Here is a 56,223-nt window from a genome sequence, read left to right on the forward strand (position 1 = left end):
CGGTTAGCCAGACTGCCTTATCCATCAACGCTCGAAGATCCAGGCGCAGGCCGATGGCGAAGAGCATGAGGGTCACACCGATATCGGCGAAAAGGTCCAGGGAATCAACGTGTTCCACGCCAGCCGCGTGGAGTGCGAAGCCGGCGGCGAGGAAGCCAATGAGGGGTGGGAGCCGCACGGCCCAAGCAAGGAGGCCGCATACGAAGACCACACCGAGGTAAATCAGCAAGAGTTCCATGGATTGTAGTCTGCCTCACAGGGGCTGGTAACTCGCCAATGGAGGCGATTTCTACCCCCCAGTGGGGCAGATAGTATTGAAGGCACACGACCTGCGGCGGTTTTCAGGACAGGAGGTGCGCTGTGAAAACGTTTAGCTATACCGAGTACGAATCCCTGCGAGAAACTGCTTACCTACTGCGCTCTCCCGCGAACGCTCGCCGCCTCCTCAGTTCCATCGAGAATTTGGAGCGGGGGCGTGGCGCCCACCATGACCTCATTGAGGACTAATGATTCTCGTTTGGGATGAGTCTGCCTTGGGGGGATTATTTGTGGTGGCAGACGGCGGATCGCCGCACCCTGAAGAGAATTAACCGGCTCATTAAAGACATTGCCCGCAATGGAAACGAGGGCATCGGCAAGCCTGAAGCCCTGGAGACTGTAAGGTTGGGCCGCTTCGCAGCAGATTCCTGACAAGATTGGATAACGTGGGTGCATGAAAATAGTTGACGAATAGGAGTATGGAGTGGCAGGCGAAAACAGAGAGCTCGACGCCAAGGAGATCAGCGTTGGACGGCTGCTGCACGACGGGGACTACGAGTTCGTTATCCCCGAATACCAGCGACCATATGCCTGGGGCACGGAGGAGTCTCTACAGCTGCTGGCTGACCTGGTTGGGGCGCTGGAACGTGACACTGATGAGCCGTACTTCCTCGGCTCTATTGTTTTGGTTAAAGCCCCGAATGCTGTCCGTGCTGAGGTTATCGACGGCCAGCAACGCCTGACCACTCTTACTCTTCTGCTTGCAATCCTGCGCGACTTGGCTACTGATGCGGGGCTGCGTGAAGCGATTCACAAGCTCATCGAGAAGCCCGCAGTGGAGTGGGACGATATTCCCGCGCGCCCACGCCTGGCACTGCGCCCGCGAGACAATCAGTTTTTCTTGGAGCACGTACAGAAAGAAGGCAGCACCCTCGGGCTTATTGAGTTAAGCGATAACATCCCGGAAACCGATGCGCAGCGAGGTCTGCGAGATAACGCCAAGGCTCTGTACGAGGAATTGCAACAGCTGCCCGCCGAAACTCGTAAGGATCTCTTTCGCCTTATTGCACAGCGCGCCTTCCTCGTGACGGTTTCGACGCCCGATCTCAACAGCGCATATCGAATCTTCTCGGTGATGAATGCCCGTGGCTTGCCGTTGTCCCCGCAGGATATTTTCAAGTCGCAGGTCATCGGTGCCATCCCAGAGGACCAGAAGCAGCATTTTGCGGACAGGTGGGAGCATTTTGAGGAAGAGCTGAGCCGCGATGAATTCGGTGACCTCTTTCTTTACATCCGCGCCATTAAGGCCCGCACTCGTAGTGTTAAGAGCTTGCTCCATGAGTTCCGTGAACAGGTTCTGGAAGAATACATGCCGAACAACGGCAGCGGATTCATTCGAGAGGTTCTGGAGCCCTATGCAAAGGCCGATATCCGGCTGCTCTCCCAGGATTTCCAAGGCCCCGGTCCTTACTGGGACCAGGTCAATAGTTGGCTGAAGCGCTTGGCGCAGCTCGATAACGATGACTGGCGCCCTCCGGCATTGTGGGCGCTTACTGAGCACGGTGAAGATCCAGAATTCTTGGTTGCCTTCTTCGCCAAGCTGGAACGACTGGCCGCCAGCATGCTCGTTCGCCGTGTCTATGCCACTCCTCGTCAGCAGCGCTACATGGAATTGCTGAAGCAGCTTGACGAAGGTTACGGAATTGACGCTCCAGGCTTCCACCTTTCCGACTCTGAACGAGCAGACACGTTGGAGCGTTTGGACGGTGAGATCTACTTGTCGACTCGCGTGCGTAAGTACGTCTTGCTGCGTTTGGACTCTGTTCTGGCAGCTGACCCCGGTGCCTCCTATGATCACAAGATAATCACCGTTGAGCACGTATTACCTCAGAACCCTTCGGCGGGTAGCCAGTGGAAGCAGGACTTCACCGAGGAAGAGGCGGCTCAGTGGACCCATCGTCTTGGAAACCTGTTGCTGTTGAACCGCCGGACAAACTCCCGCGCCCGCAACTATGACTTCAACGTCAAGAAGGAAAAGTACTTCAAGTCGGGAAAGGGGGTAGCGGTCTTCGCTTTGACCACGCAGGTGCTTGGCGAACAGTTTTGGACCCCGGAGGTCGTGGAGCGGCGCCAGCGCGAGCTTGTGGGCGTCCTAGCGAAGGAGTGGCAGCTCTAGGGCTCCAACGCCCGTTCTAGGTCACCCGTAAGCTCGGCCGGTTTAGAACGGGTAGTCCGTGGCGTCGGGCGTCAAGAAAAGAACGCCAACGACCGTGCCCTCTCGGCTGACGGCGATCCGAGACATGAGTTCGCCGGCTTCGTGGTTGAGCGTCGAGACGACAACCGATGTGCCCGTGCTTTTTGTGGAGAGTGCTTCTGACGCCGATGCCGCGTTGCGGTCTCCCTTGATCGGGACGATCGTCTGGTCGGTGATCTCCTGGAGCTCGCCGAAGTCGGTCAGGATTGAAGTCCACACGTCCACGATGACGGACCAGGGGAGGTCCTCACGAACGTGCGGATCGAGCATTTCAACGGCTTCTGCTTCTTCGCCCTGGGAAATGTGGCGAATGAGCTTGTCTGAGATCTCTGGGAGCTTGTCGGTTGATACTGGGGCCATGGTTTCTCCTGTAAAGGGGTTTCGCACCGCACCGAATCGTTTGAAGGCTGCCTGGCGGGAAACATTGAGCGCCTGCCCAATGTCCGCCCATGAATGTCCCGCGTTCCTTGCTTGCGTGACGGCATCCTCCAATTCGTGTTCGGCGAGGCTGACTGCTTGCAGTGTGTGTCGGATATTTGTCAATGGATCCATGCCCGCAAGTCAACCATAGGTTGACGGTGGTGTCAACTAGTGGTTGACGATGGGGTGGGAGGCTGCTCTTAAACCTTGAAGTAGTGAAGTGGGGTAGGTGCAGCACGTTAGAGAGTGGGGGCGGTGGCTAAGGGTGGTCTATAAGGCAAGACAGCAAGGCTTGAAAGATTGAAGTTGTTCGATATTTCGTTCGAGGGTGTCAGCCCGGTGTCTATCGGGGTGATGCACTAGAAGGCGAGACAGCGCGTGCGTGTCTCGAGAACGATTTTGGACAGTGCGTTTACCGTAGGGGCACTGAGACTTTCGGCCCAAGGAGGCATGCCCGGTAGAGTACAGCGGAACTCAATCAGTCCGACGTTTGGAACACAGCGGGGTTGCGTCCCTTAGTGTGGTGTAACGCTGGCTGATGGTGGGGCCCGGAAAGTAGTGGGCGGCCACCGCCAGTTAGCCTTTCGACTCAAGTACCACATCTCACCGAAAGGCACGGAAAGTGTGGGTGATGCTGCGCCGGCTCTATCCGAACGAGCCGATCGCCAGGTGCACGGTCGAACGCCGTATACGCGCCCTGGGGCTGGCCGGGGTGTCCAATGCCCGGTCGACGACCACGACACGGCAGCCCAAGACCGCTTCGTATCCGGGGGACCTCGTCAAGCGGGATTTCACCGCAGACACTCCTGATACTCGCTGGGTTGCCGATATCACCTATGTGCCGACATGGAGTGGTTTCGTCTATGCCGCTTTCGTCATGGATCTGTTTTCCCGAATGATTGTTGGGTGGCGAGTCGATACGACTTTGCGGACCGATTTGGCGCTGGATGCTCTGGAGCACGCGTTATGGGAAAGGAAGCGAAAGAACAGGAACATCGACCAGTTAATTCATCATTCTGACAAGGGAAGCCAGTATGTTTCCATTGCTTATACAGAGCGTCTGCGTGAAGCTGGAATAGAAGCCTTGGTCGGTTCGACTGGAGATTCTTATGATAATGCCGCAGCAGAAGCGCTGAATAAACTATATAAGAAAGAGGTGGTGTGGCGCGAGGGGCCGTGGGCCGGTCGTGATGCTCTGGAATTCGCGACTTTGGAATGGGTGCATTGGTATAACCACATCCGCCCGCATTCGCGCTGCGGAGACCTCGCTCCAGCGCAGTTCGAGGAACACTACTACACTGAAACCAGTCGGCCAGTGGTGGCTGGCGTACCGCTATGAACTCTCCACCAAACTCGGAGCGATCCAGACCGAACACCATCCGTACCGCACGGGCACGAGACGACGCTGGATACTTCTGGGGCATATCCCAATCGTCCCAATAGAAGACCGGAACGAAACCCAGTGCGGTTCAGGTCCCTTCCAACGTGGACCCGTTGTACCAGGCGATCTGCGTGGGACTGATACGAATGGATTGGTTCCATCCAGCTAATCCCACCTGGGTGGCGTTCGTTGCGAGCTTGTCCGCCGTAATCGACCTCGCCCCGATACGCGAGGCACTAAGCACACCAGTGGTGATCTTGCCAGCGTCCAGCGCACCGATCTTCGCCGAGGTGATTGCCGCATCCGCGATCATTCCGGTCTGGATGAACCCGATCGCGATTGTCCCCGTGCTCTTTCGGCGGGAATTGCTGATGATCCTGTTTGTCTGGTTCTAGATAGTGTCTACCCACGCTCACTACGCTAGTCGCTTCACTCTATATGTTTCGAGTTGCCGGAATAGGTGTGGACACGTGGGTATAGAGGCGGCCTTTAGGCGGAGATGCTCCATCCTGCAGCCTGTGACCTGCGTTCCCAGAACCTGCGGTAGTCGCCGCCTGCGGCGTAGAGCTCCTCATGGGTGCCAATCTCGGAAATAGTGCCCTCATCGGAGAGCACCACAATCTGGTCGGCGCCGCGGACGGTGTCGAGTTTGTGTGCAACCACGATGAACGTCGAGTGCTGGCGCAGTGCCTCCATGGAGGCGAGAATATTGGCTTCGTTTTCGGCGTCGAGGGCCGAGGTCGCCTCGTCGAAAAGCACGATGGGGGCGTCTTTGAGGAGAGCTCGCGCGATAGAGACGCGCTGGCGCTCGCCACCGGAGAGCAGCCCGCCGGACTCGCCGACGTCGGCATCCCAGCCGAGCCGATCCGCAATTTCTGTCACGCCGGCGAGGTCCGCGACGCGCAGCACCTCCTCGCGCGTCGCCGTGGGCTTGCCGACGACAACGTTGTTGTACAGCGTGTCGTCGAAGAGATAGACGTCTTGGAACACCATGGACAGGCGGGACATGAGTTCTTCGGTGCCCATCTCGCGGATATCGACACCATCGACCCGAATTGTGCCGGAATCGACGTCGAAGAACCGTGAAATGAGCCGCGAAATGGTCGTCTTACCGGAGCCGGAAGGGCCCACAATCGCCGTGACCGTGTGTGGGGCGACGCTGAAGGAAACGTCGGAAAGCACTGGGGTATGGTCGCCGGAGTCGGTGTGGTAGCCGAAGGATACGTGATCCAACTCGACGGATCCGGAATTGTCGCCAGTTTGTGGGTTAGCAGGCTCCGGCAGCGATGCCGCGGTGGTGATTGTCGAGATTTCGTCGAGCGTCAGGCGGCCGCCATCCAGGCCGACGAAAGCTTCGCCCAAATTGTCGAGTATTTTCGAAAAACGTAAGGCGATGCCAACAATCGCCAAAGCCACCAGCGGATGCAGACTCTGATCCGCGGCAAGCCATGCTGTCAGCACGATGATGGCGACGACGAAGATCTGGGTGCTCAGGCCAGTGAGGACCAGCGCACCTGTCGCTACCCACAGTTCCCTGCGCCGTGCCCGGAAGTCGGCGTCGAGGGCGTCGGCAAGCGGTTCAAATTCCTTGTTGCGGCCAGCCGCGCGGAGCGTGGACTGGTTGCGGGCGTATTCGAGGATACGAGAGGACAGTTCTTTGCTCGCCGGCAGTGCCCGGTTGGCAGCCGATTTTTTGAGCGCATTAGCACCGGTCATCACGGCGATGACGATGGGTCCGAGGACGATGAAGATGAGCCCTAACCAGGGGTTCCAGAAGAATGCACCGATGGTGAGAGTCACTAGAACAGCTAATTCGCGAACGAGGATGCCCAATTGATGGGCGAATAGCTCGGTCGCCTGCATGAACTTGTCGGATACCAGGCTGGAGAGCCCTCCGGTACGCGAAGGGCGGAACCAGCCAAGGGGGAGCGTGGCCAGCTTATCGCCCACAATCTGGTGAGCGCTGCGCAGGAAGTCCAGAGCAACCGAGTAGCCCAGCAGGGTTGTCACGTAGCGGAGCCCAAAGCCAACAAGGGTAAGGACAAGCAGTATGATTAGCGGAACCGTGGGTACCTTGGCCTCGGAGAGCTGCTGCGTAATCGGCAATAGGGTCAGGATTGCCAGCCCGTCGGTGACGCCGACCGCAGCCATGAGGCTTAAGTGTTTTTTGGAGTTGGCCGCTCCGGTCTCGGTTTGTATCGCGTTCAAGTTTTTTAGCATGGTGGACACCGATGACATTAGTTCGTGTTTCCTTCCTGCTGGGACTGCCCGGCCTGCTGAAGCTTCTGGGCGTGCCCCGGCGCGAGCTCAATAATCTGGTCGGCACCCGCGATGGCCTCGGGTTTGTGGGCGATGACCAGCACGGTTTTGCCTTTCACTAGTTCATTGAGCGCTGCCTGAATCTCGGCTTCCGCGTCTGGGTCAACGGCTGTGGTGGCCTCGTCGAGGATGAGGATGGGGGCGTTGGTGAGAATTGCCCGGGCAATGGCGATGCGCTGGGCTTGGCCGCCCGAGACGTTGATGCCCTCGCCCATGACGGTGTCCAGCCCGTTTGGCAGTTGTTCGATAAATTCCGCGATATGTGCCTGACGCGCCGCCTGCCACACGGCATCGTCGTCGGCATCTGACTTGGCCAGGCGGATATTGTCGCGAATGCTCATGCGGAGCAGCTGCGTGTCCTGGATAACAAATGAAACAGTGCGGTAGAGGTGGGGGAAGCTAAACTCGCGAATATCAACACCGCCGAAGGTGATTCGTCCTTCCTCCGGGTCTTGGAAGCGCGCTAGCATCATCGCCAGGGTGGATTTTCCGCTTCCTGACGGCCCGACCAGGGCCGTGACCGTCCCGGGCCGCAGCGTGGCGGAGAAATTCTGAATCAGTGGGGCATCGTTGTAGGAGAATGTGACGTTGTCGAATGCGACGTCGACGGCGTCGCCGCTACCCCAGTCGTGCTTGTCGAGGTTACCTTCGGCAATGGGCGGCACATCGAGGACTCCTTTGAGGTGCAGCGCCACATTGCCCGCTAGCTGGTAGGACCACGTCATCATGCCGACCTGTTGGATTGTCGCAGGCAGGATCAGTGCGACCAGTGTGGTGGCCAGGATTTCGGCGGCCGAGGCGTCGGTGAAGAGGACACCACCGCCGATATTGACCAGGAGAATCAGCGGGATCCCGACGACGGATTCGCTCAGCGCACCGATTCTCAGCAACGGGCCTACCCATGCGTAGTAGAAGTCGGCGAAGTTTTCCGCGGCGGTAATGTAGCGACTATGGGCCTTGCCCGTGGTGCCAAACGCTTTGACGACGCTGATCCCCTCAGCGAATTCGACCACGCTGGAGGAGACTTCACCGAGGTAGGTGTCCATCTCGGCGGTCTTTGCTCCCATGTCTTTCATGGAGAGCATCTGGAGGGCAAAGTAGATGGGTATGGTCGCGATACTCAGCAGGCCGAGCCTCCAGTCAACAATGAAGCTAAAAATCAGCAGTCCCAGCGGGACGCCGATCGCCATAATCATGTCCACCGGCGCATGTGCCACCAGCGTGTGCAGCGTCCGGGTGTCGTCTTCTACTGCCTTACGGATTCGCCCGGAGCTGTTGCGCCCGAACCAGGATAGAGGCACCCGGGAGATAGTGTCGACGATCCTCAGTCTGGTCACGTGCACCAAGCGCAGATCCGCCAGGTGCGTGACTAGCAACGCCAGGAAGTAGAGGCCCGCCTGCCACAAAAATGCTGTGACAAGCCAAAAAATGATGTTCTTGACTCGTTCAGAGTCCACCGTGGCGGATTCCTGGTAGGCCGTGAGCAAGACGTCGCCAAGCCTGACCAGGGCGATGTACGGTGCTACGGCAAGCACGCAGGAGCCTAGCGCGAGGAGCTGCGCTAGGCGAATGCGCCATTGCACTGGCTGTAATAGCTCCTGCAAGGCCTTTTGCCCTGCCTTTCGCTTCTCGACGCCAGTGTTGCCGGATGTCGACGGTTCCGGATGCGTAGTAGATTCTTCTGAATTCATAGCAGTCCTCAGTGAAATTCAAGTGCGGTGCCCTAGTTGGAACAACCGCGATTGTTCAAACGATGCGGCGCGTCCGGAGCCAGCCCGCGGCGAGTGGCGCCGGTCGTGGGGGCCGCTCCTGTGGGGGCAGGGCTAGGTGTAACGCCAGGTTGCGATGAAGTCACGATATCTCCTTGCTGGAATGAAGACTTCGCATGAATAGCGTATATGGTTAGGCTACCCTAAAATCATAGAAGCCTGCAAGCCTGTGGCCTGGCCCCCTTTTGTAGGTCCAGTCATTGTGAGAGTTGTCGTGGTGCTCGAGGCTTCGGGCAGGGAGACTGGTCAGATCATGACAAACAGCAGGAAGCGTCACACGCCGGAGCAGGTGGTTCGTAAGCTCGGGCAGGCTGGCAGGCTGCTCGCTGATGGCGCCGATGTCGCGGCGGTATGTCGCGAGCTCGGCGTGTGCGAGCAGACGTACTACCGGTGGCGGAACCAGTACGGTGGGTTGAAAGCCGACGACGCGAAACGACTCGAGGAACTCGAGAAGCAGAACGCCACGCTGAAGCGGCTGCTGGCCGAGGCGGAGTTGGAGAAGGCCGCGCTGAAGGAGTTGGCGGAGGGAAGCTTTTAGGCCCGGGCAGACGCCGCGCCGCTGTCGCTCACCTGATCCGGACACTGCGCGTGAGTGAGCGGATGGCGTGTCGTCTGGCCGGGCTGTCGCGCTCGGCCTACCGGCGCCCGCTGTACCGGGAAACGGCCGCGGATCCGGACCGGGCATTACGCGACTGGCTCTGGGCGTACGCGAAGAAGTACCCAAGATGGAGATACCGCAGGGCGTATCACGACGCCCTGCGCAGAGGGCTGGATGGTCAACCACAAGAAGATCCAGCGGCTGTGGCGCGAGGAGGGCCTCCGTGTGCGGCAACGTCGCCGCCGCAAATGTGTGGGTGTCTCCACCGCCGGCGCGCCCTCCGCCTCGGCGCCGAACCTGGTGTGGACGGTCGACTTCCAATTCGACAGCGACGAACGCGGCCGGCCGATCAAGATCTGCTCTATCGTGGACGAGCACACTCGCGAATGCATCGCAGGCCTGGTCGACCGTTCGATCACCGCCACGAAGCTCACCTGCCACCTCGAAGCGCTCGTCGCTGTCCGCGGCGCCCCAGCGACGCTGCGCTGCAACAACGGGCCCGAACTGATCAGTGAGGCCATGGCGCACTGGGCCGGCACCCGCACCGGCTTGAGCTACATCCCGCCCGGGTCACCGTGGCGCAACGGCTACATCGAGTCGTTCAACAGCAGGATCCGAGACGAGTGCCTCAACATCAACACCTTCTACTCGCTGCTCCACGCCCGCGTGGTGATCAGCGACTGGAAAACCGAGTACAACCACGACCGCAGGCACTCATCGCTGGGCTATCTCACACCGGCCGACTACGCTCGGCAGTGCACCCATCAAATGGAAACCGACGACTCGCACAACGTCCGGACCTAACCGAGGGGGCAGGTCAGGTGGAAAGTGACCTTGTTGTCACAAAAGTAAGAGGGAATGACGAGGACACCAAACTATTTGTGTGTGAGGGTGAGCCGTGTCAGACACCATGCTTTACGACGGCCCGCCGCCGCCCTGTTCGCCTACTCGTAGGGCCACGGCCACGAGTCGGTCGGCACCGGTACCAGCGACGCCACTCTTTCGCGGAACTCGGCAAGGATGGGGTGCGCGGCCGGATCCGGTCCGAGTTCGAACCGCTTCGATTCCCGCGCCCGCCACGCGTCGGCGATGCGGAGGAAGGGCGCCACGTCGACGCCGAGATCCACCGCCTCCCTGGCGTCCTCCCCGTCTGCGCCGAAGTACACGACGGGCGCTGCCGGGTCGTCGGTGCGCACCGCCCACGCATCGCCGCCGTGTCCCCACGCGAACAGCCGATGAGTGGCTCCACCGGTGACCCGACCCGCAAATGAGCTCTGGCTCCACTGGTTCCAGGCGGCGACGTCAATGTTCACCGCGGTTGCCAGCTGGTGGCCGTGGAGCGCGAGTAACGCATCGGCCGTCTCCTGCCCGAGCACCTTGCGCACCGACAACCCGAGCACCAGCGAGACTGATTCCACCCGGTTCTTCCGCAGGAGGTCACGGTCGGCGACGACGTCGGACAGCGCCTTCACACCGGATGGACCATCGACGACGAGGAAAACGTCGTGCGCCAGATAGTGGTTGATCGCTTCGACGCACGTCGCCACATCCGTGGGCGCTCCCTGCAGCCGCAGACTGTACACGACATCCTCGAGGTGCTCCCCCATGGCGAGGAATTCAAGGCCTGCGGCGGTGGCTGCCTCGGGAAGAAGTTCCCGGCCATCGTCGCCGACCTTGGGGCACTCATCGATGAGGTAGGTGCCGTCCGCTCGAAGACCTCCCTCGGACGAAGGGCCGTAAAGACAAAACTCCCGCGTCCCAAAAACAACGCCCCGTGAATCGACGTCCACCGAATCAACGTCTCGGGGCTCGTCGCCCGGCGTCGGCGCGTGCAGCAGCGCTTCGACGACGCTCGCCATCGAATAAACGTGCCCCAGTTTCATCACGCCCTCAGCTTACCGGTATCGCGGCGATGACCTTCACCTCACCAGAACCGCACTGGCAATCGTGATGGCGATGGCGTGATCGCTGTCGTGGCGGCTGATGCTGACGTGGAAGTCGACGGCGGAGGCCCCGTGGGCACGCTCCTGCGGGGAGGTGGTGGGCGTCGCAAAGCAATAAACCACCGCGATCCGGCATGGATGTCATGTGCAGGCCTCTCGATACATTTCAGTCTGTGGAAGGTGCTACGTAGGCATCTTCACTACTGCGCGCGAAATCCCGACTGGTTCACCCCTCTACGGACGCCAGCCGGAGTAGCGGCGTGCCGGACACTTAGCGGCTCAGCAAGCTAATCTCCAAACGGTAGCACTGGGACGAATTCCCAGTTCATAGCCGGTAATGACGCTATCCGATAGCGCCACTCCGCACTGGGGTCTTGTATCCATCGTGACCGGTTGTGCGAAACTTTCATAGCACGAGGGATACAAACGCGCGCGAACTGCGATTTAGCTGCCTGACTGGTTCAACTAGCGAGGAGGCTATTCACGTGCTGTTGTCATTGCCCTCTCATGGGGACGGCTTCGATCTTGCCCGCCAGAATAGCGAGCCAGACAAAACACAAAACGGAAAAGGCTCTCCAGGGGTAACTGCCCATGACAATCGCTCGAGAAATCTTGCGCTTTAAGGGCAGCCACCTAATCTCTGAGCGGTTATATTCTTGTAAACACAAGTACGGCAAACCGTTTTCATCACAAGGGAAGCCCTATCATGGCGAGTGCGCTCACAGGACCAATCGCGGCCTTCAACGAGAGCCTTACATCCATTTTCTTCCAATTCATCGAGGAAAGTGTCTGGAATGTGGGCTCCTGGTCGGGGCCGCTCATTGACGGATTTGTGGCCCCAAAGATCACCCCATGACAAGTCAATGCCACCTTCGGGGATCCCGAAGCAACCGGTTGCGGGAGCCTGTGGACGCGGACGCCGTCTTGGAGTGCGAGGACCTCCACGGCGACCTGCGCACCGCCCCCGGCCGCCGAGATCTCGCAGTATGACGTCGAGATGATGGAGGACACCGCCATCCGCGGTCACTAGACACCATGAACTACGAGTTCCACGATTTCGAGACGCTCGTCGAGATTCCGGGCGAGTGGCAGGTCCGCCTCATCCTCTCCGATGACCTCGATGCGGCTTACGTTCCCCTGTCACCGGAGATGACGGCGCGCATCGCTGAGGCTCTCGAAGAGGCACCGGAGTGGTTGGCGGTAGCACGGGAGCGGATCCGGGAGGAATTTCCGGACGGTGAGGTACCTGAGCTGACCAGCGTGTGCGTGCTGTCCGAACCCCTGGAACGCTGGCGCTTCGGGGTGTCCTTCTGGCTGGCGGAGGATCGTGAGCACGGTCGGGGCCTGCAGTTCGCCGCCACCGAGACCGAGGGTTACACCGTCGTGGAGTACGGGGGCGCCGAGGTGGCCTTCTACTGATCCCCGCACACCGCTTCGTGCTCGACTTGCCCGGGGTGTTCGAGCTGGATCGTCGAGTGCTCGATGCGCAGTTCCCGCGGCGCCTGCTGCGCCGCCCCGAGAATTCCGCACTCCTCTGCCGGCACACGCTCCTGATCGACGACGGGGTAGGTGTCAGCATCGTCAAGAAAAACCATGGGGGCCAGAATCCCACAAAAATCCCACAAGAGATATGACAGCCACGACAATGGTGGCCCTCATGGCACTAACGACGTGGACCTGACCAGCGCAAACACAAAACCCCAGCAGGCAGCCAGCCGACCCAGCGCAACCGGACGCCACCGACAACGCTGACGGCACCGATAACGCAAGCACCCCATCGGACGCTGGTGGAACCGATAACGCAGGCACCGCATCGGAGGCTGGGGGAGCGCTGGCGCGCACGGGTGCAGAGGTTGTGCCTGCCGCGCTTGCGGCTGTGACTGTTGTGGCGGGCATGGCGTTGTTGTTGGTGATGCGCCGCCGACGTGCCTAAGGCGTCTTGAGGTGAGCCTCGTCGTTCCCTTTCTTGCGAGGGGAGGCGCTCGTGGATGTGGTTTTCATTTTCGCGAGGAAGCCGCGCAGCGTGATGAGTACGCCGTAGATGACGGAATACAGAACCAGGCGGTAGAGGAACGTGAGGAAGTCGTTGATGTCGCGGAGCTCGTTGCCCTCTGCATCCACGATGATGTTGTCGCGGGTGACGGCTGTTTCGCCTTGGGTGGGGTGCTCGATGATGACGCTAGCGGAGAGGTATTCGCCCTCGTTGAGGAACAGTGCCTCAAACGGCGCGTTGTAGATCGGGTTGCCAGGGACGTCCGCGATCGCGCTGACGATGGCCCCGACTATGAACAGGAGGGTACCGAACACGGTCCACCCCTTGCTTGGGAGGAGCAGTATGAGGAAGATCCCGAGGAGAATCCCTGATGCGACCCACGGCACTTCCGACATCACTACGACCAGGAGCATGAACAGTTGCATCCCTAGGGAGAACAGCCCGAAGATCAGGAGTAATCCGAGGACGACGAAGATAATTCGGATCTGAGGCGGGACCTTCTTGAGAAGCCTGCGAGCCATCGGAGTTTTCGAAGTATTCGGTGCTTCTGGTGAGGTTGTCACAGCGACGTCCTTTATCTTCGGTGCAGTTCCACCGCTTTCGCTGGTGGAACTGCAGGAACCTGACGCTAAGGTTAAGGAAGTATCTTTTGAAATCACGTTAGCCGCCCATGGTGAACTGGTCAAAGACCGTCGGTGAACGGCAGGTAAACCCGGGAATTGGTGGCGGATTGCGCAACTTGACGGCCGGGTTTATACGCCTTTGTAGCGCCGAAGCGGTGAGCCGCAGTCTGAGAAGTAGACTCCCAAGAATGGTTGCCACTCCCGTGAAGGAATTTGAGGACACTCTGTGGAAGGCTGCGGACAAGCTGCGCGGCTCCATGGATGATTCCCAGTACAAGGACATCGTCTTGGGCCTTGTCTTCCTCAAGTATGTGACTGATGCTTTTGATGACGCCCGCCGCCTAGAGCTTGAAGCCGAAATGCAGGCGGAGGGCGCCTCTGCTGAGGGCAAGCGGGGAGGGGAGTTCTACACTCCTCGTTCTTTGGTGCGCACCCTCGTGGAGATTCTGGAACCGACCGAGGGGCGCGTGTACGAAACTTTCATTGGTTCAGGAGCATTCATTTTGCCCGCTGTCGAACGTCTACTTAAATCGACAGCGCCCCATAGTGCCTCGTGCGATGAACTGCGTGACTCCGTGTTCGGAATAGATTTGCAGACGGATCACGTGGTCATAGACGATGATTGGGAAGGTTTAACCATTGCTTCAGAAGAGCGAAGCGGTCAGCAGCTGGGCAAACATGCGGCCAATCCGGAACGTGACTGGCAGAACGCACCGGCCATGGCCTTGAATATGCAGTATCTCTACAAAGATGGTCAATTTGTGCCCTTGGCGCAATACATTAATAGCAGTGATGCACAAGCGGAACTACTCGGCTCACGGAAGTGGCAGGCCGAGTTAGCACAAGAAACTCCAGCAGCATCGAAACTTTATCATTATGAGTGAGATCACCTCGGTACCCCACAACTGTTGATGAACCTAGGTCAGGAAGTACTGTGGGAGTCCAAAGCTAAGGCATGGGGGTGAAACCCGTGTCATGAGCCGGTCTGCCGCTGACGAGCAGGTGAAGAATAATCAACGTTTTCAAAGTCAGCACTAAATAGAAAAGTTAGATTTTTTATGACAACTATTGACGAACAAATGATTCAGCTTATTACTAATTCAGATAATAAGCCGGCTTTAGATGCATTTATAAAGAAAAATGGTATTGATGCAGTAGATAGAGATGGCAGAACTCTTTTGTCATCAGCTGTTGCTAAAAATAATCTTAGCCTGGTGTCATATTTAATTGAGCAGAACTATGAGCTGTCTGCCGCCGACAATCAAGGTATGACCGCTTTGCACATAGCGGCTATTCATGATTACTGCGATATGGCTGAGTTGCTACTTGATAACGGTGCTGAGATTGATCCAGTGGATGCTTGGGGTAATACACCGCTTTGGCGTGCAGCGATGAACTCTCCAGATGAGAATAGTTCAACGGCAAAACTTTTGCTTGCAAGAGGTGCGGATAAAAGCAAGAAAAATGATTCAGGTGTTGCGCCAATTGACTTATTGCATAATTGAAATACAGAGTCTAAGCCCCCTATTTATAGGAATACCTTTATTGGATGATATGGGTTTTAAGTAGCTTTAAGCCATTGTCAAATGGCGTGCCCGGTCAGCGCACCAAGCATGTGGCGGTCGAGTCCCACGCTTCAACGAAGGCATCAAAGCGATCTCCCGTTGGGCCGCCTTCGCCCGGGAGCACCTCTGCGCTGCCACACTGGGTCATCATAATGATCGCGTTGGTGACAGTGGGGAAGCTGATGCGTTCTGGGGTCATATGGTCACGGTAGATGGGACACCGGAAAAGGCCCCATTGGTGCAGAGATACAGGGATAAGGAGAGGGGCGAACCTACCATGAACAGCGGGCAGATTACAGCTTCTTTACAGGCCCACTGAGAGTGGGCGACTTTGATCATGGGCATTGTGTCCGTGGTTGGCTCAATTCTGAATTGGAACTCGATGTGTGACCCCACCGGCAAGACGGATTTCCACTCCTGCAGCGTCTTCGTTCGTCGTCAAGAAGTCTTTGAAGGATTCTGTGCGGCACCGATCACGTCGTTAGTTATTCATCGCGCATGTGCTGCACTTCATTAGGTTTAATGTCCCTTATGGCCTTGATTAGGTCCTGTTAAATCAGAGAGTCGAATAAATTATTGTTTAACCTCTTGAAACTCAATTTTTAAACCTTCATTTTCTACCTGTTGTTTAAACAACTCTGTAAATGCTACGATATGTTGTCTGGATGTGTTTCTAACGCAATAAACAGTATTGCGAATCTCCTTCATAAATACTGGCGTTTCTACAAAAGGCTCATCTTCATCCCCTAGCCACTCATCATACTCTGATTTCTCTTCGTTTAAAATGCTTTGAATGTTGGTTATTTTCCCAATATAACAATTGATGATCTCATCACCTATCATTAGCTCTGCTTCAGAAAACTGCATCTCGTCTTCGAGTAGAAGACTCATTTTTTCATAAAAATCAGTAGAAAAAACCAACAGACTATCTGTGCTGTCATATTTATCGGTAAGTCTAATATTCTTGGCGCTAAAACCTTCCTGTCCTCTAAATTTGGGTTTCGTAACTAGTTCGCCTTCGTTATATAAGAAATAAAATTTTATCTCCGTTCTATCGCTATTCATCAGCTCTATGTAAGCATCTGAGTTAAGCAGTTCACTGTAAATAGAATATAACTTCATTCTTGACTCCTTGTTCATTCAAATAGGGGATGCGCAACTGTGCTTGCCAGTATTACATCCTTTTCTAATGTTCGCGGATCCACACGCGCACCCAGCCAGTACAGCTCCCACTCGGTGATCGTGAAGACGATGGCTGCGTGACGTTGGGCGCGGAATGCGGCCAACCACTCGACGCTGTCCCCGGCGGAGGGATTTTCGAGGAGGAAGCTGGTCAGCCGGTACGTCAGGCGGGCGTGGACTGTCACCAGATCGGAGTAGTGCATGGCTGCGGATCCTGTCTTTGCGTCAAGTACCTACACGCTCTGTTCATTGCTAATAGCAAGCCGCAACCGGCACTACCTTTTGGCGCTCGCCCCACCTTTTAGCGCCTCACTCTCAGCCTTGCCTGTCGGGGTTCACATCGCCGGACTCCACCTCCCGATCGCACCAGATCGCGGATCCACACCGTCCGAGCAGACCACTCAATGACCAGCGCCACGGCACGTATTCCCTATCGGCGAGCTAGTTTCGCACCATCTGCGTCATCCGAGTACCACAAGCCCCTGTATCCAACTTGATACGGTCTACGACCCGACAGCAGGCACCGGTGGCGGGCTGCTCGTTGCCGCGCGTGCCCTCAAGGAGCTCAACCCAGACATCGAGGTAGTTCTGGCTGGCCAAGAACTTATGTCCACTGGTTACGCCATCGGTAAGGCCGATCTGCTGATCCAGGGTGGTGAGCCGGATGCCATCCGCCACGGCGATACGTTGCTCACCGACCTCTACGAGGGCGAGCAGTTCGAGTACATCCTCTCCAACCCTCCGTTCGGCATGGACTGGGAGGTGCAGCAGCAGTCGGTGAAGGAGCAGGCCAAGGTGCCGGGTTCCCGGTTCAGCCACGGCCTGCCGGGCAAGGACGATGGCCAAATGCTTTTCCTGGCCCATGTCGCTTCGAAGCTCATGCCCGCAGGCCCCAATGGTGCGGGCGGTCGTGGGGCGGTGGTGTCCAATGGCTCGCCGCTGTTTACCGGTGCGTCGGGATCGGGGCCGGATAAGATCCGCGCCTGGCTGCTGGAAAGCGACCTGGTGGACGCGATCATCCAGCTGCCGACGAATATGTTCTACGGCACGGGGATCTCTACCTATGTGTGGATCTTGGACACGAACAAGGAGGAGCACCGCAAGGGCTTCGTCCAGCTGATCGATGCCTCCGAGTGCTGGTCGGTGCCGGATAAGGGGCTGGGGGAGAAGCGCCGGGAGATGAAGGAGCCGGACCGCAAGCGCGTGCTCGAAGAGTACGCCGCCTTCGAGGACACCGAGATCTCGAAGGTGCTCGCCTCAGCGGACCTGGGCTTCCACGACGTGAAGGTCACCAAGCAGAAGCGCCTGCATGTGGCAGTCACCCCGGAGGCTGTGGCGCAGGTGCTGGAGCATAAATCTGCCGTGCCCGAGCATGCTGACGTGCTTGCCGACGTGGCGGACGTGAAGTTCAATGACCTGCCGGAGGCGCTGAAGGCTGCGGCCAAGAAGCGAGGTGTGAAGATGCTCGCCGGCATGATTGACGAGGTGCTTGAGGCGGTCGGAGTACCAGACGAGAATGCTGAACCCAGTTTCGATCGCAAGGGTAACCCAATCCTCGACCCGGCTTTTTCGATGACGGAGCGCATCCCGCTGACAGAGGACGTTGGCGAGCACATGGAGCGCGAAGTCCTGCCATTCGCGCTGGATGTCGCCTGAGACGAAGAAGCCGCGAAGGTCGGCTACGAGATCCCGTTCAAGCGCGTTTTCTATCGCCCGGCACCCGTTCGCTCGTTGGAAGAGATCGACGCCGACGTGGCCGCAGTCATGGGTCGCCTGGCTGAAAAGTTCGCGGAGGTGCGGGAGTGATATCGGTTAACGCTTCTTCGTGTGCCGTCGACAATCCGAAATTGGGGACGCTCGTACGTATTCAATCAGGCGTTGGTTTCCCTCATGCGTACCAAGGTAAACGAGATGGTACTGTTCCCTTCTACAAAGTCGGGTCCCTTGCAAAGGTGGGGTGCGACGGGACCATCCAAGACGACCGTCACTCGGTGGAGCCCGGTGTAGTCGAAAAGTTGGGAGCCAAGATTATCCCGGCGGGCAGCACCTTACTGGCAAAAATCGGCGCAGCCCTCCTCTTGGGTAGGTTCGTCCCCACGTCAAAAGATTGCTGCATAGATAACAACATGCTTGCCCTTATTCCAGGGCCCCAAATTCACGATAGATTTTTAGCCTACGCATGCTCTCTCATTGACGTGGCCACTCTTGAGCGCAGTGGGCCTGTCCCTACTCTTGACGTGGAGGGCTTGCGTCAGTTCCGTATCCCCCTACCTGGCTTGGACACCCAGCGCGCTATCGCGGACTACCTCGATCGCGAGACTGCCGAAATCGACGCCATGACCGCCGACCTGGACCAGATGGAGGCGCTCCTGACCGAGCGGCGCGGTTCGATCGTCCGCGCTCATCTTTTGCCAGAAGGGCAGGAATATACGCGAGTTAAGCTGAAAGCAGCCGTATCGCTCGGGAAGACAGTCCAAAGCAAGCAAAAGAATGCCAAAGAAGTGCAGAGGAATTATGTACGTGCGGCCCATATTCAGCCTCACGGCTGCTTAGCTCTTGACGAACAGCCGATGTGGTTTACTACGAGCGAGTTAGAACAGCTTTCATTGCGGGCAAACGATGTGCTCGTCGTAGAAGGCGGAGCTGGTTACGGGCGATCCGTAGTTCTGAAAGAAGATCTGCCGGAATGGGGGTTCCAGAATCACGTTATTCGGGTACGCCCTAACCCCGGTGTGGTCGGCGAGTTTATTCACTACACGTTCCTTGCGCACTACGACGCTAGACTCATTGATCTGCTTGCCGATGGGGCAACGATTCCAGCGCTTTCATCTGACAAGGCGCGCGAGTTGCCAATTCTCTCTGTTGACGAGCCCTGCCAACGGAAGATCGTGGACATCGTTGAACGCGAGACCTCCGAGATCGATGCCATGCTTGCCGATATCACGGAATTGCGCGACCGGCTCGCCGAGCGTCGCGGCGCCCTCATCGCCGCGGCCGTGACCGGCCAGATCGACATCCCCGCCGCCGAGGAGACCATCCATGACTAACACGGAAATCACCCGCGAAAAAACGCACGAGAGCGCCATCTGCAACGCGCTCGCCGAGCGCGGCTGGACCTACGAGGACGGCAAGAACGACCAGGACTGGGATCGGCGCCTCGCGCTCTACCCGGCCGACGTGCTGGAATGGCTCTCCACCCAATACCCGGAGGAGTACGCCAAGGCCGTGCCCGCGGACGCAACGGAGGCCACTCGGGAGGTCGCACAGCGCAAACTCCTCGAACGAGTCGCCGAGCAGCTGGAGTCCAAGACGCGGAAGGACCCACAATCCGGCCGTACACTCGGCGGGCTGCTCGGCACCCTGCGGGAAGGCTTCAAATACGCCCAGGTCGGAGCCCGCTCCGCCAGCTTCGGCCCCATTGTAGCCTTCCCACCGGCGAACCCCCTGCTGGAGAAAGTCGCCGAGCGCGCTGGGGAAAACATCCTGCGGGTGATCCGCCAGGTCCACTTCGACCCGGCAAGCAACGAAACGATCGACCTCGTGCTCACCGTCAACGGCATCCCCGTCGTTACGATGGAGCTAAAGACGGACAGCACTCAGTCCGTGGCACACGCCCGCAAGCAGTACCGAGAGGACCGCTTGCCGAACCCGACTCGCCGCCTGCTGCAGCCAGGCCGCGCGCTCGTCCACTTCGCCGTCTCCAATGCGGAGGTCTACATGACCACCGCGCTTAAAGGTTCGGATACCTACTTCCTTCCCTTCAACCGCGGTGTCAACGGCGGCGCCGGTAACCCGCCCATCCCCGGCAAGTCCGAAACCTCCTACCTGTGGGAGGAAGTGCTGGAACGCGATATGTTCTTACGCATCCTGCGCGACTTCGCCGTGTGGAAACCGGACGCCATACCGAAGCGCGGCACCCCGGGCGGCAAGCTCATCTTCCCCCGCTACCACCAGCTCCGCGCGGTGGAGCGCGTCACCCGGGATGTCACCCGGCGCGGCGCCGGCGGGCGCTACCTCATCGAACACTCCGCAGGCTCCGGCAAGACCAAGACCATCGCGTGGCTAGCCCTCCGCCTGATCCGCCATGTCGCGGAGGACGGGCAGAAAACCTTCGACTCCGTCATCGTCGTCACCGACCGCACCGCCCTGGACACCAACGTGCGCCAGGACATGCAGATGATGGAAGCCTCCTTGGGTCTGGTGGCCTCCGTTGGCGAGAATGCTGGGGCGAAGTCCCCACAGCTGCGCCAGGCGATCGAAGAGGGCGACCACATCATCACCTGCACCCTCCAGACCTTCCCGCACGTGCTTAAGCTCCTTGAAGACGAGCAAGACCTCGTGGGGGACGCCGCTGGTGCGTCATCGCCGACGAGGCGCACTCCTCCCAGACCGGCTCCAGCGCCTCAGCGCTGCGCGAACTACTCACGGATGTCGAACTCGACGAGGGGGAGGAGTACACGGCCGACGACCTGCTGGAACTGCGGCAGGAGGCCATCGCTGTCGCTGTGAACATGACCTTCGTGGCGCTCACCGCCACCCCTAAGGGCAAGACCCTGCGCCTGTTCGGAACCGAAACTCCGGATGGTCACTTCGTCGCCTTCGATACTTACCCGATGGGGCAGGCCATCGAAGAGGGCTTCATCCTTGATGTGCTCGGCAACTACTCGACCTACCAAATGTGGGCCGAGGTCCGCGACGAGCTGGGAAGAACCGAGGAAGTCGACGAATCCGCGGCAGTGACCGACATGGTGCGCTTCGTCCGCCTCCACCCAACCTCCATCGCGCAGAAGGTGGAAGTCGTCATCGAACACTTCCGCCGTAACGTCGCCCACCATCTGGGCGGGGAGGCTCGCGCGATGGTCGTGACCTCCTCCCGCAAAGCCGCGGTCCGCTGGTCGGAGGAGATGAACCGCTACATCAAGTCCAAGGGCTACGACTTCCGCTCCCTGGTCGCCTTCTCCGACGCGGTGCGCGTCGACGAGGACTCCAAACCAGTCACGGAGGTCCAGCTCAATGGCGTCTCCGACGTCGAGCGCGCCTTCAAGGACGACGAGCAGGACTACCGCGTCATCATCGTTGCGAACAGATTCCAGACCGGCTTCAACGAGCCCCGACTGTGCGCGATGTACGTCGATAAGCAGCTATCCGGCGTCACCACCGTGCAAACACTCTCGCGGCTTAACCGCATCCACGAGAACAAGCCCACCCCGATGGTGGTGGACTTCGTCAACGACCCGGAGATGATCGTCGGGGACTTCAAGCGCTTCTACAACGGAGCGTCCATCAAGACGGATATTGACCCGAACACACTGCACACCCTCGGCGAGGAGCTCGACACCTCTGGGTTCTACACGCCCGAGGAGATGGAGCAGGTCGCGCAGATCTACATGGACGGCACCGACTCGGAAGCGCTCCGAGGTGCGACCGCGCCGATCATCCGGCGGTGGCAGGTTCGACGTGACTCCGGCAAGGATGGGCGCGCCGACGCGCACAACTTCAAGTCCAACGCGGAAAAGTATCGTCACGCCTACGAGTTTCTCTCCCAGATCGTCGCCTACGCCGACGCGGAGGTTTCTAAACGTGCGATGCTTGCCGCCGTGCTGGAGCGTAACCTCCACCTCTCGGAGTACGACGACGAGGATGAAGACTTCATCACCGGACTCTCACTGGCCGGTGTTGCGATCACCCAAAACGAGATCGAGGTCGATCGGTCATTGACCGACGGGGGAGGAGAAGCCCTGAAGGTGCCGACCTTCGACGTCACCGTCGGCGGGGATGCCACCCCGCTACGCGCTGCATTCGACGAGGCAGTCGATAAAGTTAATGACATCTTCTCGATGGCGGGTGTGGACGTAACCTCCGGTGAGACCGCGCAGATGATCGTCGCCGCGTGGGGAACGCTCTCCGCTCAGCCCGAGGCGTTGAAGCTGGGACGAACCAACAACAAGGAGCAGTTGAAGCGCTCTAAGAGATTCCAAGGCGAGGCAACGAAGGCAATCTTTTCGGGAATCGCTGAGCGTAAGCAACGCGACGCGCTGCTCTCCAGCGACCGAGACGTGTTGCACGGCGTGATTGGAGCCCTGGCAGAGCTGATGGCTGCCGCAAAGGAGATGGGGAAGCTGGACGAATAGTCCTTAGTACCGAAATTTGTCGGACTGACAGGATTTGAACCTGCGACCCCTACACCCCCAGTGTAGTGCGCTACCAAGCTGCGCCACAGTCCGCCGAAGCCCTGCAAAAGGGCAACGGCGATAGGTTACCCCACTCCCATCGCCGTTAGGAAATCCCCTGCTTAGACCGGCTGCACAATCTCGTCGGAGACGATAATGCCGTCCGAATCGCAGTAAATGTACTCGCCGGGGATAAAGTCCACGCCGCCGAAGCTCACCGTCACGTCGCGCTCGCCCTCTCCGGTCTTCGTCGACTTGCGCGGGTTGGTGCCCAGGGCCTTGCAGCCGAACTCCATCTGGCCAATCACCTTGGAATCGCGGATCGGCCCGTTAACCACCACGCCAGCCCAGCCGTGGTCCTTGCCCAGCCCCGCAATAATGTCGCCCACCAGCGCAGTGTGCATCGACGCATCGCCGTCGATCACCAGCACGCCACCGGGGTTGTCCTCCTGCAGCACGCTCTTCAGCAGCGCATTGTCCTGGAAGCATTTCACCGTGGTGATTTTCCCGCAGAACTCCACCACGCCGCCCAGGTCGCGGAACTGAGTATCGCAGCTGCGCACGTCGCTGCCAATGATGTCCACCAGGTCGGCGGTCGGAATAAAAGTCAGTTTTTCTTCAGCCATGCCACCTACTTTAGGCGCAAGCCCTCCCACGCCGCGATCAATTCGCCCACACGCTGCCCAGATCCCCTCTGCAGAAGCAGGTGATCCATCCCCTCCAGGCTCACCCAGTCTGCGCGAGGCAGCGCCGCCCGCATCGCATGCGCCTCCGCCACGGGAACGACCAGGTCATCGGGAGAGTGCAGCACCAGAGACGTGGCGTCACTAGAAGAAACAGCGGCCACAGTATCCGCCGAATCGGCCGCGGCGAGTTCCTCCAGCAGCGCCTGGCCCAAAGAAAGTTCCCGCTGGCGCTCAAACATCTGCATAATCTCCGGCGCGCGCTTGGCGGTTTCCTGCAGCTCAAAAGGAGTGCCGACGGTCACGATGCTTTCCACCGACGCAACTTCCGCCGCCGCCCGCTGCACCGCGGTGCCTCCCAGCGAATGTCCCACCAACACCTCCGCCCCGCCGAACCACTCGGCGGCAGCGCGCACGTCGGAAACGTTCGTCGCCAGCGTGGTCTCCTCGAACTTGCCACCCGAATCGCCCAGTCCAGCGAAGTCGAAGCGCAAGCTCGCATAGCCCGCCCGCGCCAGAGCCTTGGAAATGCGCGTCACCCCAATCGCTCCGCGCGTACACGTGAAGCAGTGCGCGACGACCGCCCGCCGGGGCGCATCTTCCATTTTCAAATCCCGCGGCAGGTCCACCGTTCCCGCCAATTGCCAGCCATTTTCTGTGGGAATGGTCACGTGAATGGAGCGTATCGTGCGGGTCATGGATCGCCTCTCGCCTTCAGTCGATTAACGTGGTCTACATATTCTTACACCTCAAACTCGAAGGGCACATTCATGGCATTTGACTGGTTCTGGAAGGCGATGGGATCTTCCCCGAAGAAGAATCAGAAGAAAAGCCGGGCCGTGGTCGCTCAGGCCGACTCGTCGCGCTACTCGGGGCTAAGCGATGCGGAGCTTCGTGACGCCGCCTCGGACGTGGTGACCGAACAATCCACTAGCGAGGATGGCCACCACTTCGGTGGGCAGGTAGACGACGCTCCCGCGCTGCTGGCAATCCTGCGCGAAGCGGCAAGCCGCACCCTGAACATGGAGCCTTTCGACGTGCAGATGCAGGGCACCTACCGCCTGTTGCACGGCGACGTGGTGGAGATGGCCACCGGTGAGGGTAAGACCCTAGCCGGCGCGATGGCCGCCGTGGGCTTTGCTTTGCAGGGCAAGCGCGTTCACGTCATCACGGTCAACAGCTACCTGGCTGGGCGCGATAACGACTGGATGGGTCCGATGTTCGACTTCTTCGGGCTGACCCACGGCGCGATCCACGAGGACCTCACCGCGGACCAGCGCCGCGACATTTACTCCCGCGACGTCATTTTCGGCGCCATCAACGAGCTCGGCTTCGACGTCCTGCGCGACCAGCTGATCACCCGCCGGGCCGACCAGGTGCGCACCCCTGCGGACGTGGCCGTGATCGATGAGGCCGATTCGGTGATGGTCGACGAAGCCCTGGTGCCGCTGGTGCTCGCCGGTTCTGAGCCCGGCCCGGCGCCCGCCGGCCGCATTACCGACCTGGTCAAGCGCATGGAGGAAGACAAGCACTTCCACGTCTCCGAGGACCACCGAAACGTCTTCCTCACCGACGAGGGCGCGGCGTTCGTAGAGAAGCAGCTGGGCGTGGAGTCCCTCTACGAGGACGAGGGCGAGCTACTAGTGCAGGTGAACGTAGCCCTGCACGCCGAGCACCTGCTGATCCGCGACGTTCACTACATCGTGCGCGACGGCAAGGTGGCTCTTATTGACGGTTCCCGCGGCCGTGTGGCCGAGCTGCAACGTTGGCCCGACGGCCTGCAGGCCGCAGTGGAAGCCAAGGAGGGGCTGGACGTCACCGACGGCGGCCGCATCCTCGACCAGATCACCATCCAGGCGCTGGTCGGCATGTACCCCGAGGTTTGCGGCATGACCGGTACGGCCCTGGCAGCCGGCGATCAGCTGCGACAGTTCTACAACCTGCAGGTCTCCGTCATCGAGCCGAACGTGCCGAACATCCGCTTCGACGAAGCCGACCGGGTGTATGTCTCCGCCGCCGAGCGCAACGACGCGGTGGTCAAGCACATCGTCGAGGTGCAAAAGACCGGCCAGCCGCAGCTGGTGGGCACCCAGGACGTCGCGGAATCCGAGGAACTGGCAGAGGCTCTGCTCTCCGCGGGCGTGGAATGCTCCGTGCTGAACGCGAAGAACCACGAGGCCGAGGCGGCCGTCGTCGCCGAGGCCGGCCGCCCGGGCCGCGTGACCGTCTCCACGCAGATGGCCGGCCGCGGTACGGACATCAAGCTAGGCGGCACCGACGAGGCCGAACACGACGAGGTCGTGGAGACCGGCGGCCTGCACGTCGTGGGCGTGGGCCGCTTCCGCTCCCAGCGATTGGATAACCAGCTGCGCGGCCGCGCGGGCCGTCAGGGCGATCCAGGTAGCTCCCTGTTCTTCGTCTCCCTGGAAGACGACGTGGTCGCCGTGGGCGGCGCAGGGGAGGAGCTGCAAGCCCAGCCCAAGGACGACGGCCTGCTGCCGCAGAAGAAGGTCCAGCAGTTCGTGGACCACTGCCAGCGCGTGACCGAGGGCCAGATGCTGGACATCCACGCCACCACCTGGAAGTACAACAAGATGATCAAGGACCAGCGCGACATCGTCAACGATCGCCGCGACACTCTGCTGGATACCTCCGCGGCCTGGGACGACCTGAGCTACCACAACGTCGACCGCGCCGCGGAGCTGAAGAAGCAGGGGATTAGCGAGGAAGTGCTGGAGCAGGCCGCCCGCGAAATCATGCTGTTCCACCTGGATAACGAGTGGTCGGAGCACCTGGCTTACCTGGATGACGTGCGCGAGTCCATCCACCTGCGCGCCATCGCCCGCGAATCGCCGATCGACGAGTTCCACCGCATGTCCATCGCCGCCTTCGGCGAGCTGGCCGAGCGTGCCGTCAACAAGGCCCGCGAGACGTTTGACGAGGTAGAGATCACTTCCGAGGGCGCCCAGCTGGGCGAGATGGGCCTGCACAAGCCTAGCGCTACGTGGACTTACATGGTGAACGACAACCCGCTATCCTCCTCCGGGGGATCTGTGATGGGGTCTATCGTTCAGATGTTCCGCTAGCTGCTTTAGGGTATTGTTAGACGTATTGTTATAGCCGAACCGATTAGTTCGAATGAGAGGACTTGAAAGCCATGAGCGATAACACCGGAGTGCCTGAGGCATCTGTCGAGACCACGTCAGTCTTTCGCGCAGACCTTCTAAAGGAGATGGAGTCTGGTTCGCAGCACGATGCCTCTCCCGCCGGTGTGGAGGGCCTTCCTGAAGGCTCTGCGCTGCTGGTTGTGAAGCGCGGCCCGAACGCTGGCTCCCGCTTCCTGCTGGACCAAGACACGACCGCCGCTGGCCGCCACCCGGACAGCGACATCTTCCTGGATGACGTCACCGTTTCCCGCCGCCACGCTGAGTTCCGCCGCAATGGCGACCAGTACGAGGTTGTGGACGTCGGATCCCTGAACGGCACCTACGTGAACCGCGAGCCGAAGAACTCCTCCGTTCTGTCCAATGGCGACGAGATCCAGATCGGCAAGTTCCGCCTGGTGTTCCTGAACGGTTCGAAGGAAGCCTAAGGAAAAGTGAGCGCACAGAGAAGCCACGCTAGCGCTCCTGCAGCTGCCTCCTCGCCAGCCGGAAGGGTTCTGCCCACTTCGTCTATCGGCGATGTGCTGAAGCAGCTGAAGCCGGACTTCCCGGACGTCACTGTCTCGAAGATCCGCTTCCTGGAATCCGAAGGTCTGGTTAGCCCGCGCCGTTCGCAGAGCGGTTACCGGCGCTTTTCCCCGGAGGATATTTCCAGGCTGCGCTACATTTTGACCCTCCAGCGGGATAACTACCTGCCGCTGAAGGTTATCCGCGAACGTCTGGAGGCCATGGATTCCGGCAAGGTCACCCCCGTGACCGCCGCCCGCAAGTCCGCCCCCGGTGCGATCTCTCCGGAGCAGATGCGGGCCACGCAGTCCCGCCGCCTGACCCGCGCGGACGTTACGGCGCGCGCCAACGTGCAGGATTCTTTCACCGGATCCCTGATCCGCATGGGGCTGATCTCCGCCGACTCGGCCGGTTTCTTCTCGGTCGATGACGTCGAGATCGTGCAGATCGCGCAGAACCTGACCGACCACGGCCTGGATAACCGCCACCTGAAGGCGCTGCTGACCATCGCGAACCGCCAGTTCGACATGGTTTCCCGCATCGCCGACCCGCTGGCTCACGGCCGCGACGAGAACGCCCAGCAGCGCTCCGCCGAGACCGCCCGCGAGATGTCCGCGCTGATCATTTCCCTCAACACCGCGCTGGTGAAGGGCAACCTTGGCTAAAGGCACCGAAGTCGTCTTCCTCGGCCGCGCTGTCGGTAGCTCTCTCGGCTGCGGCGCGCCCGTGCCCGACTGTCTTATTTTTATGACGCCCCAGCGCACCCACATCCTGCCGATCTGGGTGGAGCCAACGCTGGATCTGGGCGGGCGCCCCACGGATGCCGAGGTGCTAGCGAACATACTGAAGCACGACGACGCGCGCGACCCGTGGTTTGCCCGCATCGTCACCAACTCTCGCGGCCAGATGACCGCCGGTTTGGTGCTGGAGGAGGGGGAGTCCGAGCGTTTTATCGACATTCGCCCCTCCATCCTGGAACCCTTGTGGCACGCGGGCGTGATCTTCGACGTGCGCGTTGAACCCGGGGTGGAAGGCTCGCTGATCCGCGTAAACCCCGCCTGGGTCGACGAACTCGAGGCGAAACTCAAGCAGGTAGACGAGGACGGCGACCAGGTGGACTTCTTGCTGGACTGGAACTCGGAGGACATGGGCTTCACCGCCAGCGACAACGCAGACTCCGATTTCCAGCAAATGTGGGAGGGGCTGGGCCTGTCGAGTGATCTCGACGACTGGCTCAAGGAATGACACGCCTGTTGTTACACGTGTGATTTTTGTGACTCGTGTTAAAGTAATGTTCGGCTAGCGGTTGACTGTGCCGCAAACCGGTCTAATCTTTAGAAGAGAATTGAAATTACACCAGGAGTGTTTCATGCAGGATGCCCTTTTCGACGTCCATGGCCCCGACGACGAGGTCGGCTACCGCGTGCCGATCGCCTGCCAAGTCGCCGGCATTACCTACCGTCAGCTGGACTACTGGGCCCGCACCAAGCTGGTTCAGCCCAGCATCCGTAATGCCGCCGGCTCCGGCTCCCAGCGCCTGTACTCCTTCCGCGACATCCTGGTGCTGAAGATCGTGAAGGGCCTGCTGGATACCGGCATTTCCCTGCAGAACATCCGCAAGGCCGTGGAAAAGCTGGAGAACCTGGGCGTCGACGACCTCGCCGGCATCACCCTCGTCTCCGACGGCCACACCGTCTACGAGTGCCGCTCCTCCGAGGAAGTCATCGACCTCCTCAACGGCGGCCAGGGCGTATTCGGCATTGCCGTTCCGGGCCTGATGAAGGAACTGACCGGCACCATCACCGCCTTCCCCTCCGAGAAGGTCGTGCAGGACGCTGCCATCGACGAGCTGGCCGAGCGCCGCCGTCGCCGTATGGCCTAAAGCTGCCTCAGAAAAGCTCCCCGCGCCCGCTGGTTCAGCTCCGGCAGGGGACCATCCTGAAGCTGCGGGGCCAACACTCCACCAATCTCTTCTGCGACCTCCACCTTGGAGACCGCCAGCGCCTCATCGGCCATCTGCCGATCCGCTGGCTTCCACAGCTCCGCGCCCGGCTGGCCACCCTCACCCCACGCCTTGTAAGCCTTAATCGCTTCCGCGTCCGGCTTACGCACAACCTCCGCCTTTAGGCAGTGGTCCAGCTCCACCTCGTTCGCATCGTTGAACTCCTGCACCGCATCCTTCAACTCCGCCTCATTCGCAGCCCACACCTGCACCACGAATTCCCCCTGCGGGCATTCCGGCGCGGCCAAGTCGTCCTGGTTATTCCGCGCCAGCGCCACCCACCCGGCCACTAGGAGCGCCACCACGATCACGGCCGCGAGCGCTGCCCAGACCCATCCGGCAACCCGATAGTTCTGCTTTCCGCTTGCGTGACGTGCCACGATTCTTCTTCCTCCCAGTAGTTTTCTACCCAGTGTAGGCCAGTAGCCGCTTGCGCAGCCCCTGTCCGCGCTCCATCAGCCCCTTTTGCCGGGCCACGTACTCCGCCCGTCCCGCCGGGGTCTCGATCCGCACCGGCTCGAAACCCCATTCGCGCAGGTCATAGGGCGAAGCCTCCATGTCCAGCCGGCGCACGTCGCACGCCAGCTCGAAGCAGTCCAGCCACAGCTCGCCGGGGATCAGCGGCCCCAGCTTCGTGGCCCACTTGTATAGATCCATGGTGGCGTGCAGGCACCCCGGCTGCTCCAGCTGGGGCTGCGAGTCGCGTGTTGGGGTGTGGGCATTGCGGGGCGCGGCGGCGTCCGTAAAAAAGCGATAAGCGTCAAAGTGCGTGCACTTCAACTGCGACGCTTCCACCACCTCGTCGGTACCGGCCGCGCCCAGCCGCAAAGGCTCGGGGTGGCGGGGCGCATCCTTGTAGACCATCGCCCACTCGTGCAACCCAAAGCAGCCGAGCACGGGCGGATGCCGGTACGTGGCGTCCAACAGCCGAGCGATATAGCGCACCGTCTTGCCTCGCGTGGCCATAAACCGTTCCGCATCGAGGGTCCACACGTCGCCGCGGCGCACGTAGTGGTCCTTGTACTGCGGCAGGTCGCCGTCGCCATCCCACACCACACCCTTATTGACGCCCGGATGCCAGTGGCTCAGCTTCCCAGGGGTAGTGGGGTAGTAGGTGAACATGAAATCCCACACCGGGTGCCTTTCACCCTCCGCGCGGCGCCTGCGGTGCCCCTCGGTGAGGCGCTGCACGCGCTCCCTGTGGGCGGCTTGCCTATCGCGCCAGTTGTGCAGTACCTCAGTCATGGGTCCAGTCGCGGACGGTGCCGACGAGCTCCTCGATGATGTCCTCCAGCGTGATCATGCCGATGATCTGCCCATCCGCATCCACCACGGCGGCGATGTGGCTGGAGGTACGGCGCATGTTACGCATCGCTACGTCGAAGCTGGAACCCGTCTTGACCTCCAGCAGGGGGCGGATGTCCGTGGTATCCAGCTGGCCGTCGGGCTCCACCAGGTTGTCCAGCACATCCTTGACGTGGACGTAGCCGATCCACTTGCCCTTGGAATCGGTGACGGGGAAGCGGGAGTAGCCCGTCTCCTGCACCGCCTTCTCCACGGCCGCGACCTTCATCCGTGGGCCATCCTGTCGGATGCAGTGCACGTCGGCCGCGGGGATCAGCACCTCGTCCAGCGTGCGCCGCGAGGAGCTCAGTGCCTTGTCCAGGCGGTTGGCCTCCTCCGGGGCGATCAGCCCTTCGGAGCGGGAATCCTGGATCATGCTGGCCAGCTCGGCAGGGGAGACGGTGGAGTCCAGCTCGTCCTTCTGCTCCACGCCCATCAGCTTGAGCGTGTGGCGCGCGATCCAGTTCAGCAGCTGCATGATCGGGTTCGTGATTTTCACGAACAACAGGTGCAGTGGCACCACGAACGTCGCCACGGTTTCCGGGCCGGCCAGGGCGATGTTCTTCGGCACCATCTCACCCAGGATGATGTGCAGCATCGTCACGACCAGCAGGGCAATCGCAAAGCTCACCGGGTGCAGCATCTCCAGTGGCAGCCCCAGTGCCTCGAACGGCGCCTCGATGAGGTGCGCGATCGCGGGCTCGCCGACCTTACCCAGCAGCAGCGAGGCGATCGTAATGCCGAACTGCGCGCCCGCCAGCATGATCGACAGGTGCTCGCTGGCGTAAAGCACCCGCTTGGCGCGCTTGTTGCCCGCGGCGATCATGGAATCCAGGCGATCCCTGCGCGAGGAAATCAGCGCGAACTCCACCGCCACGAAGAAGGCGTTGAGCGCCAGCAGGAAGACGGCAAAGACGATGGCCCAAATGTCACTCATTAGTTTGCCTCCTCCTTGGTCAGCGGTTGCAGCAGCACCTTGTCCACGCGCCGGTTATCCATCTCCTTGACGGTGGCCCGCCAGCGTCCGGACATGCCCGTTTCGAAGCTCTCCATCATCTCGTTGTCGCCGACGGGCAGCAACACCTCGTCCCCCTCGGCGGGGATGCGCCCCAGCGTGGCCATGATCAACCCGCCGAGCGTATCGTAGTCGCCCTCTGGCGCGGTGTAGCCCACGGCGTCCGGCAGCTCGTCGGTGCGCACCAGGCCGGAAACCTCCCAGTGGGTGCCCGTCTTGCGGACTTCCTTGTCCTCTTCCACGTCGTCGTGCTCGTCCCACACCTCGCCGAGGATCTCCTCGACCACGTCCTCGATCGTCACGATTCCGGCGGTGCCGCCGTACTCGTCCACGACCATCACCAGCTGCGAGCCCGCGGCCCGCACCTGATTCAGCACGTCATCGCCGCTCAAAGAATCCGGCACGGAGGGGACGTTCTTCATCAGCTTGTTCAAAGTGGTGGTGGGGCGCGAGTCGTGGGGGATGGTCAGTGCATCCTTCACGTGCACCACGCCCACGGTCTCGTCCAGGTCCCCACGGGTCACGGGGAAGCGCGAGTGCCCGGTTTCCAGCGCCAGCTCGATCAGATCCTGCGCGGTCTCCTCGACAGTCAGAGATTCGACGGTCGACCGGGGTGTCATCACATCCTCCGCTGAGGCGTCACTAAACCGCAGCGACAGATCCAGAATCCGCGCCTTAGACTCGGTGAACCCACCGCTGCCCGTCGAGTTTCTCACCAGCGCCGAGAGCTCCTCGGCCGATCGTGCGGACGCCAACTCGTCCGCCGGCTCAATGCCCAACTTCCGCACAACCGCGTTGGCCATGGAGTTCATCCCGTTGATGAACCACTTCAGCACCACGTTGAAGGTCCACGCCGGGCGGATCGTAGCGCGGGCCACCTCGATGGGGTGGGTGATTGCCAGGTTCTTCGGCACCAGCTCGCCGAACACCATCGACAGCACCGTCGCCACAATCAGCGACAGCACCAGGGCGATCGGCATGGCGGCGGCCTCGCTTAACCCCGCAGCTTCCAGCACCGGGTCGAAGAACTTCGCCAGGATCGGCTCCGCCAGATAACCCGTGGCCAGGGTGGTGATCGTAATGCCCAGCTGCGCGCCGGAAAGCAGAAAGGAGAGCTGCCCGTGCGCCTTTTGCACCAGCTTCGCCGTGCCGTCGCCCTTGGTGCGGGCGTGCTCGTCAATGGTGGAGCGTTCCAGCCCCGTCATCGCGAATTCCACAGCCACGAACAGGCCGGTAGCGGCCGTTAGCAGCACAAACAGGACTAGCCCGACTAGGGAAAGAACTATGTCCACTTGAGTATTCCGACTCCTAAATCTTCTTCAGCTCGGCGACCAATTTGGCGCCCGGCAGCACGGTTGGGTGCACCCCGGCCTTGGCCATCATTCTCTCGGTATCAGCTTGCTGGTCCGCGAAGGAAAGCGTCACCACCGTGCCGCTTGCCCCGGCGCGGGCGGTGCGCCCGGCCCGGTGGACATACGCCTTGTGCTCGGCCGGAGGGTCGATGTGCACGACCAGCTCCACGTCCTTCACGTCGATCCCGCGGGCGGCAATGTCGGTGGCCACCAGCACGGTATTCTTGCCTTCGGTAAAGCCATCCAACGCCGCTTGGCGGGTGTTCTGCCCCTTATTACCGTGAATCCCCACGGCGGGCACTCCCGCGCGCACCAGCTTCTTTACCTGCCGGTCTACGGCGTACTTGGTGCGCATGAACATTACAGTACGCTTCCGCAGCTTTCCAATGGCCACGACCAGCTCGTTGCGCTCCTCGCGGCTGTCCACCACGCCCAGCAGGTGGCGCATCGTGTCCACGCTGGCGGTGGCCTCGCCGGTGGAGTGCGTCACGGGGTCGCGCATGTATTTATCCACCAGCACCTGCACGTCGCCGTCCAGCGTGGCGGAAAACAGCAGGTGCTGCGCCTGCTTTGGCATGCGGTCCAGCAGCTTGGTCACCTGCGGCAGAAAGCCCATGTCGGCCATCTGGTCTGCTTCGTCGATGGCCACGACCTTCACGTCGGAAAAGTCCAACATGCCTTGCCCCAGCAAATCCAGGGCGCGCCCCGGCGTGGCCACCAGAATGTCCACCGGCCTGGCCAGCGCCGTAACGTTGCGCTGGATCTTCACCCCGCCGACGACCTCCAGCAGCCGCTGACCGGCCGCGTTCGCAATCGGATCCAGCCGCGAGCGCACCTGTGTCGCCAGCTCTCTGGTCGGTACCAGCACCACGCCACGCGGCTTTTTTGGTTTTGACGCCCCCCGCCTCAGCAACTGAATCATCGGCAGCCCGAACGTGAATGTCTTGCCGGAACCTGTCGGTCCGCGGCCGAGAACATCCCGCCCCTCGACGGCCGCGGGGATGGCGGCCGCTTGAATGGGGAAGGGTTTGGTTATTCCCTCGGCGGAAAGCTCCTTGGTGATGCAGTCATCCAACCCGAGCTTTCCGAACTCTGATCGGGACAATTACGCTTCAACCTCGCTACGGTCCCCGGACCAGAGGGTGTGGAAGGAGCCCTCGCGGTCGGTGCGGCGGTAGGTGTGGGCGCCGAAGTAGTCGCGCTGGCCCTGAATCAGAGCCGCCGGCAGGCGCTCGGCGCGCAGCGAGTCGTAGTAGGACAGGGAAGAGGCGAACACCGGCACCGGCTGACCCAGCTGGGTGGCCAGAATGACCACGCGGCGCCAGGAGTCGATCAGGCCACCCAACTCGCCCTTGAAGTACGGGTCCAGCAGCAGGGAGGGCAGCTCCGCGTTCGCGTCGTAGGCCTCGCGGATGCGGTTCAGGAACTTCGCACGAATGATGCAGCCACCCCGCCAGATGGTGGCCAAGTCGCGGGGGTCCACGCCCCACTTGTGCTCCTCGGAGCCGGCCTTGATCTCGTCAAAGCCCTGCGCGTATGCCACCAGCTTGGAAGCGTACAGCGCGCGGCGGACGTCCTCGATGAACTCCTCCTTCGGCACGTCCAGGGTGGACAGCTCGCCGCTAGGCAGGTTGCCGATGGTGGCGTCGCGCTGCTCGCGGGCGCCCGACAGCGCGCGGGCGAACACGGCCTCGCCGATGCCGGTGGTCGGGATGCCCAGGTCCAGGGCCGCCTTCACGGTCCAGCGGCCGGTGCCCTTCTGTCCCGCGGAGTCCACGATGACGTCGATCAGCGGCTTGCCGGTCTTCTCATCGGTCTGGGAGAGCACCTCGGCGGTGATCTCGATCAGGTAGGAATCCAGGTCGCCCTCGTTCCACGTCTTGAACACCTCCGCGATCTCCGCCGGCTCCATGCCCGCGCCGTAGCGCAGCAGCTGGTAGGCCTCGCCGATGACCTGCATGTCGGCGTACTCGATGCCGTTGTGCACCATCTTCACGAAGTGTCCCGCGCCGTCGGGGCCGATGTGCGTCACACACGGGGTGCCGTCGACCTTCGCCGCCACGGATTCCAGCAGCGGCCCCAGGGCCTCCCAGGATTCCGCCGGGCCACCGGGCATAATCGCCGGGCCGTTCAGCGCGCCTTCCTCACCGCCGGAGATGCCGGCGCCGACAAAGTTCAGGCCGCGCTCGGACATCTCGGCCTCGCGGCGGATCGTGTCGGTGTACAGGGCATTACCGCCGTCGATGATGATGTCGCCTTCGTCCATTTCCGCGGCGAGCTGGGAAATAACGGCGTCAGTACCAGCACCTGCCTGCACCATGATCAGGGCGCGACGGGGCCGCTCCAGCGACTTAACGAAATCGGCGATCGTCTCCGAGGGAACGAAGTTGCCGGTCTCGCCGAAGTCCTCCATGAACTTGTCGGTCTTCGCGGTGGTGCGGTTGTAGACGGCCACGGTGTGACCGTTGTTGGCAAAGTTCCGGGCGATGTTGGAGCCCATCACGGCCAGTCCAACAACACCAATCTGGGCGGTTCCTTCAGCAGTAGTCATGGTTTTACATCTTACAGGGCGATGTGTTGGTTAGTCTTAGGCACATGTCCAATATTTTCATTGAACTAAGTCGTGTTGCCACCGAGCGTGATCTCACCGAGCAGGAGATCGCCACCCTCAACGAACTACTGGCCAAGCACCCCACCCTCGACCGCACTCTTGGCGTACAGTACCGTGCCGTCGGCCCGGACACGATGCAGCTGGCCCTCGAGATCACGGAGGACCACCTGCAGCCCTGGGGTGTAACTAACGGCGGCGTGTACGCCAGCCTGGGGGAGACCGCCGGTTCGATGGCCAGCTTCGTCGCCGCGGGCGCCGGCCCGGCAGTCGTGGGCACCTCCAACCAGACGCACTTCCTGCGCCCGTCCGTCAAGGGCGACGTCATCGTCTCCACCGTTCAGGCAGAGCACGTTGGGCGCACCACGCACCTGTTCCGCGTGGAGCACAAAAACGAAAAAACCGGCAAGACCTGCGCCTTGACCTTCCTCAAGACGCAGGTAGTGCCGGATATGCCGAAGGCTTAGTCGGAGACTGCGCGGGTATCGCGGCCTTCGCCGAAGCGCAGGTTGTCGCGCACCTCGATGGAGCGGATGCCTTCCTTGTCCTCCAGGTCGCGCAGCTTGCGGATCGCGTTGCGCGCGTGCAGCTGCTGGCGGGTTGCCACCAGCTGCCAACGGCGACGGGACACGGAGTTCAGGCCCCAGCTGAAAGCTGCGACCGCACGGTTGCGGAAGCCCACCATGTACAGCAGGTGCAGCAGCAGCCACATTACCCAGCCAAAGAAACCGGAGACTTCGGCCTTGTTCATCTTCACCACTGCGTTGAAGCGGGAGACGATGGCCATGGAGCCCTTGTCGAAGTAGCTAAACGGAACACGGCCCTCGGGGGCGGTGCCGTTGTTGACCTCATCCAGGATGGTGCTTGCTGCGTACTGGCCGCCCTGCATCGCCACCTGAGCCACGCCCGGCAGACGGTCCTTGCTCATCATGTCGCCCACGATGAAGATGTTGCGGTGCTCGCCCAGGGTCAGGTCGTCGTTCACCGGCACGCGACCCGCGCGGTCGACCTCGATGCCAGCCTGCTCTGCCACGTGCTTGCCCAGCGGAGAAGCGGCAACACCAGCGGACCAGATCTTAGCGTAGGAGGGCACGAAGTGCTCCTCCTCGGTCTTCATGTCCTTGTAGCGCACGCCCTCCTTGGACACGTCGGTGACCAGGGAGTTGAGGATGACCTCCACGCCCAGGTCCTCCAGGCGGCGGGCAGCCTTGCGGCCCAGGCGCTTGCCGAACGGCGCCAGCACCTGCGAGCCACCGTCGATCAGCAGGATGCGGGTGTCCTCTGTGTCGATCTCGCGGAACTCGTCGCGCAGGGTGCGGTGGGACATCTCGGCCAGCTGGCCGGCCAGCTCCACGCCGGTCGGGCCGGCGCCGACGACCACGAAGGTCAGCAGGCGCTCGCGGGCCTCCGGGTCGGTGGTGATCTCGGCGCGCTCGAAGGCGCCGGTCACACGGGCGCGGATCTCCAGCGCGTCGTCGACGGTCTTCATACCCGGCGCGAACTCTGCGAACTGCTCGTTGCCGAAGTAGGACTGGCCGGCGCCGGCCGCCAGGATCAGCGAGTCGTACTTCAGTACGGCATCGGTGCCGCCCAGGTCGGCGGTGACGGTCTGCTCGTTGATGTCCACGTTGCGGACCTCGCCCTTGACCACGCGGACGTTGTCCTGGTCCGCCAGGATCTGGCGGATGGACGGGGCGATCTCGCCCTCGGAGAGGATGCCGGTCGCAACCTGGTAAAGCAGCGGCTGGAACAGGTGGTGGTTCGTCCGGTCGACGATTGTGACCTGGACGTTCTCGTTTTTAAACTTTTTCGCCGCAAACAGTCCGCCGAAGCCCGCGCCGATGATTACGACGTGGTGGCGGTTTGATGTGCTGGTCATCTAGTTGCTTCTCCTCAATGATGGTTGTAATCCGGCACCATCTTAATTGTTTCAGGCGTGCGCTTCACACCGAGATCCCCCGGATCTGAAAAATTCGGGCGCTTTCGGTTGCGCCTAGGAAGCCAAAAGTTGTTTTCCTAGTAACTTCGGGGGGAGTTACAGCGCAAAAGGAAGGCATGATGACGTCTCCGTACATCGACGAGGAACGCTGGCCGCGCCTGGTTGCCGCCCCGCAATCTCGTTTTATGGGCCGCCGGGCCGAGGCCGTCACCACGCGCATGGAAGCGCTACTTTCTTCTCACGGAATTGCTTTGGACGCCGGCTCGGTGCCGCACATGGTCGTTCGGGACGGCCAGGTGATCGATCGGGTAGTCGCCGAGGGCTGGTTGGGCTTGGCGGAAGGCTACATGGCCGGGGAGTGGTCCGCCGAACCGCTCCCGGAGGTTCTTGGAGCCTTGATGGATCAGCCCTTCGAGGGGAAGTTCGGGGAGTTTTTCGCCCGCCGGACTCCGAAGCGCCGCGGTCCGGCTCCGGGGGAGCTGCCGGAGGCCCTCGTGGAGCTCTACGCCGGCGCCACCCGCGCCACGGGCGCCGCCCAGTTCAGTAGCGCCTCCCGCACGAGCGCGCATGAGGACGGCATCGACTTCACCTGGTTCGGCGAGCCGGACCCAGTGGAGCGCCTTGACCTGGACGACGCGCAGCGCCGCCGCATCACCACCATGCTCGACGAGGCCGAGGTCGGACCCGGCGACCGCGTGCTGGAGATGCCCTCCTCCGGCGGCCAGCTGGCAGTGCAGGCCGCCAAGCGCGGCGCCCGTGTGGACGTTCTGACCAGCGACGAGGACCACGCGGACGCCGTACGCGCCCGCGTCCACACCGCCGGGGTCGGGGGAGCAGTGAACGTGGAGGTCATCGCCGGGCCGGTGCCCTCCCCGCGCCAGTGGTCCGGCCGCTACGAGGCCATCTTCTCCGTCGAGCGCATGGAGACCCTGGGGCTCGGGGGTTTGAGCCACTACCTCAAGGCTGTCGACCGCATGCTCTCCGACGACGGGCTGGCCGTGATCCAGTCGATCATCGCCACCGACGAGATGCGTGAGACCGCCCGCGAATCCCTGGACGTCATGCGTGCCTACGTCTGGCCCGCCCTGGAGTACCCCACCGTCCAGCAGGTCCGCGAGGCCGCGGCCGAGCACACCCAGCTCACCGTCGTCGCGGAGAACAACCTCAGCGCCCACCTGCGCGCAACGTTGCCACTGTGGCGTGCGAACTTCCTCTCCCGCGAGCGCCAGGCCGCGGCCGCCGGCTTTGACCCGGTGTTCCGCCACCTCTGGGACTACCAACTGGCTCTCCACGAGGCCCTGGCCACCTCCGAAGACATCGGGTGCGTCCAATTCGTCCTCGCCCCGAAGTAGTTTTGCGATTTCCCCACGGGGCTCGCCGGATAGTTTTAGCGTAATAATAACTATTCGCGCATAACCCCCGAGAGGAACTCTTTCCGTGACTACTCCCACGAACCCCGATGTCATCATCGTTGGCGCCGGCCTGGCCGGCCTCGTCGCTGCCTACGAGGCGCAGAAGTCGGGTCTGAAGGTCCTGATCCTGGACCAGGAAAACCGCAACAACCTTGGCGGACAGGCATTCTGGTCGCTCGGTGGCCTGTTCTACGTGGGAAGCCCCGAGCAGAAGCTGATGGGGGTCAAAGACTCCGAGGAGCTCGCCTGGCGCGACTGGGAGAACTCCGCGCAGTTCGACGATTCCCAGAACGACTACTGGCCGCGCCGCTGGGGCCGCGAGTACGTCCGCTTCGCAGCCACTGAAAAGCGCGACTACCTCAAGGCCCTCGGCCTCAACGTGCTGCCCACCGTCGGCTGGGCCGAGCGCGGTTCCGGAGACGCCAGCGGCCACGGCAACTCTGTGCCCCGCTTCCACCTAACCTGGGGCACTGGCCCGGAGGTCGTGCGCGTCTTCCGCGAGCCCATCGAGGCCGCGGAGGCGGAAGGCAAGGTCGAGTTCCGCTTCCGCCACCAGGTCGACGAGCTGATCGTAGAAAATGACGCCGTCGTCGGCGTGCGCGGCAGCGTGCTGGAACCGAGCGATCTGGACCGCGGCGTGGCGTCCTCTAGAAAGACCGTAGGGGAGTTCGAGCTGCGCGCGCGTGCCGTCGTCGTGACTTCCGGCGGCATCGGCGGCAACCTCGACCTGGTGCGTCGCGCGTGGCCGACCGACCAATGGGGCCCGGTGCCGAACGACATGGTCACCGGCGTGCCCGCTCACGTCGATGGCCGCATGATCCAGATCTCCGAAACCGCCGGCGCGAACCTGGTGAACACCGACCGCATGTGGGCCTACACCGAGGGCATGAAGAACTGGAACTCCATTTGGCCCGGCCACGGTATCCGCATCATCCCTGGCCCGTCCTCCCTGTGGATCGACGCGACCGGCAAGCGTTTCCCCAGCAACATCATCCCAGGTGGCGACACGATTGCTACCATGAAGCACCTCGGCACCACCGGCCATAGCTACTCCTGGTTCATCCTGAACAAGACGATTGCCGACAAGGAGTTCATCTTCTCCGGCTCCGAGCAGAACCCGGACCTGACCATCAAGAAGGTTAAGAACCTGCTCTCCAAGGTCGGCCCCGGCACGCACCCCGCCGTGAAGGCATTCATGGACCACGGCGAGGACTGGGTGGTCGCCGACGACCTGGGTTCCCTGGTCGAGGGCATGAACGCCATCGCCGACGACGATGCCCCCGCCCTCGACGTCCACGACCTGCGCCGCATCATCGAGGACCGCGATTCGCAGGTGGACAACAACTTCAGCAAGGACGCGCAGATCAACTACATCCGCACTGCCCGCGGATACCTGGGCGACAAGATCGTCCGCTGCGCTGCCCCGCACCGCCTACTCGACGAGTCGAAGGGGCCGCTAATCGCCGTCAAGCTGCACGTGCTGACCCGCAAGACCCTCGGCGGCATCGAGACCGACCTTTCCGGCCGCTGCCTGCGCACCGACGGATCGGTTCTGCCCGGCCTTTACGCCGCCGGCGAGGTCGCCGGCTTCGGCGGTGGCGGCATGCACGGCAAGAACGCCCTCGAGGGCACCTTCCTCGGCGGCTGCATCCACTCCGGCAAGCGCGTCGGCGAGAACCTGAAGGCGACTATTGCTCAGCTCTAGCGCTTCATCATCCGCGCCATGATCTCCGTCATAGCGCGACGTGGCATGCGCTGCGACACGCTCATTAGCACCTTGTTGAAGGTGCCTGAGACCATAGACGGCGGCGGGAACTTGCGTAGCAAGGATTCGATTCCATCGGCCACAACGTCGTGGCTGCTCATTCGCTTCAGCCCGCCGTCGGCGCGGTCGCTGCCCGCCACCCGGAAGAATTCCGTCTCCGTCGGCCCGGGGCACAGCGCCATGATCCGCACGCCGGAGCCCTTCCGCTCGGCGTACAGACCCTCCGTAAACGACAGAACAAACGACTTCGTCGCGCCGTAAACGACCATGCCGGGGGAGGGCTGGAACCCCGCGATAGACGCCACATTCAGAATGAATCCATTCCCGCGCTCCTCGAACCGCGGCAGGAACATGTGCGTCAGCTCCACCAGCGCGTGCACGTTAACCGCGATCTCCGCGCGAAGGCGGTCGGTCGGGACGTCGGTAAAGGACTCGTAGTTGGCGAAGCCCGCGTTGTTGATTAGCGAGGTCACCGTAATCCCGCGCGTCGAAAGCTCCCACGAGATCTCGCCCGCCACGCCGTGCTCGGATAGGTCTTTGGCTATTACCTCGACCTTTACTTTATGACGCCTCTTAATCTCCGCCGCAATCTTGTTCAGCCGATCCTGGCGGCGCGCGACCAGTACAAGGTTTGCGCCCTTGGCTGCCAGTTGGGTGGCGAATTCCTTGCCGAGGCCCGAGCTGGCGCCTGTGATGAGGACGGTTTCTTGGGAGAGATCCAAAGTGCTCATAGTGTCATTTTTACACGAAATCTGGGCCTTGGGTGAAGAATGAAGAATAGGTCACACGTTCTAGTAAAGGTTGAGATTTTGCATTTAATTGGCCAAAAACCTTGACTGTGGTCGATTGTATGTTCTAAACTGGTGTCAGTTCACGAAGGGGATCGTATGAACACCACAACACTCACCACAAACACCACCGAACCGCCGCCCGATACCGCAGAGCCTTACTACCGGCTTGCGCGTTCCAACGACCCGTTAACGGCGACGTCCCGTGCCCTCAATCTGACCCACCTCGCCATGGTCGAGCAGTCTACTCCGGCACCGGACGACCTCGTTCCCGATCATGTCTCCAAGCTCGCGGTGCGCTTCGGCATCAGCAAGGTAGTGGCGGCAAACTATGCCGACGCTGGGCTGATGCTCCAAGCCTTCCCACAACTCCACCAGCTGTTCCGCAGCGGCGCTTTCACTATTCGTCATATCCAGCAGGTCACCGAGGCTGTCGAGGCCGTAGCCCCGGACAAGCGCGCCGAGGTGGAACAGGAGATCCTGAAGGCCCTTAAGCCCACCGTGCCGAACCAGCAGGTTCCCACCCCGCGGGCGGCCTACAACAAGGTCAAGGCGATTGTGGGGGATCGGGACAAGCTAGCGGTTCCGCTGGACGACACTCCGCCAATGGATACGAATTCGCCCGAACTGGTGATCGACCGCAGCCAGTACGAGACCACCGCGTTCACCCTCACAGTGCCGCGCCTGCGCGGCGTGGAGCTGCACAAGGCGGTGAAGGCGGCCTCCCTGAAGCGCGGATGCTCCATGGGGGAGGCTTTCCTGGCGATGTTCGAGCAGAACATCACCACCGAGGTCACCTTGAACCTGTACAAGGCCGTCGGCCCGCAGCCCCGCGGAGTCTTCGCCGAGGATCACTGGCTGTCCGAGGCCGCTAGTTGCGAGTGGCTCGCGAAAGTCACCCACCTGGCAGCCCCCGGTTACACCGCGACGGAGGGGTACCAGCCGACGGAGTTGCTGCGGGCGTCAGTAATAGGGCGCGATGGGCACTGCCGTTTTCCGGGCTGCGATGCGCCGGGGTACACATGCGACATCGACCATGTGCACCGCCACGCCGACGGTGGGCCGACCTCGACGGCAAATATGCATCTGCTTTGTCGTACCCATCACCGGCTGAAAACCGCCGGTACCTGGGACGTTGCGCTGCACGCCGATGGCACCGAAGTGTGGACCTCGCACGGAGACGGCCACGAGGTTGTGACCGTGCCCGACGGGCCACTGGCGCGCGAGAACTTCGCCGAGCGCGGGGTGCGCAAGGCGCGGGTAGTGCGCAAGCTTAACGAGGAGAAGCTCAACGCCGATCCGATGATGCCGCGCGGGCTGTCCATCACCCGCGAGGAGCTGCAGAAGATGCTGAACTGCGCCTCCGTCGGAGAAATCAAGGAAGAGCTTCAGCGGCGGATCAAGAGTGAGATCACGATCGCCAACGCCATCGCCGAGCTGGCGCGAGAGGAACTGAACAGCCAGATCGAGCAGCTCGAACAATTGCAGAAGGACGAAGAGGAGCCGCCGTTCTAACCACTACTTTGAGGAGGTGACGGGCAGTACCAGCAGCGCGCCGAACACGCAGATGATGCTGCACATCAGGAACATGCCGGGGTAATCGAAATGCCTCAACGCGAGGGCCGCGAGGCCACCGCAGAACATGTTGCTGACCCCCTGGGTGAGCGACATCAGCGACACGTCGCGCGCACGGTTCTTCTTGCTGGGCAGCGACTCATTAACCATGGCCTGATCCACGCTGCTGAACACGCCCCAACTCAACCCCAACAGCATCGCCGCGGCATAAACCAAACCCATGCTGGTGGCGATAGTCATCATGCCCGTAGCGCCCGCGACACCAAGCGCCGAGACGACCACCAGGATCTTCCTCCGCCCCAGCCGGTCCGACACGCCACCGCTGACGAACGCAGTAATGATGGTGAATACCGCATACAGCAGGGTCAGCTCCAGTACGCCAGCATCCGGGTCGGGCACGCCAATGTGATCCCGCAGGTAATACAGCAGGTAGAATAAGCTGGTGTAGTTGGCCAGGTGAATCACGAAACGGCTGGTGAAAACAAGCCAATAGTTCCGGTAAGAGCCCTCGTCGCCGACCGTCGCGGACAGCGAATTATGCGGACGGACGTGCACGTCTACGTGACCGCGCCCGAAAGCGAATTGGAAGATAAAGAGAAGGGAAATGACGCCCACAACCCAGTACGCCTGCTGAATCGGCAAAGCTGCGGCAACGGCAGTCCCGCCAACGATTCCGAAGGTGTAGGTCGCGCCGACGATTCCGGACACCAACCCGAACTTTTCTTGGGGGACAACATCCGCGGTGACTGTCATCAGGTTGTTCGTTACGAACGCCACGAACACCTGAACCAAGCACCACAACCCGGTGAGCACCCAGAAGCTGGGGCTGAAGGACATCAGCAGCAATCCCAGCGTTACCAACGGCGCGGCCAACAGAACCCACGGCAGGCGCTTGCCCCAGCGACCCACCCAGAACCAGCTGCGGTCGGCGATATATCCGGTCAGCAGGCTCGTAACTACGGCGGTCGCACCGCCGAGCATCATCATGAGGGCGAGGGAATCCTCTTTGTTGTCGGGCCGCAGCTCGATCATCTGCAACCCCAGCAGCAGCTGCGTGGGGCCGGCCCAGGCGAAGACGGAGCCGAAGAAGGCCACGCCGAACTTCCAATAGAACCGCTTCGGCTCGCGCTCGGCGGCGGTAAGAGTCTGCAGCATCAGTGGCCCTTCTCTCTGAACTCGGCATCGATTTCCGGGGTGATGGCGCCCTCGCGGATCAGCGCCTGTAGCAGACGCCCAGCGGGCTTGACTTGCCGGTCCACGTTCACCACGCCGAACTTCTGCGCCATCCCCTCGGACCACTCCCAGTTGTCCACGAAGCACCAGTGGTAGTAGCGCTCGACCTCCGGAACGCGGGAAAGCTCCGCCAGGTGGTCCAGGATGAACGCGCAACGGAAGCGCTCGGCGGCGTCGGCGGTGCCGTTCTCGGTGATCCACACCGGCAGTTGGTAGCGCTTCGCGAGCTCGGCGGAGACCTCCGCAATCCCCGGCGGGTAGACTTCCCAGCCGAGGTCATTAGTTGGGGTTCCGGGGAAGGTGGCGTCAGAAAAACCGCGCACCGCCGTGCGCGAGTAGTAGTTAATGGCCACAGCATCGGCGAAGACCCCGCCGCTGGGCAGGTCGAGGCCGGGGCGACCGAGCACGGGATGGAAGCGCCCCTCGAAGAAGGCGGGCTCGATCGCGCCCTGGAAAAGCCACTCGACCAGGGGAGTAAGCAGCCGGTGGACGGGGTTGCGCGGGTTCATGGGGGCGAAGACTCGGCGGTGGTGGGCGAAGGTGACTCGCGGATTGTCCAAGCGTGAGTGGATACGCTGGTAGGCCAGCAAGTGCGCGGCCGCCATGTTCCGCAGGCAGGGGCGTACCTTCGGCAGGCCACCGCGGCCGGGTGGGGTGGAGCCGAAGAGGTAAGCCTCGGTGGCGAAGACGTTCGGCTCGTTGATGGTGATCCAGTCGGTCACCACGTCACCCAGATGGTCGAGCACGACGTCGACGTAGCGCAGGAAAATCTCCACGTTCGGCTCGCGGGTGAATGCGCCGTTGGCTTCGAACCAGGCGGGGTGGCCGAAATGATGCAGGGTGACTAGTGGTTCGATTCCGCGTTCGCGCAGGTCGAGAAACTCTTCTCTGTAGCGTTGAAGCGCGTCGTGGTCGTAGCGGCCGGGCTCGGGTTCCACGCGCGACCACTCCACGCCGACGCGCGCGATCTGCAGGCCGAGGTCGCTCATGAGCTGGTTGTCTTCGCGCCAGCGGCGCCAGTGGTCAGTGGTCGGGTGCGGGGTGGTGCCGTCTTTGGCGACCCACTCGCTCCAGTTGTTGGGGCGCGGTGATCCTTCGATCTGCAGCCCGGCCGATGCAGTACCGATGCGGATGTTGCTGAGGTCCATGCACTTAACTTATTGACGCCCTTAGTTTCCGTTGGCAAAGTTTTCGGTTTTTACCCCATCGGGGGTAATTGGTTTGCTACAACAAAGTAATGCTCAAGAAAACAGCAGCGCTCGCATGCGCAACAGCCATTGCATTTGCCGGATTCGCGTCGCCCGCCGAGGCTGCGCAGATAACTAAGAGGGAGAAGGTCGCATATTCCAATGTGTTCGGCGACCTGCACATGAGGTTGCCGAAGACGGTGGACCGAATCGAGTACACGACGACCACCTCGGACGGGAAGAAAGCCCAGGTCAGTGGTTACATTGTGGAGCCGGTCGTGGAGTGGAAAGGTAAGGGGCCGCGCCCGACAGTGGTGATTGGCCGCGGAACGGTCGGGCAGGGAGACCAGTGCGCGCCGAGTAGGAACTGGCCGCTTGATGGGCAGCCGGATCCGATCAAGGCGAAGCGGGCGGTGAATCTGGAGGGTATCTACGACTGGGTATTTGCCTCCAAGGGTGTGCGCGTGGTGGTGACCGACTACATCGGCATGGGAACCCCGGGAATTCATACGTACATGAACCGCGACGATCAGGCGCACGCGATGCTGGATGCGGCGCGCGCGGCCGGCGTGGGTGACGGGCCGGTGGCGTTCTACGGGCATTCGCAGGGTGGCGGCGCGTCGGCTGCGGCGGTTGAGGCGGCAGGTGAGTACGCTCCGGAGCTTAACGTGGTGGGGGCCTACGCCTCGGCGCCGCCTGCGGATCTGGAGGCGGTGCAGCGGAACATCGACGGATCGGACCTTATGGGGGCGATCGGCTTCACGATCAACGGCTTGTTGGAACGCTATCCGCACCTGCAGCCGCTGCTGGATAAGCACCTCAACGAAGAGGGCAAGCAGGCGCTGAAGGATCTATCCACGATGTGCACCGGGGAGATTACGGACAAATACGGGCACAAGAAGACCAGTGAGTGGACAAAGTCGGGCAAGACGCTCGATGAGTTGTTGAAGGACATGCCCGAGGCGCGGGAGGCTATGGAAGATCAGCGCATTGGGCTTAAGCGTCCGGTGGCACCGGTGATGGTGATATCTGGGCGTCACGATAAGAACGTCGAGTACAACCAGGCGAAGGAATTGGCGCGCACGTGGTGCGAGAAGGGCGCGCAGGTCGAGTACCGCGACGACATCATGCCGCCGGTGGGCGAATACAATCACTTCATCCAGGCGGTGACGGGCGGCGCGTTCGGCATCGACTTCATCTTGAAGCGTTTCCGCGGCGAGCCGCTGGGGCGCACGTGTGAGGCGCCGGTGGGGCAGCTGCAGGGATCCGTGGAAGGCAGTGCAGCGCTACCCAACGTGACGGGAAGCTAAAGTGTCATAATGTATATTATCGGCTAATCCCTGGACTGCCACAGCTGATAGCAGGTGGCGGCCAGGAACAGCGCGCAGACCGCGGCGAAGAAATACGTCAGGCCCGTGCCCTGCCACAGCAGGTAGCCGATAAAGAACAACAGCACCACGATGCGCATGATGCGCGAGTACTTGAGCATCTCCGGAGACATGTGACCGCCGCCTACTTATCCTGCTCGAGAACCAGCAGCAGATCGATGGTGCCTTCGTCGGCGATCGTCGCGGCGACGAACTGCGGGGTCTGGATGTCGAAGTCGCTGCGCTTGAACGGAATGTTGCCCTGCAGGATCACGTTCTCGCCGGTGCGCAGAACCTTCAGTTCGGCGGTCACCGGATTCTTCTTGCCGCGCAGCTCAAGGTCGCCGGTGACCTTTACCTTCTCGGTCGTGCCGTCGTCCGGCAGATTGGAGACGTCGGCGGGCTCCGTCAGCGTAAACGTGGCCTTCGGGAACTTATCGGTGTGCAGGATGCTCTTGCGCACGTTGATGTCGCGTTTTTCCACATCACTACTGATGCTGGCGACGTCGACCGTGATCTTGCCCTCGGTGAGCTTCTTATCCTCAACCTTAACGTCGCCCTCAACGTCCTCGGTGCGGCCCGAGGTGGTCTTGGAGCCGGCGGGCAGCTTCTCGTCGAAGGTGTAGCCAGCCTGCGAAACGTTGTCACCGGCTCCCCTTACCACGTGCCAGGAGCCGTCCATTCCCACGCTGGCAGGCTCGCCACCTGCGGTTATGTCGGCGGTTCGCAAGCCTCGGTCGCTAAAGTAATTCGCCACCAGCGGCCCGAAAGCCATCAGCACACCGACAATCATGCCAATTACGGCGAGAGTGATGATTCCCTTACGCATGCCCTATAGCATAGCCCCTCCTACCTGCGACCCCTAAGTTGCTCGATGCGGCGGGCCATGCTCTCTAGTTCTGACGCCAACTCCTCCACCACCTCGGCGGACTCCCCTTCCTTTGCGGCGGTGCACAGGTCCTCGGCGGCGCAGCGCAGCTCGAAGAGGTCATCGTGGAACTTCTCGGCCGCGCTGGCCGACATAATGACGGAATCCGCCGGGATCGAGGTGCCCGCCAACTGGGCGCGCTGCTCGTAGGCGCGCTGGCGGCACGACTGGTTGCAGAATTTGCGGGGCCGGTTCGTCGGGCCGGGTTCAACTACCCTGCCGCACCAGGCGCAGTGCTTTGGTCGAGGCATGGAACAATTCTTAACGAAACTTCGTTGTTATGATGGATTAGTTCGAACTGATTTAGGAGTGATGAAGAATGGCCGATCGCGTACTGCGTGGAAGTCGCATGGGTGCCGTTTCTTATGAGACGGACCGCGACCACGACCTAGCTCCCCGCCGCATGGTGAAATACCGCACCGAGGCTGGGGAAATTTACGAGGTTCCCTTCGCCGACGATGCGGAGGTTCCACAGGAGTGGATGTGCAAGAACGGCCAGATGGGCACGCTGGTCGAGGGCGAAGGCCAGGAATCCAAGCCGGTGAAGCCCCCGCGCACTCACTGGGACATGCTGCGCGAGCGTCGCAGCCTCGAGGAGCTCGACGAGCTGCTCGACGAGCGCATCGAGCTGCTCCGTAAGCGCCGCCGCACTGCGGTGAAGCTCATGAAGGAGCAGCAGGAAGCGAATCAGAAGTAGCTGCGCACGGTGCCGGCACCGATGCGCCAAGACTCCTGAGCCAGGTTCTTGAACTGGTTAAAGCGGTGCGCGGCACCCCACTTCGTCACCTGCAGCAGAGCCTCGGAGACGATGTTGCCGCTCATCTTGGAATCGCCGATCTCCCGCTCGGTGAAGGTGATCGGAACCTCGCGCACGTCGAAGCCGGCTTCGACGGCTCGCCAAGCCAGATCCACCTGGAAGACATAGCCAGCGGAATCGACGGCATCCAGGTCGATCTCCTCCAACACCTCGCGGCGGTACGCACGGTAGCCGCCGGTGATGTCGGACAGGCCCGCGCCCAGCGCCAAAGAGGCGTAAATATTTCCGCCGCGGGACAGAACCTCGCGGCTGACCGGCCAGTTCACGGTCTTGCCACCCTTGACGTAACGGGAACCCAGAACCATCTCCGCGCCCGCGTCGATGCGATCCAGCAGCAGGTATAGCTGCTCGGGAGCGTGGGAGCCGTCGGCATCCATCTCGCACAGGATCTCGTAGTCGCGCTCCAGGCCCCAGTGGAAGCCAGCGATATAAGCACCACCCAGGCCGCCCTTGCCGCCGCGGTGCATCACGTGAATCTTCGAGTTCTCAGCGGCCATCTCGTCGGCCAGGTCCCCGGTGCCGTCCGGGCTGGAATCATCGACGACGAGGACGTCTACGCGCTCGGGCTCGGCCTTCAGCAGTCGACCGATGATCAGAGGAAGGTTCTCCCTCTCGTTGTAGGTCGGGATGATGACCAGTGTTTTATCGCTCAGCTTAGTCATGAAAAGCTTTCTTACCTCTCCTATAAGTAAATGCCACGGACAGCAGACCCAGAATAGCTAGAATCCATTCCACCCATGGGCCGACGCGGGCTGACAGTGTCATTGTATCGCTAAGGGGCAACTCGGCCTCGAGGGCGTCAGAAGTAAAGATGGCAGTGCGTTGCTCCACCGAACCATCGGGCGCGACGATCGCCGACACACCCGAGGTTGCGGCGACCACCACTGCGCGATCATACTCCTTGGCGCGCATGCGAGACATGGCGAGTTGCTGATACGTCATGTCCGTAAAGCCAAAGGTCGCGTTGTTCGTCGGACTGGTGAGAATCTGCGCGCCGCCCTGCACAGCCATGCGGAACGCGCCGTCGAAACTCACCTCGTAACAGGTGGCCACGCCGACGGGGATGCCGTCCATGTGGACCACTCCGTTGTCGTCGCCGGGCTGGAAGTTGCCGGCGCGGTCAACATGCTCGCTGAAATTGCGCAAGAATTTACGGAAAGGCATGTACTCGCCGAAGGGCTGCAGAAAGCGCTTGACGTGGCTCTCCCCTGGTCCGTCACTATCCCACACCACCATCGTGTTGTGCTCCGGGCTGACGGTGCCGACGAGGATCGGCGCGTCGACGGACCGCTGGGCGCGCTCAATCTGCTCGCGGGCAGCAGAGTCGGTGAAAGGATTGACGTCGGAGGAGTTCTCCGGCCAGATGACGATGTCCGGATCTGACTCCAACTTCTCGGTGCGCCGCACGTGATTATCCAGCACGGCGCGGCGCTGGGCATTGAAGTCCAGACCCAGGCGCGGCACGTTGCCCTGCACCGCCACGACATCCACGGTGCGGTCGGCAGGCGTGGCGGGAATCAACAGCGCATAGGCGGCGATCACGGCTACCACGCCAGCCAAGGAATACGCGGGCGCGCGGTGCTTACGGATACTCAAAGCCAGGAGCAGGCCGATCAGCACCACGGCGAAGGTGACAAGTGCGGGACCACCGAGACGGATCAGCCAGCTGATCGGGCCGCTGGCCTGGCCCCACGCGATACGCCCCCATGGAAAGCCACCGAAGGGAAAGGAAGAGCGCAGCCATTCAGTGGCGACGAACCAGGTGGGAATGCCGATGATCTGGGTGCTAAGGGGGCGTCGAACTAAAAGCTTTAGCCCTGCGCCGAACAGCAGACTGTAGAGGGACTGGACCAGCGCCAAAGCGATCCAGGCGGCCGCGCCGACGAACTCCCCGACCCACGGCAGCAACAGGCCGTAGATGGTGAGGCCCTGCACCCAGGCCATCAGCATGGCGTGGCGGTGGTCGGCGAAGTAGAACAGCAGCGCAAACCCGAGCGGCGCAGCCCACCATAGGCCGGTTGGCTCGAAGGCGGCAAAGACCATCACGCCGCTAAAGACAGCGGCGAGGAGCCTTAGAATCATCCGTTCTCGCCCGCGCGGTGGTCGATGACGTCTCCCCAACCGCCCGAGTTCTGGATGTGGCTAACGCGCGAATAGGTGGTCACGCCGAAACGCTCCAGGGAACGGCGCGCGGCCTGGCCCAGCATCTTGCGGATCAAGGAACGGGTCGGCGGAATCAGGAAGAAGATGCCGAAGAAGCTCGAGACAATGCCGGGTACGGCCACGCCCACTGCACCCACCATGGACAGCGCCATGTCGGCCGTGAGCTCGCCGGGATGATCCTTCTGCTGCAGCGCGCGGACGGTGAGTTCGCGCATCTGCCAGGTGGCCACGGCGATACCCAGCACAAACAGGCCCAACAGGATCAGCAGCGCCCAGCCCCAGCCGATCCACACTCCCAGGAGGATGAAGGCGATGATTTCTACGACGAGATACACGGCGGGTAAGAATTGCATGGCTGTAGGGAAACTCCTATAGTATCTGTCTGAAAATTTGTTATGAAAACGCGATCTTTGTAACGAAATCGTGCTTACATAACGATAACGAATGTGTGGGAAAAATAGTTCCTACACGCGATAGCTTAACTACGTTTTAGGGAGTACTTCGATGCGTCTACGCCGCTCTATCTTCGCTGCAGTTCTGGCCCCCACGGTTGCTCTGGCATCCGTCATCCCGGCAGTGGCAGAAACCGACACTCAGAGCTCCAGCACCAGCACCGGCTCGGAAGGCTCCAGCTCGGGTTCCAGCGACTCCGACGAGTGGTGGGACGGCCTGCACCCGGTTGCAAAGGTTGCGATCGGCATCGCTGCTGCCACTGGCATCTCCGTGGCCTTCGGGATCCTGCGGACGATCTTCTACAACATCTTCCACGTCTAGCGTGGCGCGCGCCGCCACAGCCAACGCGGGACGACCTGCATGGCGGCGGCCAGCAGCTTCAGGGAGCGCGGGATCCACACGGATTCCGCGCTTTCGTCGTTGATGGCGCGAACCGTGGCCTCGGCGACCACGTCCGGCGTGGTGGACAGCGGCGCCGGATCCATGCCGCGGGTCATCCGGCCGATCACGAAACCCGGGCGCACGATCACCAGGCGCACTCCGGTGCCCTGCAGCGCGTCCTGCATGCCCTGGCAGAAACCATCCAGGCCGGCCTTCGCCGAGCCGTAGACATAGTTCGGGCGGCGCACGCGAGCCCCGGCGATGGAGGAATAGGCCACCAGCACTCCCCTGTCGCGGGACTTCATCACCCGGGACAGCTCCGTCAGCAGCACCGCCTGGGCGGTGAAGTCCGTGTGCAGCACGCGGTAGACCTCGGAGGAATCGCGCTCCGCGAGCTCCTGGTCGCCCAGTACGCCGAACATCGCCAGCGCCACGTCCAGCGGGCCGGTGGCCTCGATCTCCGCGATGAGGTCGGCGTGGGAATCCACGTCGGTGGCGTCAAAAAAGAAGGAATCGACCTTAGTTGCACCGAGTCGGTACAGCTCATCGGCCAGTTCCGTGGTGCGGCGGGCGGCGAGCACCAAGTGGTTGCCGGGGGCGAGCAGGCGGGCGATCTCGCCGCCGATTTCGCTGGTCGCACCGAAGATCGCAATTTTCTTAGCCATCGAGGGCCACAACTCCTCGTCTCATCGCGGCGACCGCCTTGCGGGAGGCCGCCTTCACTTCATTGGAATAGCCAGTCAGCTTGATCTGATCCAGCAGGTCGATAACGCGGCGGCACCAGCGCACGAAATCGCCGGGGGTCAGGGTGGCGCCGCTGGCCTCGGCTGCGCGCAGGCAGTACTCCAGCGGGGCGCCGGCGGTCCATTGATGCACCGCGGTGGCAAAGCCCAGCTCTGGCTCGCGGGTCACGGCGAGGCGGTGGCGCTGCTCGTCGGTTGAAAGTTCCTGGTAGATGCGCCACGTCTGGCTGATCGCCTCGGCCAGCGGCTCGGTGGGCACGCCATCGTCCTTGGCGCCGGAGTCGCGACGGTTCTCGAATACGCAGGTGCTGGCCACTGCCGCGAGCTCCGCCGGGTCGAGCTCGTCCCAGATACCGCGGCGCAGGCACTGGGCGACCAGCAGATCGGACTCGTGGTGAATCTTGGACAGGCGCTCGCCCTCCATGGTGATGCGGGCGGTGTTGCCCTCGAGCTCCACGTAGTCCAACTCCGCCAGCAGCGCGAGGATGCGGTTGAACTGGGCGGACAGGGAATCGGATTCCTGCGGCTGCTCCTTCTGTTCGAACTCTAAGCGGCGGGCGGCCTTCAGGTACTGCTCGGCGGCGCGGCAGAGCTCCTCGCGGCCCTCCCAGGCGTGCACCGGGTGGGCGTGGACCTGCTCGCGCAGCTCGACCGCACGCAGGGAGCGGCGGCGAGCCCGGGGCTTGAGCTTCTTCGGCTTATCCAGCTGCAGGCGGCGCAGGTTGGCGGCCACTCCCCTGGCCTGCCGCTTCGGGTTGCGCGCCACGCCCTTGTGCAGGCGCATGTGGCCGATGTGCACCGGGGTGTTGCCGAACATGTCGGGGTTGATGCGCTCCACCCAACCGTCGTCGGTGATGATCGTCGGTCGGCCACGGTGGTCGGCACGCGCAATCACGGCGGTCGTGGGGTTCTTGCCAGTGGGCAGCGCGATCACGTCGCCCGGCTGCAGAGACTGCAGCAGGGCCGTGGTCTCCGTCGAAGCCTCGTCGATGACCATGCGCTTGGCGCGGCGCTCCTCCTGTGAAAGCTCGCGGCGCAGCTGGCCGTACTCGGTGACCAGTTGGAAGTCCTCGTTGAGGCTGTTGGACGGGCGGCGCACCTCGCGGATCGTGGCCTTTAGCTGCTTTTCCTGCTGGGCCAGCTCGCGGCGGCGCTTCTCTATCTGCTCGGCGCTCTCCACCACCGCGCCATTGGTCTGGTACTGCGCAAACGAACGTAGCAGCAACCGGTGGGCCTCATCCAGCCCCATCGTGCCGATGAGGTTCACAGCCATGTTGTAGCCTGGACGGAAGGTGGAATCCAGCGGATAGGTTCTTGTTGACGCCAAGTCTGCAACCCCATAAGGGTCCAGCCCCTGGCTCCACAGCACCACCGCGTTACCCTTCGTGTCGATGCCTCGGCGGCCGGCGCGACCCGTGAGCTGCGTGTATTGGCCGGGGGTGAGGTCGGCGTGCGTCTCGCCGTTGAACTTCACCAGCTTCTCCAGCACCACCGAGCGGGCAGGCATGTTGATGCCCAGCGCCAGGGTCTCCGTGGCAAAGCAGACCTTCAGCAGGCCGCGGGCGAACAGATCCTCCACTATGTGGCGGAAGGCCGGCAGCATGCCGGCGTGGTGGGCGGCGAAACCGCGCGACAGGGCGCGGCGCCACTGGCGGAAGCCCAGGACGTTCAGGTCCTCCTCCGTCAGGTCCGCCACGCCCGCGTCGATGGTGCGCAGGATCTCCTCCCTTTCCGACGGGGACGAATAGTCCACGCGGTCGATCAGCAGGGCGCGGACGGCGGCGTCACAACCAACGCGCGAGAAGATAAAGTAAATCGCAGGCAACATGCCGGCGGTGGCCATGTGCTGCACCACGTCGCCACGCTTTGGCCCGCGGCGCTTGCCAGTTTCCTCGGCCTTCGCGGCAGCGGCGACGACCTTGCGGTTGATGGCGCCGAGGTGCTGCTCCGAGCCCTCGAAGAGGGGCAGAATCTGGCGGCCGACCATCATGAACTGGGTCAGCGGCACCGGTCGCTTCTCCGTGACGATGATCTCGGTATCGCCGCGGACGGCGGACAGCCAGCCGCCGAACTCTTCGACGTTGGAGACGGTGGCCGACAGGGACACGAGGATCACGCGCGGATCGAGGTTGAGGATCGCCTCCTCCCAGACCGGGCCGCGGGAACGATCGGCCAGGAAGTGCACCTCGTCCATGACGACGTGCGTGAGGGTTTCCAGCCGCTCGGAGTCGGCGTAGATCATGTTGCGCAAGACCTCGGTGGTCATCACAACGATGGGCGCGTCGCCGTTGATGGTCACGTCGCCGGTGAGCAGGCCCACGTTGGCTTCGCCGTAGCGCTCCACCAGGTCGTGGAACTTCTGGTTGCTCAAGGCCTTGATGGGCGTGGTGTAAAAGCAGGTGCCGTCGCCGTGGAAGGCGGCGAACACGGCGAACTCGCCGACGATGGTCTTGCCCGCGCCCGTCGGGGCGGCTACGAGCACCCCCTTGCCCCGGTCGATGGCTTCGGCCGCCTGAACCTGGAAGTCGTCCAGCGGGAAGTCGTACTGGGCGCAGAAGCGCTCTACCTGGGGGCTAGAGAATGTCATCGAAATCGCTGCGGGTGAAGTCTTGTGCCTTTGGATCCTGGCGCTTCGGCGAGTCAATTGGGCGGGCCGCGCTGGTGGACTGCGGTGCCGGGGTTGCCGTCACCGGGGCAATGGGCTCTGGGGCGGCGATGCCGGTGGACTCGTCGTCATCTACCTCGAGCCAGTCCGCCTGGTTATTCTTGCGGCGCTTGTCGTTCAGGCGGGCGATCTGCGTGGCGATCTCCATCATCGCGCACAGCGCAATCGCCAGAATCACCATCGAGATCGGGTCCTGGCCCGGGGTGACGAACGCGGCGAAGAGGAACAGGAACGCCCAGATGAAGCGGCGCTTCTCCTTCAGCTGCTGGTAAGTCACCACGTGCGCCAGGTTCAGCAGCACAGTAATGAGCGGCACTTCGAAGCTCACACCGAAAATCAACAGCAGCGCCATGGCGAAGCTGAAGTATTTCTCGCCGTTTAGGGCAGCGATCTGCGCCTCGTCGCCGATGGTCAGCAGGAACTCCAGTCCAAAGGCGAGAACGAAGTAGGCCAGCACCGCGCCGACGGTAAACAGCAGGCCGGCGGAAATACCTACGCCCAGGGTCCAGCGCTTCTCGTTCTTGTGCAGCCCCGGGGTGATATACGCCCAGATCTGGCCCAACCAAATGGGCGAGGAAAAGACCATGCCTGCCAACGCACCGACTTTCAGCCGCAGCATAAACATCTCGAAGGGGCTGGTCGCCAGCAGGCGGCACTCCCCCGCCTCGGAGCCGAAACGCGCCTCGGGCGGCAGGTTGCAATACGGTCCGCGCAGTACCTCGCCCAGCGAAGCGATCGGGCCGACCTCGACGTTGTACCAGATGTAGCCGATGATCGTGCCGATGAAAATGGCAACCAGGGAAATGAATACGCGCTTGCGCAGCTCATTGATGTGCTCGACGATGGTCATCGAACCATCGGCGGGCTTCTTTAGCTTCTTAGCCACTTAACTTTTAAGCGTTGTGCTCGTTCGGCTGTTCGGACTTGGGCTGAGCCAGGTCTTGGGCCTGCTGCTGCTCGGCGGTCGGAGCCTGCTTCTTTGCCAGCTCCTTCTGGTCGCCGTCAGTCTTCATCTCGTCCATTTCGGACTTGAAGATGCGCATCGAACGGCCCAGGGAACGCGCTGCGTTGGGCAGGCGGGTCGCTCCGAACAGCAGGAAGATGACCAGAGCGATGATTAGTAGTTCAGGAACGCCAAGGTTCGGCATTATCTACGAGCTTTCTGTCGTTGGGATTGGTCTTACTATCCTAGCTCGCGAGCCTCGTAGGCATCGAGGCCACGCCGGGCTAGGGCTTTTAAGTTCTCGGCCAATGGTAGCGGTTCTACATTGCGAATACCGGATGAAAAACCTAGCAGAAACCTTAAAAACCATTCACCGGTATCCGGCACGTCGACGACCAAGCGGTTTTCGTCTTCGACCACCCACATGGGGAAGTACTCCAGCATCCACCGCAGCGATTCATCTAGTTCCAGACGCGCCCAGCTGTCACTGAGGCCGAAACCGAAGGGATCTTCCGGGTCGATCTCGGGTACCTGTTGGGCACTGGCCGAACCCTCCTCCCCCAGGTCGAGCCCGTCAATGCGTGCAAGCGCAAAGGTTTTTGTAGTGACGCCACGTTCCCGCGCCCAGAGGTAATACTCGCCGTCCACGAGGGCCACGTGGTCGGGGTCTACCGTGCGGGTGCTGAAGCTATCGCTGGACAGCGACTGGTAGTT

General features: G+C 61.7%; 52 protein-coding genes, 1 tRNA gene and 4 pseudogenes (1 of these 57 only partly in view). 24 read left to right on the plus strand and 33 right to left on the minus strand.

Annotated elements, in window-relative coordinates; all coding sequences use genetic code 11:
• The coding region (locus L8V00_RS01930; protein WP_269944078.1) for a cation:proton antiporter domain-containing protein at positions 1-238 on the minus strand (238 nt) is incomplete at its 3' end.
• Between the two features lie 268 nt (positions 239-506).
• Here L8V00_RS01930 and L8V00_RS01935 point away from each other — a divergent pair.
• A pseudogene (locus L8V00_RS01935) lies at positions 507-654 on the plus strand (type II toxin-antitoxin system YoeB family toxin); the annotation flags it as partial.
• Between the two features lie 88 nt (positions 655-742).
• A complete protein-coding gene (locus L8V00_RS01940; protein WP_269944079.1) occupies positions 743-2,434 on the plus strand; it encodes a DUF262 domain-containing protein in 1,692 nt (563 codons plus the stop codon).
• A gap of 42 nt (positions 2,435-2,476) precedes the next feature.
• On the opposite strand, the gene L8V00_RS01945 is transcribed toward L8V00_RS01940, so the two are convergent.
• Positions 2,477-2,872: a hypothetical protein gene (locus L8V00_RS01945; RefSeq protein ID WP_269944080.1), complete on the minus strand. Its 396-nt coding sequence runs from the start codon at positions 2,870-2,872 to the stop codon at positions 2,477-2,479.
• A gap of 682 nt (positions 2,873-3,554) precedes the next feature.
• Between L8V00_RS01945 and L8V00_RS01950 the strand changes: the two genes are divergently transcribed.
• Positions 3,555-4,271: an IS3 family transposase gene (locus L8V00_RS01950; RefSeq protein WP_049050034.1), complete on the plus strand. Its 717-nt coding sequence runs from the start codon at positions 3,555-3,557 to the stop codon at positions 4,269-4,271.
• A gap of 221 nt (positions 4,272-4,492) precedes the next feature.
• On the plus strand, positions 4,493-4,708 hold the full coding sequence (locus L8V00_RS01955) for a hypothetical protein (RefSeq protein WP_049050033.1): 216 nt from the start codon (positions 4,493-4,495) through the stop codon (positions 4,706-4,708).
• 94 nt (positions 4,709-4,802) lie between these two features.
• On the opposite strand, the gene L8V00_RS01960 is transcribed toward L8V00_RS01955, so the two are convergent.
• Both L8V00_RS01960 and L8V00_RS01965 read right to left on the minus strand, forming a co-directional pair.
• Positions 4,803-6,551, minus strand: coding sequence for an ABC transporter ATP-binding protein (locus L8V00_RS01960; protein ID WP_035004040.1), 1,749 nt, complete (start codon positions 6,549-6,551; stop codon positions 4,803-4,805).
• Entirely contained in the window at positions 6,551-8,323 is a 1,773-nt protein-coding gene (locus L8V00_RS01965) for an ABC transporter ATP-binding protein (protein WP_049050031.1), read from the minus strand. The genes L8V00_RS01960 and L8V00_RS01965 overlap by 1 nt, the downstream gene beginning before the upstream one ends.
• 331 nt (positions 8,324-8,654) lie before the next feature.
• Between L8V00_RS01965 and L8V00_RS01970 the strand changes: the two are divergent.
• Positions 8,655-9,803: pseudogene (locus tag L8V00_RS01970) on the plus strand (IS3 family transposase).
• 140 nt (positions 9,804-9,943) lie between these two features.
• Here L8V00_RS01970 and L8V00_RS01975 read toward each other — a convergent pair.
• Positions 9,944-10,858: a DUF7716 domain-containing protein gene (locus L8V00_RS01975; protein ID WP_269944081.1), complete on the minus strand. Its 915-nt coding sequence runs from the start codon at positions 10,856-10,858 to the stop codon at positions 9,944-9,946.
• A 1,119-nt stretch (positions 10,859-11,977) separates the two neighbouring features.
• Between L8V00_RS01975 and L8V00_RS01980 the strand changes: the two genes are divergently transcribed.
• The gene (locus L8V00_RS01980; protein WP_016663416.1) at positions 11,978-12,361 is read left to right on the plus strand and encodes a hypothetical protein; all 384 of its coding nucleotides are present in this window, start codon (positions 11,978-11,980) and stop codon (positions 12,359-12,361) included.
• Here the strand turns inward: L8V00_RS01980 and L8V00_RS01985 are convergent.
• Entirely contained in the window at positions 12,355-12,537 is a 183-nt protein-coding gene (locus L8V00_RS01985; RefSeq protein WP_049050027.1) for a hypothetical protein, read from the minus strand. The two genes, L8V00_RS01980 and L8V00_RS01985, sit on opposite strands and share 7 nt — an antisense overlap.
• Positions 12,538-12,871: 334 nt before the next feature.
• Complete coding sequence (locus L8V00_RS01990) at positions 12,872-13,348, minus strand: hypothetical protein (RefSeq protein ID WP_153245988.1); 477 nt, start codon at positions 13,346-13,348, stop codon at positions 12,872-12,874.
• A 398-nt stretch (positions 13,349-13,746) separates the two neighbouring features.
• Here L8V00_RS01990 and L8V00_RS01995 point away from each other — a divergent pair, with 398 nt between their 5' ends.
• From L8V00_RS01995 to L8V00_RS02000, 3 genes and pseudogenes are all read left to right on the plus strand, one after another.
• Complete coding sequence (locus L8V00_RS01995; protein WP_269944082.1) at positions 13,747-14,442, plus strand: type I restriction-modification system subunit M; 696 nt, start codon at positions 13,747-13,749, stop codon at positions 14,440-14,442.
• Positions 14,443-14,454: 12 nt separating this feature from the next.
• A pseudogene (locus L8V00_RS10115) lies at positions 14,455-14,523 on the plus strand (hypothetical protein); the annotation flags it as partial.
• A 93-nt stretch (positions 14,524-14,616) separates the two neighbouring features.
• On the plus strand, positions 14,617-15,063 hold the full coding sequence (locus tag L8V00_RS02000; protein ID WP_101629840.1) for an ankyrin repeat domain-containing protein: 447 nt from the start codon (positions 14,617-14,619) through the stop codon (positions 15,061-15,063).
• A gap of 633 nt (positions 15,064-15,696) precedes the next feature.
• Here L8V00_RS02000 and L8V00_RS02005 read toward each other — a convergent pair.
• On the minus strand, positions 15,697-16,245 hold the full coding sequence (locus tag L8V00_RS02005; protein WP_101629841.1) for a hypothetical protein: 549 nt from the start codon (positions 16,243-16,245) through the stop codon (positions 15,697-15,699).
• A 14-nt stretch (positions 16,246-16,259) separates the two neighbouring features.
• Positions 16,260-16,508: a hypothetical protein gene (locus tag L8V00_RS02010; protein WP_269944083.1), complete on the minus strand. Its 249-nt coding sequence runs from the start codon at positions 16,506-16,508 to the stop codon at positions 16,260-16,262.
• A gap of 283 nt (positions 16,509-16,791) precedes the next feature.
• Between L8V00_RS02010 and L8V00_RS02015 the strand changes: the two genes are divergently transcribed.
• The 3 genes and pseudogenes from L8V00_RS02015 to L8V00_RS10090 all read left to right on the plus strand — a co-directional run bounded on the left by L8V00_RS02015 (position 16,792) and on the right by L8V00_RS10090 (position 22,436).
• Positions 16,792-17,961 (plus strand): HsdM family class I SAM-dependent methyltransferase, encoded by a 1,170-nt coding sequence (locus L8V00_RS02015; RefSeq protein ID WP_269944237.1) that lies wholly within the window; start codon positions 16,792-16,794, stop codon positions 17,959-17,961.
• Positions 17,962-18,107: 146 nt separating this feature from the next.
• Positions 18,108-19,352, plus strand: a complete 1,245-nt coding sequence (locus L8V00_RS02020) for a restriction endonuclease subunit S (RefSeq protein WP_269944084.1) — start codon at positions 18,108-18,110, stop codon at positions 19,350-19,352.
• Positions 19,345-22,436 (plus strand): annotated as a pseudogene (locus L8V00_RS10090) (type I restriction endonuclease subunit R). The gene L8V00_RS02020 and the pseudogene L8V00_RS10090 overlap by 8 nt, the downstream one beginning before the upstream one ends.
• 19 nt (positions 22,437-22,455) lie before the next feature.
• Here L8V00_RS10090 and L8V00_RS02035 read toward each other — a convergent pair.
• From L8V00_RS02035 to L8V00_RS02045, 3 genes are all read right to left on the minus strand, one after another.
• Positions 22,456-22,529: transfer RNA gene (locus tag L8V00_RS02035), tRNA-Pro, on the minus strand.
• 68 nt (positions 22,530-22,597) lie between these two features.
• The gene (rraA, locus tag L8V00_RS02040) at positions 22,598-23,101 is read right to left on the minus strand and encodes a ribonuclease E activity regulator RraA (RefSeq protein ID WP_269944087.1); all 504 of its coding nucleotides are present in this window, start codon (positions 23,099-23,101) and stop codon (positions 22,598-22,600) included.
• A gap of 5 nt (positions 23,102-23,106) precedes the next feature.
• The gene (locus tag L8V00_RS02045; RefSeq protein WP_269944088.1) at positions 23,107-23,856 is read right to left on the minus strand and encodes an alpha/beta hydrolase family protein; all 750 of its coding nucleotides are present in this window, start codon (positions 23,854-23,856) and stop codon (positions 23,107-23,109) included.
• 72 nt (positions 23,857-23,928) lie between these two features.
• On the opposite strand from L8V00_RS02045, the gene secA2 reads away from it, so the two are divergent.
• The 5 genes from secA2 to L8V00_RS02070 all read left to right on the plus strand — a co-directional run bounded on the left by secA2 (position 23,929) and on the right by L8V00_RS02070 (position 28,711).
• Positions 23,929-26,244, plus strand: coding sequence for an accessory Sec system translocase SecA2 (gene secA2, locus L8V00_RS02050; protein ID WP_269944089.1), 2,316 nt, complete (start codon positions 23,929-23,931; stop codon positions 26,242-26,244).
• A gap of 71 nt (positions 26,245-26,315) precedes the next feature.
• Positions 26,316-26,750 (plus strand): oxoglutarate dehydrogenase inhibitor Odhl, encoded by a 435-nt coding sequence (gene odhI, locus L8V00_RS02055; protein WP_034987504.1) that lies wholly within the window; start codon positions 26,316-26,318, stop codon positions 26,748-26,750.
• Positions 26,751-26,756: 6 nt separating this feature from the next.
• Positions 26,757-27,494: a transcriptional regulator FtsR gene (gene ftsR / locus L8V00_RS02060; protein ID WP_269944090.1), complete on the plus strand. Its 738-nt coding sequence runs from the start codon at positions 26,757-26,759 to the stop codon at positions 27,492-27,494.
• Positions 27,487-28,074, plus strand: a complete 588-nt coding sequence (locus tag L8V00_RS02065; protein ID WP_269944091.1) for a hypothetical protein — start codon at positions 27,487-27,489, stop codon at positions 28,072-28,074. Before ftsR ends, L8V00_RS02065 begins: the two co-directional genes overlap by 8 nt.
• 124 nt (positions 28,075-28,198) lie before the next feature.
• A complete protein-coding gene (locus L8V00_RS02070; protein ID WP_005294601.1) occupies positions 28,199-28,711 on the plus strand; it encodes a MerR family transcriptional regulator in 513 nt (170 codons plus the stop codon).
• On the opposite strand, the gene L8V00_RS02075 is transcribed toward L8V00_RS02070, so the two are convergent.
• From L8V00_RS02075 to gndA, 6 genes are read right to left on the minus strand one after another with little or no spacing between them, the layout of a single operon-like run.
• A complete protein-coding gene (locus tag L8V00_RS02075) occupies positions 28,708-29,211 on the minus strand; it encodes a hypothetical protein (RefSeq protein WP_269944092.1) in 504 nt (167 codons plus the stop codon). The two genes, L8V00_RS02070 and L8V00_RS02075, sit on opposite strands and share 4 nt — an antisense overlap.
• Positions 29,212-29,236: 25 nt before the next feature.
• On the minus strand, positions 29,237-30,076 hold the full coding sequence (locus L8V00_RS02080) for a 3-methyladenine DNA glycosylase (protein ID WP_269944093.1): 840 nt from the start codon (positions 30,074-30,076) through the stop codon (positions 29,237-29,239).
• The gene (locus L8V00_RS02085) at positions 30,069-31,112 is read right to left on the minus strand and encodes a hemolysin family protein (RefSeq protein WP_269944094.1); all 1,044 of its coding nucleotides are present in this window, start codon (positions 31,110-31,112) and stop codon (positions 30,069-30,071) included. Before L8V00_RS02085 ends, L8V00_RS02080 begins: the two co-directional genes overlap by 8 nt.
• Positions 31,112-32,482 carry a CNNM domain-containing protein gene (locus L8V00_RS02090; RefSeq protein ID WP_035004016.1) on the minus strand — a complete coding sequence of 457 codons (1,371 nt, stop codon included), beginning with the start codon at positions 32,480-32,482 and terminating at the stop codon, positions 31,112-31,114. The genes L8V00_RS02085 and L8V00_RS02090 overlap by 1 nt, the downstream gene beginning before the upstream one ends.
• Positions 32,483-32,498: 16 nt before the next feature.
• Positions 32,499-33,647 carry a DEAD/DEAH box helicase gene (locus L8V00_RS02095; protein WP_269944095.1) on the minus strand — a complete coding sequence of 383 codons (1,149 nt, stop codon included), beginning with the start codon at positions 33,645-33,647 and terminating at the stop codon, positions 32,499-32,501.
• Complete coding sequence (gndA, locus tag L8V00_RS02100) at positions 33,648-35,093, minus strand: NADP-dependent phosphogluconate dehydrogenase (RefSeq protein WP_049050005.1); 1,446 nt, start codon at positions 35,091-35,093, stop codon at positions 33,648-33,650.
• A gap of 44 nt (positions 35,094-35,137) precedes the next feature.
• On the opposite strand from gndA, the gene L8V00_RS02105 reads away from it, so the two are divergent.
• The gene (locus L8V00_RS02105; RefSeq protein ID WP_269944096.1) at positions 35,138-35,617 is read left to right on the plus strand and encodes a PaaI family thioesterase; all 480 of its coding nucleotides are present in this window, start codon (positions 35,138-35,140) and stop codon (positions 35,615-35,617) included.
• Here L8V00_RS02105 and L8V00_RS02110 read toward each other — a convergent pair.
• Positions 35,614-37,029 carry an NAD(P)/FAD-dependent oxidoreductase gene (locus tag L8V00_RS02110; RefSeq protein WP_269944097.1) on the minus strand — a complete coding sequence of 472 codons (1,416 nt, stop codon included), beginning with the start codon at positions 37,027-37,029 and terminating at the stop codon, positions 35,614-35,616. The two genes, L8V00_RS02105 and L8V00_RS02110, sit on opposite strands and share 4 nt — an antisense overlap.
• Before the next feature lie 179 nt (positions 37,030-37,208).
• Between L8V00_RS02110 and L8V00_RS02115 the strand changes: the two genes are divergently transcribed.
• Entirely contained in the window at positions 37,209-38,441 is a 1,233-nt protein-coding gene (locus L8V00_RS02115) for a class I SAM-dependent methyltransferase (protein WP_049050004.1), read from the plus strand.
• An 85-nt stretch (positions 38,442-38,526) separates the two neighbouring features.
• Positions 38,527-40,206 carry an FAD-binding dehydrogenase gene (locus L8V00_RS02120; RefSeq protein WP_035004006.1) on the plus strand — a complete coding sequence of 560 codons (1,680 nt, stop codon included), beginning with the start codon at positions 38,527-38,529 and terminating at the stop codon, positions 40,204-40,206.
• Here the strand turns inward: L8V00_RS02120 and L8V00_RS02125 are convergent.
• On the minus strand, positions 40,203-40,997 hold the full coding sequence (locus L8V00_RS02125; protein ID WP_269944098.1) for an SDR family NAD(P)-dependent oxidoreductase: 795 nt from the start codon (positions 40,995-40,997) through the stop codon (positions 40,203-40,205). The genes L8V00_RS02120 and L8V00_RS02125 overlap by 4 nt on opposite strands.
• A gap of 156 nt (positions 40,998-41,153) precedes the next feature.
• Here L8V00_RS02125 and L8V00_RS02130 point away from each other — a divergent pair, with 156 nt between their 5' ends.
• Positions 41,154-42,569 carry an HNH endonuclease gene (locus tag L8V00_RS02130; RefSeq protein ID WP_269944099.1) on the plus strand — a complete coding sequence of 472 codons (1,416 nt, stop codon included), beginning with the start codon at positions 41,154-41,156 and terminating at the stop codon, positions 42,567-42,569.
• 3 nt (positions 42,570-42,572) lie between these two features.
• Here the strand turns inward: L8V00_RS02130 and L8V00_RS02135 are convergent, their stop codons facing one another.
• Both L8V00_RS02135 and L8V00_RS02140 read right to left on the minus strand, forming a co-directional pair.
• Positions 42,573-43,784, minus strand: a complete 1,212-nt coding sequence (locus L8V00_RS02135; protein ID WP_269944100.1) for an MFS transporter — start codon at positions 43,782-43,784, stop codon at positions 42,573-42,575.
• The gene (locus tag L8V00_RS02140; RefSeq protein WP_269944101.1) at positions 43,784-45,010 is read right to left on the minus strand and encodes a glycoside hydrolase family 1 protein; all 1,227 of its coding nucleotides are present in this window, start codon (positions 45,008-45,010) and stop codon (positions 43,784-43,786) included. The genes L8V00_RS02135 and L8V00_RS02140 overlap by 1 nt, the downstream gene beginning before the upstream one ends.
• An 89-nt stretch (positions 45,011-45,099) precedes the next feature.
• Between L8V00_RS02140 and L8V00_RS02145 the strand changes: the two genes are divergently transcribed.
• On the plus strand, positions 45,100-46,359 hold the full coding sequence (locus L8V00_RS02145; RefSeq protein ID WP_269944102.1) for an alpha/beta fold hydrolase: 1,260 nt from the start codon (positions 45,100-45,102) through the stop codon (positions 46,357-46,359).
• A gap of 23 nt (positions 46,360-46,382) precedes the next feature.
• On the opposite strand, the gene L8V00_RS02150 is transcribed toward L8V00_RS02145, so the two are convergent.
• From L8V00_RS02150 to L8V00_RS02160, 3 genes are read right to left on the minus strand one after another with little or no spacing between them, the layout of a single operon-like run.
• On the minus strand, positions 46,383-46,550 hold the full coding sequence (locus tag L8V00_RS02150; protein WP_005294641.1) for a hypothetical protein: 168 nt from the start codon (positions 46,548-46,550) through the stop codon (positions 46,383-46,385).
• A gap of 11 nt (positions 46,551-46,561) precedes the next feature.
• Positions 46,562-47,245, minus strand: coding sequence for a YceI family protein (locus tag L8V00_RS02155; RefSeq protein WP_269944103.1), 684 nt, complete (start codon positions 47,243-47,245; stop codon positions 46,562-46,564).
• A 20-nt stretch (positions 47,246-47,265) separates the two neighbouring features.
• Entirely contained in the window at positions 47,266-47,595 is a 330-nt protein-coding gene (locus L8V00_RS02160; protein WP_070487460.1) for a hypothetical protein, read from the minus strand.
• A gap of 68 nt (positions 47,596-47,663) precedes the next feature.
• Between L8V00_RS02160 and L8V00_RS02165 the strand changes: the two genes are divergently transcribed.
• On the plus strand, positions 47,664-48,041 hold the full coding sequence (locus L8V00_RS02165) for an RNA polymerase-binding protein RbpA (RefSeq protein WP_011273522.1): 378 nt from the start codon (positions 47,664-47,666) through the stop codon (positions 48,039-48,041).
• Here the strand turns inward: L8V00_RS02165 and L8V00_RS02170 are convergent.
• The 3 genes from L8V00_RS02170 to L8V00_RS02180 are packed head-to-tail and all read right to left on the minus strand — an operon-like array spanning position 48,032 to position 50,677.
• Complete coding sequence (locus L8V00_RS02170) at positions 48,032-48,823, minus strand: polyprenol monophosphomannose synthase (protein ID WP_269944104.1); 792 nt, start codon at positions 48,821-48,823, stop codon at positions 48,032-48,034. The genes L8V00_RS02165 and L8V00_RS02170 overlap by 10 nt on opposite strands.
• Positions 48,816-50,243 (minus strand): apolipoprotein N-acyltransferase, encoded by a 1,428-nt coding sequence (gene lnt / locus L8V00_RS02175; protein WP_269944105.1) that lies wholly within the window; start codon positions 50,241-50,243, stop codon positions 48,816-48,818. The genes L8V00_RS02170 and lnt overlap by 8 nt, the downstream gene beginning before the upstream one ends.
• Complete coding sequence (locus L8V00_RS02180; protein ID WP_269944106.1) at positions 50,240-50,677, minus strand: FxsA family protein; 438 nt, start codon at positions 50,675-50,677, stop codon at positions 50,240-50,242. The genes lnt and L8V00_RS02180 overlap by 4 nt, the downstream gene beginning before the upstream one ends.
• A 151-nt stretch (positions 50,678-50,828) precedes the next feature.
• On the opposite strand from L8V00_RS02180, the gene L8V00_RS02185 reads away from it, so the two are divergent.
• Entirely contained in the window at positions 50,829-51,098 is a 270-nt protein-coding gene (locus L8V00_RS02185; RefSeq protein ID WP_269944107.1) for a hypothetical protein, read from the plus strand.
• On the opposite strand, the gene L8V00_RS02190 is transcribed toward L8V00_RS02185, so the two are convergent.
• The 5 genes in view from L8V00_RS02190 to L8V00_RS02210 are tightly spaced (at most 35 nt apart) and all read right to left on the minus strand, a layout consistent with a single transcriptional unit that may run on beyond the window.
• Positions 51,095-51,823 (minus strand): SDR family NAD(P)-dependent oxidoreductase, encoded by a 729-nt coding sequence (locus L8V00_RS02190; protein WP_269944108.1) that lies wholly within the window; start codon positions 51,821-51,823, stop codon positions 51,095-51,097. The two genes, L8V00_RS02185 and L8V00_RS02190, sit on opposite strands and share 4 nt — an antisense overlap.
• Positions 51,816-54,488: a DEAD/DEAH box helicase gene (locus tag L8V00_RS02195; protein WP_269944109.1), complete on the minus strand. Its 2,673-nt coding sequence runs from the start codon at positions 54,486-54,488 to the stop codon at positions 51,816-51,818. Before L8V00_RS02195 ends, L8V00_RS02190 begins: the two co-directional genes overlap by 8 nt.
• Complete coding sequence (gene tatC / locus L8V00_RS02200) at positions 54,475-55,452, minus strand: twin-arginine translocase subunit TatC (protein WP_269944110.1); 978 nt, start codon at positions 55,450-55,452, stop codon at positions 54,475-54,477. Before tatC ends, L8V00_RS02195 begins: the two co-directional genes overlap by 14 nt.
• A 7-nt stretch (positions 55,453-55,459) precedes the next feature.
• Positions 55,460-55,714 carry a Sec-independent protein translocase subunit TatA gene (tatA, locus tag L8V00_RS02205; RefSeq protein ID WP_034987575.1) on the minus strand — a complete coding sequence of 85 codons (255 nt, stop codon included), beginning with the start codon at positions 55,712-55,714 and terminating at the stop codon, positions 55,460-55,462.
• Between the two features lie 35 nt (positions 55,715-55,749).
• Positions 55,750-56,223, minus strand: the 3' portion of a protein-coding gene (locus tag L8V00_RS02210; RefSeq protein ID WP_269944111.1) for a WYL domain-containing transcriptional regulator. Its footprint extends 495 nt past the window's final position; 474 of the gene's 969 nt are visible here — the last part of the coding sequence; its start codon lies beyond the right edge, outside the window; it ends in the stop codon at positions 55,750-55,752.

It is taken from the genome of Corynebacterium evansiae, assembly GCF_027570065.1.
GTDB classification, from domain to species: domain Bacteria; phylum Actinomycetota; class Actinomycetes; order Mycobacteriales; family Mycobacteriaceae; genus Corynebacterium; species Corynebacterium evansiae.

What these genes read in the sequence shown, in the direction of transcription:
- L8V00_RS01980 (WP_016663416.1), top strand. Translation starts at nt 11,978, where the DNA reads ATGAACTACGAGTTCCACGATTTCGAGACGCTCGTCGAGATTCCGGGC.
- L8V00_RS02010 (WP_269944083.1), bottom strand. Translation starts at nt 16,508, where the DNA reads ATGCACTACTCCGATCTGGTGACAGTCCACGCCCGCCTGACGTACCGG.
- tatA (WP_034987575.1), bottom strand. Translation starts at nt 55,714, where the DNA reads ATGCCGAACCTTGGCGTTCCTGAACTACTAATCATCGCTCTGGTCATC.
- L8V00_RS02165 (WP_011273522.1), top strand. Translation starts at nt 47,664, where the DNA reads ATGGCCGATCGCGTACTGCGTGGAAGTCGCATGGGTGCCGTTTCTTAT.
- L8V00_RS01965 (WP_049050031.1), bottom strand. Translation starts at nt 8,323, where the DNA reads ATGAATTCAGAAGAATCTACTACGCATCCGGAACCGTCGACATCCGGC.
- L8V00_RS02105 (WP_269944096.1), top strand. Translation starts at nt 35,138, where the DNA reads ATGTCCAATATTTTCATTGAACTAAGTCGTGTTGCCACCGAGCGTGAT.
- L8V00_RS02180 (WP_269944106.1), bottom strand. Translation starts at nt 50,677, where the DNA reads ATGCAATTCTTACCCGCCGTGTATCTCGTCGTAGAAATCATCGCCTTC.
- L8V00_RS02070 (WP_005294601.1), top strand. Translation starts at nt 28,199, where the DNA reads ATGCAGGATGCCCTTTTCGACGTCCATGGCCCCGACGACGAGGTCGGC.
- L8V00_RS02140 (WP_269944101.1), bottom strand. Translation starts at nt 45,010, where the DNA reads ATGGACCTCAGCAACATCCGCATCGGTACTGCATCGGCCGGGCTGCAG.
- L8V00_RS02110 (WP_269944097.1), bottom strand. Translation starts at nt 37,029, where the DNA reads ATGACCAGCACATCAAACCGCCACCACGTCGTAATCATCGGCGCGGGC.
- L8V00_RS01990 (WP_153245988.1), bottom strand. Translation starts at nt 13,348, where the DNA reads ATGCTCCTGGTCGTAGTGATGTCGGAAGTGCCGTGGGTCGCATCAGGG.
- L8V00_RS02160 (WP_070487460.1), bottom strand. Translation starts at nt 47,595, where the DNA reads ATGCCTCGACCAAAGCACTGCGCCTGGTGCGGCAGGGTAGTTGAACCC.
- L8V00_RS02085 (WP_269944094.1), bottom strand. Translation starts at nt 31,112, where the DNA reads ATGAGTGACATTTGGGCCATCGTCTTTGCCGTCTTCCTGCTGGCGCTC.
- rraA (WP_269944087.1), bottom strand. Translation starts at nt 23,101, where the DNA reads ATGGCTGAAGAAAAACTGACTTTTATTCCGACCGCCGACCTGGTGGAC.
- L8V00_RS02115 (WP_049050004.1), top strand. Translation starts at nt 37,209, where the DNA reads ATGACGTCTCCGTACATCGACGAGGAACGCTGGCCGCGCCTGGTTGCC.
- L8V00_RS02125 (WP_269944098.1), bottom strand. Translation starts at nt 40,997, where the DNA reads ATGAGCACTTTGGATCTCTCCCAAGAAACCGTCCTCATCACAGGCGCC.
- L8V00_RS02195 (WP_269944109.1), bottom strand. Translation starts at nt 54,488, where the DNA reads ATGACATTCTCTAGCCCCCAGGTAGAGCGCTTCTGCGCCCAGTACGAC.
- L8V00_RS02135 (WP_269944100.1), bottom strand. Translation starts at nt 43,784, where the DNA reads ATGCTGCAGACTCTTACCGCCGCCGAGCGCGAGCCGAAGCGGTTCTAT.
- L8V00_RS02080 (WP_269944093.1), bottom strand. Translation starts at nt 30,076, where the DNA reads ATGACTGAGGTACTGCACAACTGGCGCGATAGGCAAGCCGCCCACAGG.
- L8V00_RS01975 (WP_269944081.1), bottom strand. Translation starts at nt 10,858, where the DNA reads ATGGCGAGCGTCGTCGAAGCGCTGCTGCACGCGCCGACGCCGGGCGAC.
- L8V00_RS02145 (WP_269944102.1), top strand. Translation starts at nt 45,100, where the DNA reads ATGCTCAAGAAAACAGCAGCGCTCGCATGCGCAACAGCCATTGCATTT.
- L8V00_RS01985 (WP_049050027.1), bottom strand. Translation starts at nt 12,537, where the DNA reads ATGGTTTTTCTTGACGATGCTGACACCTACCCCGTCGTCGATCAGGAG.
- odhI (WP_034987504.1), top strand. Translation starts at nt 26,316, where the DNA reads ATGAGCGATAACACCGGAGTGCCTGAGGCATCTGTCGAGACCACGTCA.
- L8V00_RS02150 (WP_005294641.1), bottom strand. Translation starts at nt 46,550, where the DNA reads ATGTCTCCGGAGATGCTCAAGTACTCGCGCATCATGCGCATCGTGGTG.
- L8V00_RS02000 (WP_101629840.1), top strand. Translation starts at nt 14,617, where the DNA reads ATGACAACTATTGACGAACAAATGATTCAGCTTATTACTAATTCAGAT.
- L8V00_RS01995 (WP_269944082.1), top strand. Translation starts at nt 13,747, where the DNA reads ATGGTTGCCACTCCCGTGAAGGAATTTGAGGACACTCTGTGGAAGGCT.
- gndA (WP_049050005.1), bottom strand. Translation starts at nt 35,093, where the DNA reads ATGACTACTGCTGAAGGAACCGCCCAGATTGGTGTTGTTGGACTGGCC.
- L8V00_RS01960 (WP_035004040.1), bottom strand. Translation starts at nt 6,551, where the DNA reads ATGTCATCGGTGTCCACCATGCTAAAAAACTTGAACGCGATACAAACC.
- L8V00_RS02130 (WP_269944099.1), top strand. Translation starts at nt 41,154, where the DNA reads ATGAACACCACAACACTCACCACAAACACCACCGAACCGCCGCCCGAT.
- L8V00_RS02190 (WP_269944108.1), bottom strand. Translation starts at nt 51,823, where the DNA reads ATGGCTAAGAAAATTGCGATCTTCGGTGCGACCAGCGAAATCGGCGGC.
- L8V00_RS02005 (WP_101629841.1), bottom strand. Translation starts at nt 16,245, where the DNA reads ATGAAGTTATATTCTATTTACAGTGAACTGCTTAACTCAGATGCTTAC.
- lnt (WP_269944105.1), bottom strand. Translation starts at nt 50,243, where the DNA reads ATGATTCTAAGGCTCCTCGCCGCTGTCTTTAGCGGCGTGATGGTCTTT.
- secA2 (WP_269944089.1), top strand. Translation starts at nt 23,929, where the DNA reads ATGGCATTTGACTGGTTCTGGAAGGCGATGGGATCTTCCCCGAAGAAG.
- L8V00_RS02170 (WP_269944104.1), bottom strand. Translation starts at nt 48,823, where the DNA reads ATGACTAAGCTGAGCGATAAAACACTGGTCATCATCCCGACCTACAAC.
- L8V00_RS02185 (WP_269944107.1), top strand. Translation starts at nt 50,829, where the DNA reads ATGCGTCTACGCCGCTCTATCTTCGCTGCAGTTCTGGCCCCCACGGTT.
- L8V00_RS01945 (WP_269944080.1), bottom strand. Translation starts at nt 2,872, where the DNA reads ATGGCCCCAGTATCAACCGACAAGCTCCCAGAGATCTCAGACAAGCTC.
- L8V00_RS02155 (WP_269944103.1), bottom strand. Translation starts at nt 47,245, where the DNA reads ATGCGTAAGGGAATCATCACTCTCGCCGTAATTGGCATGATTGTCGGT.
- L8V00_RS02045 (WP_269944088.1), bottom strand. Translation starts at nt 23,856, where the DNA reads ATGACCCGCACGATACGCTCCATTCACGTGACCATTCCCACAGAAAAT.